This is a genomic window from Pusillimonas sp., from assembly GCF_044464525.1.
Taxonomy (GTDB): domain Bacteria; phylum Pseudomonadota; class Gammaproteobacteria; order Burkholderiales; family Burkholderiaceae_B; genus Pusillimonas.
The window spans coordinates 1-44811 of sequence record NZ_JBIQLE010000028.1 but is presented as its reverse complement, the minus strand read 5'-3'; the positions used below and the strand labels follow the sequence as shown (position 1 = coordinate 44811).

Genomic DNA, 44811 nt, shown 5'->3' with positions numbered 1-44811 from the left:
GGCCATGGATTCAAGATATGGAAACAGAGCGCCGCCGGCCGCGTCCGGAGCAAAGTCCACATGCAAGCCCCAGGCGGCCATCATCGCCTTGAGCTTGTCGTTCTCAAAATGGCGATCAAGAAAGTCTCGCGGTGACGACAGAATCAGCCGGATGAGGTCGTACACGCCGAGCGTTCCTTGCCGGCGCCACGCATTGAACAAAGTGCGCGCCGCCCCCCAAGACGGCATCGGAGACCCCAGCAAACCGAACAAATAAGGCGCGACGTCTCCGAATCGCGCCGCCATCTGGCTCCACGCCACAGCGTCCTTGGGCGACAACGCATGAATGGAGCTGACCGTTTCTTCCAGATCAAGGCCCACGCCCAACGAAGTATGGTCGCGAAACACAGAAGCAAAGCAATGTTCGGCCGGAACAAATTCCAGCCCATGGGCAGTAAGCTCGTCTTTATAACGCTTGCAAAACGCCGACCCCGCAAAGTTCGAGAGGTTCATGGCGCAAAGGTCGTGCCGATATCCCGGCAAAGTGAGCTCTTGCGTCTTGACGGCGCCGCCCGGTTCGGGGCGCGCTTCCACCACCAATACCTTGCGGCCCTGCGCAGCCAAATGCACCGCGGCAGCCAGGCCGTTATGCCCCGCCCCCACCACGATCACTTCATAGCTCATTCCGCCTCCATTCTGATTCATGTCTCTTTCCAAGGACTGAAAGGAATTCTAAGCGCAAAACGAGGAGCCGGCCCACAGTGACTCAAGAACGGTTAAACGGTTGCTCAGCTACGAGGCGGGATATCCAAACCCCTGGCCACGGCCGGACGCGCCGCAAAGGCCGCCAACACCCTGGCCAGGTTGGGGAAATCCTTAAACCCGACAATATCCCCGGCCTCATAGAACCCCACAAGATTACGCACCCAGGGCCAAGTGGCGATGTCGGCAATGGTGTACTCGTGGCCCATGATCCAGTCCCGTCCGTCAAGACGAGCTTCCAGGACCCCAAGCAAACGCCGCGACTCATCCACATAGCGGTCGCGCGGACGCTTGTCTTCAAACTCTTTGCCGGCAAACTTATGGAAAAAGCCCAACTGGCCAAACATGGGCCCGACACCCCCCATCTGGAACATCAGCCACTGAATCGTCTCGTAGCGAGCAGCAGGATCTTGCGGAATCAACTTACCGGTTTTATCGGCCAGGTAGATCAGGATCGCACCCGACTCGAACAAAGGCAGAGGCTTTCCACCCGGACCGTCCGGGTCGATGATGGCAGGAATCTTGTTGTTGGGGTTGAGCGACAAGAACTCCGGCGAAAGCTGGTCGTTGGTGCCGAAACTTACCAAATGCGCTTCGTAAGGCAGCCCGAGCTCTTCGAGCATGATCGACACCTTGACTCCATTCGGAGTGGGCAACGAATACAGCTGAATACGATCGGGGTGCTGTGCAGGCCATTTGCGGGTAATGGGGAAAGAAGACAAATTGGTCATGGACATCCTATTTTTCGCGTATCAGCTTGCTTGCCTGCGCCGACGCATGACTGAGCGCCGTCGGGGCTGACTGTTCGCCGCTGAGCGCGCGCTGCAAAGTAAGGTGGAACATGGCCCGTACCTTGGGGTAGTTCTTAACCTTGAACGAACTGGCCGTAACGGCCGGCTTCTGATTATAGACAGCCACCAAATTGCGCCACTCGCCCAGGTTCTTGTAGTAGCCGTCACCCGTGCTCGCGAAGGCTTGCTCGGTTAATGGCAAGAAGCCCGTTTGCTGATACCACTCGGCGGCGTTGTCTGACTGGGTCAGCCATGCCAGGAAGTCGGCCACGGCTTTTTCCTGCTCGGTGCTTTGCCCGTCGGTGACCCAAAGCGCCGCCCCGTCGACAAAAGGATTGCCTGGCGACTTGGTAACCTGGGGATAAAACGGCAGGCCCGTAACGCCGAAATCAAGCCCCCGCACGTCGCGGAACGCACCCAAGTTACCCGACTCGGACAACAAGACGGAACATTCGTTGTTGGCGAAGCGGGAGGTGGCGCTGCTGTCGAACTCGGGTTTGACCATGAGCTCGCTGCGTACCCAGCTTATCATCAACGACAAATGGCGCACATACACCGTGTCGAACGCGAACGAAGGCGCGCCCTTGCCCTTGCCATTATTGTTTGAAGTGAAAAACTGGTTGTTTACAGCCGCCAGGTTTTCCAGGTTGATCGACACCGGCTGGTCGCTGGTCGCCGGGCAGTTGCGGGTGGCCCGATTCGCCAGATCGACAAGCTGGGCTTGCAGCTCGCTCCATGCGCGGCTTGGCTTTTCAGGCTTGAGTCCCGCCTTCTGGAAAGCGGCGATGTTGTAGTACATCACCGGCACCTCAGCCATGTAAGGAAACGCCATCAAGCGCCCCTTGTCATCACGCGCAAAGCCGTTTTCCGGATGCACGAACCACTTGGCGTCCTTGATGGGGTGCTTGGCCAATAATGCATGCAGGGGCTTGACGCCGACATGGCCATCGTTTGGCTCGGGCGAGCGTCTGAACTCGAGCTGCACCAAATTGGGTCTGGCGCTTTTGGCTAAGCCGGCCAGTTTGTTTTCAAGTACCTCGGGGCTGTTGAACGACTCCAGCCTGACGGTTACGCCTTTACTTTGGCGATTGAACTGCTTGACGATTTTTTCAAACGCACCGCTATTGTGGGCATTGAGGGCGTGCCAGACCGTGATATCGGTTGCCGAGGCAATCGGCGACATGGCTGCCAGGGCTCCAGCCAGAGCCGTCCAGCCCAACGCCTTCGGCATGCGCAGGATACGGGTGCCGAAAAGACGAGCTACGTTCATATGTCTAACCTAAAAAAGGGAATTCGGGCTCCGGCTGCCTGCCGGAGATCAGGTCGGCCAATGCGCGGCCCGAACCCACACCCATGGTCCATCCTAGCGTGCCATGCCCCGTATTGAGATAAAGGTTGGGGATGCGTGTACGGCCAATCAGGGGGACGTTCGAGGGGGTGGACGGGCGAAGCCCCGACCAAAAACGAACATTATCAAAATCAAGCGCGGTTGGGAACAAAGCACGCGCCTGCTCGCGCATATTTTCGCAACGAGTTGTATTCAAGCCGCGTGAATAACCGCCCAGCTCGGCCACGCCCGCCATGCGCAACTGGCTTCCCAAACGAGAATACACGACTTTGTGGGCACTGTCCGTGAGACTGACCGTGGGCGCCGCCATCGCATCGATGACATCAAAAGTAGCCGAATACCCCTTGGCTGGATAAACCGGGCACGGAACTCCGAGCGGAATAACCAGATGCGGGGTCCAGCTTCCCAGTGCCGCCACGTAAGCATCTGCATGCAGCGTTTCGTAAAGGCCCTGCGAATTAACAAGCTCGACCGCCTGAACTTCTCCGCCCGCCGCCAACAAGCGGCTGACCTGAGTGGAAAACCGAAACTGCACACCCGCCTGCTCGGCCAGTCGCGCAAGCGCCGTTGTGAACATATAAACGTCGCCGGACTCATCCTCGGCCGTGTAGTCGCCGCCCACGATACTGGCTCGCGCCGACGCCAGCGCCGGTTCAATCGCCACCACTTCGTCGGCGGTAAGCACCCGGCGGTCGACGCCGAAGTCGCGCATCAGGTCGGCGGCGTCTTGGGAAAGATCGAATTCGTTCGGATCTTGATAGAAATTGAGTATGCCGCGCTCGAGATGCTGATATTCGATGCCTAGTTCGGCCCGCATGTGCTTGAGCGTGGCCAGACTATATTCCGACAAAGCCACCATGGCGCGTATATTGGGCGCCAGCCGCGAAGGCAGGCATTCGCGCAGGAAGGCCAGGCCCCAGGCCCACTGCCGCAGGTCCATGCGGGGACGAAACGAGATCGGCGCACTGTCGGAAAGCAGCCACTTGAGCATGCGCAGCGGCATGCGCGGATTGGCCCAGGGCTCGGAATACGACACCGAAATCTGTGCCCCGTTGGCGCGGCTCGTTTCCTGGGCGGGGCCGCTTTCGCGGTCGATTACGACCACCTCGTGTCCCGACTGAGCCAGCCACCAGGCCGTGGCCGTTCCGATGATTCCGCTTCCAAGTACCGCTACTTTCATGGCTTTTACCTTTTAAACATCAAGCCTTGGCCGCCAAGCCACCAAGCGCGCCGGCGCGTATGCCCCTGGGCCGGCCGGCGTAGCGCCCGTGGCATCGACAAACTCTAATGCACGTCTGCCAGCGAGGTGAACGCGTCGGCGAAAAATTCCTCGTCCGGCAGGCCGCAATGCTGCGCGAAATCCCGACGGGCGCTTTCCACCATGATCGGCGCACCACAGGCATATACCTGGTGCCCCGAAAGATCAGGCAAGTCTTGCATTACCGCCTGATGCACAAACCCCTCGCGCCCCGACCAGCCATCCTCGGGCAGCGCCTCGGACACCACCGGCACATAGCTGAAGCCAGGCAAAGCTTGCGTCCATTGCTGTGCAAGCTCGTGCATGTAAAGATCGTGCGGCCTGCGACCACCCCAATACAACACCGCAGGGCGGCTGTTGCCTTGGTCGATCATTTGTTCCACGATAGCCTTGATGGGCGCAAAACCCGTGCCGCTGGCCAGGAACACAATAGGCTTGTCGCTGTCTTCGCGCAAAAAGAACGACCCCAATGGGCCTTCGACACGCAATATCTCGCGCAGTTTCATCTGCGTATCGCCCGCGCCGAACACATGATCGGTAAACACGCCTCCGGGCATATGCCGCAGATGCAGTTCAACCAGGTTTTTCTCGTTCGGCGGACAAGCCATCGAATAACTGCGCCGGCTGCCGTCTTTCAGAATGAACTCAATATACTGACCCGCGTAATAGCGAAACGCGTCCGATGGCGGCAACTGCAATTGCATCACCTTCACATCGTGCGACAAATCTTCCAGCCCCATCACCCGCGCCGGCATCTTGCGAATCTGGATATCGCTGGCCATGCGAATTTCGTGCGCCTCGATAACCATGTCCGACCCGGGCTTGGCCTGGCAAAACAACGTATATCCGGCAGCCAACTCTTCAGGCGACAAAATCTGCTCGGGGCTCGCACCCGCGTCGTACTCGCCTTCAACCACCCTGCCCTTGCAGGTTGAGCACGCCCCAGTGCGGCAGCTGTAAGGCAGCACAATACCCGCCTCCATGGCCGCATCCAGCACTGATTGGCCCTGTGGAACCATAAACTCGTGCCCGCTGGGCAGAACCTTAACCTTGAAACTCATGCCACTCATTCATCCATATAACTGCGCAAGCCGCGAAATGTCGGCAGCATCGCGGCTTATGATTTCCAACTGATGCTCGTCATCAACGAAGAGCATCACGCGAAAACACGTTCGACCGATCAACGCAAAGCATCAATAAATCCCACGATCGCACCAAATTAAGAACGGGGGCAAGCCACCACATTTAATCCAAACCAGAAGAACTCCGCCAAAGCAGCAGCCGCCGCCATAAGCCGTTGTGTGCGGTGTCTTTAATTCCGGGCGTTGGAGGGCGCTGCCGCAATCCGCCCGACCGCCCGGAATTAAAGACACCGCGCACAACGGCGCTTAAGAACTCAAAAAAATCGCCACACAATCAAGGCCCACGAGCCTCAAAGAATTCAAAAAACTGCAACTTAACCAGAGCATCAGGCGCTTAAACACTCAAACAGGGGCACTTAAAAACCGAAACGAAGGCACTTAAGATCTCAAGCACAATCGCTCAAGAACACAAGCACAATCACCTATTTTAAGCCCGCCGCAGCACCGGCTTCTTAACCTTCACCGACAACGCCTTGCCCTTGCGCGCCCGCTTGCCCACATACCCCGCCAATTCATCCACACTCAAAAGCTGCTCAGTATGCTTATTACGATAGACGCCTTCCGCCACCATGCCTTCCGGCCCGAACGCCACCCACTGCGCGATTTCGTCCCCGGCATCAAGGCCCATCAGTACCGTACCGCGCCCACCGCCGGTCAACTTCTTCAGCTCGGCCAGCTCGATCACAAGGAAGCGTCCCTTGCCCGTGAGCATGCCCAGATAAGAATCATCACCCGCCAACGCCAACGGCTTGAGCAGCACATCGTCCTTTTCCAGATTCACGAACTGCTTGCCCGCCCGTTGACGGGTCGTCATGTCCTTCAGCGTCGTAATAAAGCCGTATCCCTGACGCGTGCCCAACACATAGCGCCGCTTCTCGTCGCCCGCCACCAGTTGCACAATGCGCGCCCCTGGCTCCAGGTCGACCATTGAAGTGACAGGTTGGCCGTCGCCACGCGCCGACGGCAAGCTGGACACAGCCACCGTATAGACCCGCCCCGTATTCGATATGGCCACCAGACTCTCGGTGCTGCGACACTCGATGGCGTCGTACATTGCATCGCCGGTCTTGAAACTGAACTGTGTGGCATCGTGCCCATGCCCCTGCCGAGACCGCAACCACCCCTTTTGCGAAATGATCACGGTAACAGGCTCATCGACGACGCGGTTTTCCAGCACCGCGCGCTCGGCCGCCTCGATAAGCGTGCGACGATCATCGCCATACTGTTTCGCGTCCGCTTCGATTTCCTTGATGATCATGCGCTTGAGCGAATTCGGGTTGTCCAGCAATTCTTGAAGCTTCTGCTGCCGGTCTTTGTGCTCGGCCAGTTCTTTCTCTATCTTGAAGCCCTCAAGTCGCGCCAACTGGCGCAAGCGCATTTCCAGAATGTCTTCAGCCTGCCTTTCAGACAAATCAAAACGCTGCATCAGCGCCGGGCGCGGCTCGTCGGATTCTCGAATCGTGTGTATCACCTCATCGACATTGAGGTACACCACCATGCGCCCTTCCAGCACGTGGATGCGATCGGTGACTTTCTCGAGGCGGAAGCGCGTGCGGCGCGTGACGGTTTCAGTGCGAAAGCCCAGCCACTCTGTAAGGATGCGGCGCAAGGGGCGCTGGGCGGGGCGCGCATCGGTGCCGATGCACACCAGGTTGATCGAGACACTGCCCTCCATGCTGGTCTGTGCCAGCAACAGGTTCACGAACTCGTCACGATCAACACGGCTGGTCTTGGGCTCGAACACCAGGCGCACCGCGTCCTCTCTGCCCGATTCATCGCGCACGGCGTCCAGCATGCCCAGCACCAGCGCCTTGGTCTGCTGCTGGTCGGCGCTTAGGCTCTTCTTGCCTGCCTTCACCTTGGGGTTGGTGCGATCTTCGATTTCCTCAAGGATTTTCTGCGCAGACGTGCCCGGCGGCAGCTCGTAGACCACCAACTGCCACTGGCCGCGAGCCAGCTCCTCGAAGCGCCAGCGCGCTCGCGCCTTGATCGAGCCCCGACCGTTCTGGTAGATGTGGGCGATGTCTTCAGGCGAGGAAATGATCTGCCCCCCGCCCGCAAAATCGGGGCCCGGCACCAGTTCGTGCAAGCTTTCCTCGGGCAGCTTGGGGTTTTTAAGCAAGGCCACGCACGCCTGCGCCACCTCGCGCAGGTTGTGCGACGGAATCTCGGTGGCCATGCCCACGGCAATGCCCGAGGCCCCGTTCAGCAGCATGACCGGCAGGCGCGCGGGCAGCAGCAGCGGCTCTTGCTGGCTGCCGTCGTAATTGGGAATGAACTCGACCGTGCCCTCGTTAAGCTCATCAAGCAATACGCGCGAAAAAGGCGTAAGCCGGGCCTCGGTGTAACGCATGGCGGCTGCGTTGTCGCCGTCGCGCGAGCCGAAGTTGCCCTGGCCGTCGATCAACGGGTAGCGCAGGGAAAAGTCTTGTGCCATGCGCACCATGGCATCGTAAGCCGCCTGATCGCCGTGGGGATGATATTTACCCAGCACGTCGCCGACCACGCGTGCCGACTTGACCGGCTTGGCGCCCGGCCCCAGGCCCATCGCGTCCATGGCGTACAAGATGCGCCGTTGCACCGGCTTTTGGCCGTCAGTCACATCGGGAAGAGCGCGCCCGCGCACCACTGATACTGCGTAGTCAAGGTAAGCCTGCTCGGCGTAATAGCCAAGGACCAGGCTTTCGCCGTCGTCGTCGCTGTCGAATAAACCGGTTTGTGTGGTGTCCATGTTGCTCTCTTAAATATCGACGTCGGCCAGATTGCCCTTTTCCTCGAGCCAGCTTCGTCGCTGGCCCGCTTCGCCCTTGCCCATCAGCATGTCGAACATGCGGATGGTGGCTTCCACGCCCAGCTCACCGCAGCGCACGGCCATCAGGCGGCGGGTGTCTGGGTTCATGGTGGTGTCCCAAAGCTGTTCAGCGCTCATTTCGCCCAGACCCTTGAAGCGGCTGATACTCCAGGAGCCTTCCCGCACGTTTTCTTTGCGAAGCTTATCCAGCACGGCCTCGAGCTCACCTTGATCTAGGCAATACAGCTTGCGCGCCGGGCGCTTGCCCAATGCGGGTACGTCCACGCGGAACAGGGGCGGCCGTGCGATGTAGACGTTGCCCGCCTCGACCAGCCGGGGAAAATGCCGGAAGAACAAGGTCAGCAACAAAACCTGGATGTGCGAACCATCGACGTCGGCGTCGGACAAGATGCAGATACGGCCATAGCGCAGATTGGATAGATCGACCTGGTCGCCCGGCCCATGCGGGTCGACCCCGATGGCCACTGAAATGTCGTGGATTTCATTGTTGGCGAACAGGCGGTCGCGCTCGACCTCCCATGAGTTAAGCACCTTGCCGCGCAATGGCAGTACCGCCTGGAATTCTTTGTCGCGGCCCATCTTGGCCGAGCCGCCCGCTGAATCGCCCTCGACCAGGAACAGCTCGGTGCGCGAAGAATCTGATGACTCGCAATCGGTGAGTTTGCCGGGCAACACCGCCACACCCGAGCTTTTGCGTTTTTCGACCTTCTGTGCTGATCGCGCCCGCGCTTGAGCCTGGCGGATGGCAGTTTCCGCCAGCTTTTTCCCCAGATCGACATTGGCATGCATGGCCAGCTCGAGCGCGTTTTTGACGTAGCCGCTTACCAGGCGAACCGCATCGCGGCTGTTGAGGCGTTCTTTGATCTGGCCCTGGAACTGCGGATCGAGCACCTTGGCCGACAACACGAAACTGGCGCGCGCAAAAACGTCTTCGGACAGCAGCTTTACCCCTTTGGGGATAAGGCCGTGCAGCTCGGCAAACGATTTCACGGCGTTGAACAGGCCTTCTCGCAGACCCGCTTCATGAGTACCACCAGCCGGCGTGGAAATCAGGTTGACGTAAGACTCGCGCACCACGTTGCCGTCGGTCGTCCAGGCCACGGCCCAATGCGCGCCCTCGCCTTCGGAATAGTTTTCGTCGTCATCACCGGCGTACTGGCTCCCCTCGAACAGCGGCACGATCTTTTCGGCGTCCGCCAACGCTTCGTTGAGATAGCCTTTAAGACCATCTTCGTACTGCCATTGCTGGGCCTGGCCGGTCTTTTCATTGATCAATACAACCTTGATGCCGCCCAACAGCACCGCCTTGCTACGCAGCGAGTGAATTAGCTCGGCGGACGGAACGACAGCGCTATCGAAATACTTCGGGTCGGGCCACACACGCACACGGGTGCCGGTCTTGCGCCGCCCGACCGTATCGGTTTGCACAAGAGGCTGCAATACGTGGCCATCTCCGAACACAAGCTGATGCTCTTTGCCGTCGCGCCACACGGTCACCTCGAGCCGCGTGGACAACGCATTGGTGACCGATACGCCCACCCCGTGCAAGCCGCCCGAGAACGCATAGGCCCCGCCGCTTTTCTTGTCGAATTTTCCGCCCGCGTGCAGACGGGTGAAAACGATTTCGACCACCGGTGCGTGTTCATCAGGATGCAAGCCCACTGGAATGCCGCGCCCGTCGTCCTCGACCGATATGCTGCTATCGGCATGCAAGGTGACTTTGATCTGTTTGCCATACCCCGCCAGGGCCTCATCGGCGGCGTTGTCGATGACTTCTTGCAATATGTGCAAGGGGTTGTCGGTGCGCGTGTACATGCCAGGCCGCTGACGCACCGGCTCCAGGCCCTTCAACACCCTGATGGAGGCTTCGTCGTATCGTGTGGTAGCCAAGTTGTCCCCAAAAATTCGGTGGATGAAAAAACAGTATTTTACGGATAAGGCGGCGTGCGGCGTCAACTGCGCCCAAAGCGCGGATGCGCGCAAGGCTGTCGCGTCATTCCCCACGGACTCCGGCAACTCCGGAAACAGACCCCATGCGCCTGAAGAATGTACACCGCCTGCCTGTACACCGCCCGCCCGGGAGTGGTATGCTTAGAAAAATCGTAAAAAAACCGGCGCTCCAATCAATAAAACCTTATGGCGCTCGGGTTTGCAGGCGTGTTTATTTATGTGCGCCCGTTTTTTTTCAGCATTCTTCAGCATCCACATCCATCCATCCTTATTTTCACTATGAGCGAATTAATACGAAACGTAAGCGACGCCAGCTTCGACGCCGAGGTATTGCAAGCCGACGGTCCGGTTCTGGTCGACTACTGGGCCGCTTGGTGCGGCCCATGCAAAATGATCGCGCCTTTGCTTGACGAAGCCGCCAAGCAGTACGAAGGCCGTGTTACCATTGCAAAACTCAACGTCGACGAAAATCCCGACACCGCTGCTCGGTTCGGCGTTCGCGGCATCCCCACCCTTATGTTGTTCAAAGACGGCAAAGCCGCCGCAACCAAGGTAGGGGCGCTGTCCAAATCCCAGTTGGCCGCCTTCCTCGACGAATCCGTTTAATCGTATTCAATACCTTGCGCGCGGGCTCGTCTTGAGCCCGCCACCCACTTTGCACGAATCCCCTTCTTTTCTCTCATGCACCTCACAGAACTAAAAGCGCTGCACGTTTCGCAGTTGCTCGAAATGGCCGCGAGTCTGGACATCGACAACGCGAGCCGACTGCGCAAGCAGGAAATCATGTTCGCCATCATGAAGAAGCGAGCCAAACAAGGCGAGCAAATCTTCGGCGATGGCGTCCTTGAAGTCCTGCCGGACGGCTTCGGCTTCCTGCGCTCGCCCGACACGTCGTATCTGGCCAGCACCGACGATATTTACATCTCCCCCTCTCAGATACGCCGTTTCAACCTGCATACCGGTGACTCCATCGAAGGCGAGGTGCGTGTACCCAAAGACGGCGAGCGCTATTTTGCGCTGGTCAAGGTGGACAAGGTCAACGGCATGCAGCCCGAGGCCATCAAGCACCGCATCATGTTCGAGAACCTGACCCCTTTGCATCCCGATAAGGTCATGACGCTCGAACGCGACATCAAAAGCGAAGAGAACATCACCGGCCGCATCCTGGATATCTTCGCGCCATTCGGCAAAGGACAGCGCGCACTGATCGTCGCCAGCCCCAAATCAGGCAAGACGGTAATGATGCAGCACATTGCTCATGCCATTGCCACCAATTACCCCGATGCGACCATGATCGTGCTGCTGGTCGACGAGCGCCCAGAGGAAGTCACCGAGATGCAACGCACCGTGCGCGGCGAAGTCGTGGCCTCCACTTTCGACGAACCCGCGACCCGCCACGTGCAGGTGGCCGAAATGGTCATCGAAAAAGCCAAGCGCCTGGTCGAGCTCAAGAAAGATGTGGTGATCCTGCTCGATTCCATCACCCGCCTGGCTCGCGCCTACAACACTGTGGTGCCCGCTTCAGGCAAGGTGCTTACCGGCGGCGTAGACGCCAACGCACTGCAACGGCCCAAGCGCTTCTTCGGCGCGGCGCGCAACATCGAAGAAGGCGGCTCGCTAACCATTATCGGCACCGCTCTTATCGAGACGGGCAGCCGTATGGACGAAGTCATCTACGAAGAGTTCAAGGGCACAGGCAACTCCGAGGTGCACCTCGAGCGCCGCCTGGCTGAGAAGCGCATTTACCCAGCCATCAATCTCAACAAATCCGGCACTCGCCGCGAAGAGCTCCTCATCAAGCCTGAATTGCTGCAAAAGGTCTGGGTGCTGCGCAAGTTCATCCACGACATGGATGACGTCGCCGCCATGGAATTCATTCTCGACAAAATCCGCGCCACCAAGACCAATGCCGAGTTCTTCGAGATGATGAAAAAATAATCACAGCGAACATTCGATAACTCTGCCGGCCCCAGCGGTTCGGCTGCGTACCACGAGTACCTTCTTGATGACACTACCAACACTGAATCAGTTTCTAGACCAGGTCCAGGCCCGTGATCCACATCAACCGGAATTCATGCAGGCCGTCAAAGAAGTCATGGGCTGTTTGTGGCCCTACATCGAGCAAAACCCGCGCTACGCCGAAATGGGATTGCTCGCACGCTTGGTAGAGCCCGAACGGGTGATTCAGTTTCGCGTCTCATGGGTCGACGACAACGGAAAGGTGCAAGTCAATCGTGCCTTCCGCGTCCAGCACAGCTCGGCCATCGGCCCCTTCAAGGGCGGCATGCGCTTCCATCCGTCGGTCAACCTTTCCATCCTCAAGTTTCTGGCCTTCGAGCAAACCTTCAAGAACGCTCTGACCACGCTGCCCATGGGCGGCGGCAAGGGCGGTTCCGATTTCGACCCCAAGGGCAAGTCCGACGCCGAGGTCATGCGTTTTTGCCAGGCCCTGATGCTCGAGCTTTACCGTCATCTGGGCCCCAATACCGACGTGCCCGCGGGTGACATCGGCGTGGGTAGCCGCGAGGTCGGCTTCATGGCCGGCATGATGAAAAAACTCTCCAATTCATCAGCCAGCGTGTTTACCGGCAAGGGCGTCACATTTGGCGGCAGCCTGATCCGCCCCGAAGCCACGGGCTACGGCACGGTGTATTTCGCCGAAGAAATGCTCAAGCACATGCGCCAATCACTCGATGGCCTGACTGTCTCTGTCTCCGGCTCGGGCAACGTGGCTCAATACGCCATCGAGAAATGCATGCAGATGGGCGCCAAGGTGCTCACCGTATCCGATTCGCACGGCTGCGTGGTCGACAAGACGGGCTTTACGCCGGCCAAGCTGGCAGCGCTTATCGAACTGAAGAACACACGCCGCGAGCGCCTGGAAACCTATGCGCAGGAACAAGGCCTCGTTTACGAGGCCGGCAAACGACCTTGGCACGTACCGGTCGACGTCGCCCTTCCCTGCGCCACCCAAAACGAACTCGATCTCGAAGACGCGCAGGTCCTTATCAAGAACGGCGTGCGCTGCGTGGCCGAGGGCGCCAATATGCCTACCAGCCTCGACGCCGCCCATGCCTTCATTGAAGCCGGCGTGCTGTATGCGCCGGGCAAAGCCAGCAACGCCGGCGGGGTCGCCGTGTCGGGCCTTGAAATGAGCCAGAACACGTTGCGCCTGAACTGGACCCGCGAAGAAGTTGAAAGCCGCCTGCACTCCATCATGCGCGACATTCACGAAAGCTGCGTACACTACAGCGGCCAAAAACCCGGAGAACGGGTCAACTATCTGAATGGCGCCAACATTGCCGGCTTCGTAAAGGTGGCTGACGCCATGCTTCAGCAAGGCGTGTACTAGACTCATACCGGCCTTGCCGAAATTGGCGGCGTGCTTCGGCACGGCCGCCGATTTTCATTTTTAGCGCCGGCCCGCCGGCTTCGCACACGACGCCGCTTCAGCGCATTGCGCCAGCGGCCGCGCCAACAGAGCCGCTCAATTCGTCTGCCTCATGCAGGCCGTTGCGCGCTTCGTCGCTCAAGGTAATGTCGCCGCCCTCAATTCGTTCAACGTTCGGCGCCTCTTGTGCCGATGCTGCGGGAGCTGCCACTTCGCGCAGTTGCGGCGTGTTCAGATCGCCCCCCACGTCGTAATGCACAGTCATGGCCTTGGATAAAGGCTTGCTGAGCAACCACTGGGTGACGAAGGCTCCCAGGCCCACGATGGGGTTGATGGCAATGCCTGCCGCCACAGCGCCGCCGCTGACGTCGAGCTTAGGCACCACCATGGCCTGAAAATCTATCTTTTCTGTGGTCAGGTCGACATCGCCTCCGATGCTGATGGTCGCCACGGGGCTGACCACCTGATAATCGTTGGTCGTGAGGACACCGTCGTGAATATGCAATGTGCCGGCAAGGCGATCAAAAGGAAAGCCTTCCTTGAAGATGGAAGCGGGATCAAAACTTAAAGTTGCCAACCGCCGGATGGACTGCATGGATAGCAATTCAAGCAGGCGAGCCGAGCGCGAATTGACCGTGCTGAATCGCCCTTGCGCCAGTTCGAGCCGTAGCTGCCCGTTAAGATCGGAACGCTTGAAGCGCCAAGGCATATTGCGCCACTCGAAACGCCCTTTGAGCGTGCCGTGCCCCTTCTGCATGAACTCCTCGAGCTCAATCTGTTCCAGGAAAGCGCCAAGATCAATGAAACTGGCTTCAGCGTCGAGCGTCAGGCCCCGCTCGGGCCCGGTCAGCCGCCAAATGCCCGAGCCATGCAGCGAAGCCGACGGATTAACCAGGCTAAGCTCGTTCAGGCGCCAAAAGCGGCCCCGTTGCTCATTGACCCCCTCAACCTCAAGTTTGCCCACAGAGCGCCCGTACAGGCGAAGGTTGTCCACCTTGAGGCTAACGGCAGGAACATCGACCTCACCCGCCCAAGAGTCTTCCTCCTGCGCTGTTCGCGCCGATGCGTCTGACGCTTCGGCGCCGGGGCCGGTTTCCTTCTTCTCGGAAGTTTCCGCGCCCAAGGCCAGGCGATCAAAATGAGCATCGACCCGGCCTGTGGAATGGGCATCGGCCTCGTGCCAATACACCGTGCCTGCGGTTCGAGCGGAAGCTATGTCGAAACGCCATTGCAAAGGGCGCTCGTGCTGCGCCGTCACGGTTGCGGTGTCCAGCTCTAGGCCGTAAAGCTGCATGACGTCGGCTTGCAGCCGTACCCTCTGCGTTTCGGGAAAGAGCTCGCGTTCGACTGATTCGCCGGCCGCCCCGGCGGAAGGGACGCCGAATTCATCCACGGCGGCTTCCCACTCGTTGACGTCGATGCGAGAGTGCTGCATGTCGATGACAATGCCGGCAGCCGGTAGTGTTTGCGGCAAGGTGGTACCCACTGCGCCCGAAACGAAGTATGGGCCGTTTCCAACGCCCTCGCGGCGCAGGAACCAGGCTTTCAATTGTGGGCCCAGTCCTACTTTCAGGTACATCTGACCCGCGGATGGGGCGGGCGTCCACTGTATCTCGAGCTTGCGCCGCGTGCCAGACGGTTTCCCCGCCGGCTCCGGCAAATCAATGGCAAGGTCGTGCAGATCGCTTTGCGCGGTCATGGCATAGCGGCCCGAGTTTTGACGTCGCAGCGAGGCCTGATAGGCGAACGACCCATCCAGCCGATTCATGCCCTGTACTGCGACATACTCACCAAGCGCCTCGGCGGTGATCCGACCCGTCATCTCGAGCCCTTTTCGCCCGCCTCCTATGCCTCCGTTGAACGCAGCCGGGCCGCCCAGAAGCCGCGCCTGGAGCCGGTCGGCGCTGAAACCCGTTTCCGTAAACTCAAGCTTTCCGCTTACCTGCTCGAAGGGCGGCGCCTGAGGGTCCAACGACACCATTCCACCCTTGAAGTTGACCGCGCCCTTAACCTGGGTGTCATCAACGTTCAGCAATGGTATCGTCAATCGCAACGGCACATCCCAATCGCCATCTGCCGTTGCCGGGTCGAGAAAGCCGTCAAGCAGGCGCTGCAAGGGCGAGTTATGTGCCAGCGCAAGATAAGCCTGAGCAGGCGCGCGAGTCATTCCGTCGATGCCAAGCACAGAATCTTGTTCAATGTTGGGAATGCGAGCCACGATGTCGCGCAACTGAATGACATGACCGTTTGCCGGAAACACCACGGCTTCATCCGCAGCAATGCGTAAGTCGACCCGATCCAGCAGGACGTGACCGCTTACTTGGCGCAACGCAGGCCAGCTCTCCTCTGGGGTGGGGCCAGGCGCATAGTCAATAACCCCATCGCGAAACCTGCCTTCGATACGGAAGGCGCCCGAGCCATCGCCAAACGGAAAATGCTCCAGGTCGCCCCGAAGCACCGCCTTGGCATTTTCTATTTCGCCGTCCAGCAGGCCCTTGGCGAGCCATTGACGCGCATCCAGGTTGACGCTGGTGGGCATGTATAAATCGATGCCGTCCAAGGTCGCGCGACGAAATACCCCCCGGATGTCCGCCAGACCGGCCGCACCGGAACCGCCCTCTCGCCACATTCCTTGCCATTGCAGATCCATGTCGTCATTGACCACATGGGTATTGTCGAAATGCGCCGCCAACCCCCCGGTGGCTTGGCGCAGCACGTTGCCCTGCATGGTTATGTGGTTGAATTGCAAGCCGTGTTCAAAAACCCCCGGGGTATGCAGCGCAAGGCCGCGGGCGTCAATCCAGAAGCGCACCGGCGGCCCATCTTCAGCCCCGTGAATGGGCGCCTCGGGTTCGCGCGAAGGCATTTCGCCAGCCTGTTGCATGGCGGACGGCGCAACAAGCGACTCGAAAGCCTTGAGGGCGCCCGCGTAGGCCGGCCACGAGCCGTCAATAAACAATTCGACTCCTTCGCCTGCTACCTCGCCCTCATCGCCCAGCAGCCAGCGTCCCTGCTCGACCAGCACATGGGCGGCCACCCGCTGGGGCTCGGCTTCAGAAAACCCAAGCCACCATTGCGCCGAGACATCGCCCGCTCGCATGTGGCCCGGAATATCCATCCACGGCCGCCAATGGACGGGGGACATGCCATCCACGTTCACATAAAGCATGCCTTCCCAAGCCAGCGGATCGGAACGCTCAAGCTGGGCGTTGGCATAGTTGAAATCGCCCCGCATCTCGAAGCGGCGCCCCAGTTGCGCAGGCGGCGTGGCGCTTAACACCATGTGATGGCCTTCAGCATCCGAAACAAGCCCGAGCGTTACCGCCTCCAGCCGCAGGACGCTGCCATCGCGGGTGTCATCGCGCCAGCTTATCGCCGCGTCGCGCAAAGCGATGCGCGGTTGATTGACCAGCCACTGCACCAAAGGATGATCCAATGCGAACTCGACGCTATCGTCGGCATCCTGGGCCTCAATATTGCGGCCCAACACCCATATTCTTTGCTGCGCGTCCCGCCTGGCTTCGATATCCAGGCCTTTCGCCTCGATGTAGGAGAAACGTGGCAGGCCGCTGAGCAAGCCCTGCCAACTAAGCGTGGCGCGAATGCCGGGCAGCCGCAGTGCCTGGCTGCCGTGCTCGTCGACAACAACCACATCGTTGAGCTGGAAATGCGGGTGCCAGCCTTTCCAGCCGGCTTCGATACGCCCCAGGGTGATGGGGGTATCCAGCGCTTTGGAAAGCTCGGCCTGGATGCGAGGACGCCAATGGTCGATATTCGGCGTGATGCCGTATCGAACTACGAGAAACAGCGCCCCGGCAAACAGGTACAGTACCAGGGCCATATAGCCCAGTACACGAAGGAGCGCAGAAATTCGAAACACGTGTCAGGTAGCCAGTACAGAGGAATATGCAGTATCTTTTCAGACTTATACCTGAAAGTCGAGCAATCGTCGCATCAACCCCGCAATCCATGACTACCCCTCCCCAATTATTATTCCAGGCCTTGAAATGGTCCGGCGCACTGCGCCGCAAGACCGGCTCGAACGAGACATTTTTCCTGTGGCTGGAGCAAGCCTGCAAAAACGCCGTAAACAGCTCTGTGATCCAGGCCTGGTTCGACGAATTGCGCGGCGACCTGCCGGCCGGGCCAGCCCTTTGCAGCACCGAGGCGCGCCGGATACTGCGCCGGCTGCGAGAGCGCGTCTTCTACACCCTGATGGTGCGAGACATAAACGGCAAGGCTTCCCTGTCCGAGGTGACAGACGCCACCAGCGCCCTGGCCGACCTGGCCATCGCCCAAGCCTACCAAAGCGTGGCCACCGAACTGGCTGAAGTGCACGGCACGCCGCTAGACCCGGACACCGGCCTGCCCCAGGAAATGTTGATCATCAGCATGGGCAAGCTGGGCGGCAAAGAGCTCAATGTGTCGTCTGACATCGACCTTGTCATGCTGTACGGCGAAGAAGGCGAAACCACCGGCCGGCGCAAGATCAGCCACCACGAGTTCTATGGCAAGGCCGCACAACGCATGATGCCCGTGCTTTCCGAGCCCGATGCCGACGGCCAGGTTTTCCGCACCGATTTACGCCTGCGGCCCGACGGCGACTCGGGGCCCCTGGCATGGAGCCTGGACGCCCTGGAGCATTACTTGGTGGCACAGGGCCGGGAATGGGAACGCTACGCGTGGTTGAAAGCCCGGCCCATTGCGGCCAGCGCCTTCGAAGGCAGCAATCTTCGCGCACAATTATCCCAGCTCGAAGCGCTGCGGGTCCCCTTCGTCTATCGAAAATACTTTGACTTCGACGCACTGTCGGCACTGCGCCAACTGCGTGAACGCATCCGCCAAGATTGGCAGCGCCGCGCACAGGCACGCACCGGTGTGGACGCTACCCACAACATCAAGCTGGGCGATGGGGGAATCCGCGAGATTGAGTTCATCGTACAGCTGAACCAGTTGATACGAGGCGGTCGCATGCCCTCATTGCAAAAACGCGGCCTTCTGCCTGCATTGAAACGCCAGAAAGCCGCCGGCGTCATACCTGAAGCAATCGCCGACCAGTTGCGCGAGGCCTACCAGTTCCTGCGCCGTACCGAGCACATGCTGCAATACCGCGAAGACGAGCAAACACATCTTCTGCCTTTCGATCCGGCCCTGCGCGAGCAACTGGCGCACGCCATGGGCATGGAGCCCGAACAATTTGAAGCCCGGCTTGCCCAGCACCGGGAATTCGTCAACCAGACCTTTCGCAACGCATTCAGGCTGGCAGGCATGGGCGAGGCCGACGAGGATGCTTCCACCGGCCCTGCATCAGAGGGCAACCTGAGCGACCACGTCCAGGATCAACTGGGCGATCAAGCCGGCACGCTCAACCAACGCATCGACACCCTGCTGGGCACGCATCGCATACGCAGCCTTCCGGCCAACAGCCGCAAGCGGCTTGATGCGTTGCTTCCGGCCCTGATCAACGCCGCCGCCAATACACCCGACCCGGAGCAGACCGCCATCCGGTTGCTCGACCTGATCGAACACATCGCCCAGCGCAGCGCCTACCTGGCCTTGCTGGCCGAATACCCTGAAATCCTGGCGCGGGTGTCGCGCATTGTGGGCGCCAGCCCCTGGGCCGCTCAGTACCTGTGCCAGTACCCCCTGCTATTGGATAGCCTGATCGAATGGCATTCGCTGATGTCGCCGCTTGACCTGACTACCTACGCGCAGCAACTGCACGACGAACTGGATGCAACCGTGTTGCCGGACGGCAAACCCGATGTCGAGCAGCAGATGAACCTGATGCGCGACATTCAACGCCAGATCAGTTTTCAGCTGCTGGCCCAGGACCTGGCCGGCGTGCTTACAGTCGAACAGCTTGCCGACCAGCTTTCGGGGCTGGCCGACATGCTGCTGGAGGAAACCCTGCATCGCGTCTGGCCGCTTGTCCAGCCCAGGGGCGCGCCTGTGGCCGACGCGCTGCCGGCCCCCCGGTTCGCCATCATTGCCTACGGCAAGCTTGGCGGCAAAGAACTGGGCTACGCTTCCGACCTTGATCTGGTCTTCCTGTACGATGATCCACGCGACGACGCCCCCGAAGTTTATGCCAAGCTCGGCCGCCGTATGACCTCCTGGCTTTCCACCATGACCTCTTCGGGCCGGCTCTACGACGTCGACCTGCGCCTGCGCCCTGACGGGGACGCAGGCATGCTGGCCGTGTCCCTGGACGCTTTCTTGCAATACCAGTCGAAGCACGCCTGGCCATGGGAGCACCAGGCCATTACCCGCGCCCGCTACGCAGCCGGCGACACAACGGTGGGAGAACGCTTCGAGGCCGTTCGCCGCGACATCCTGCTGACCGAACGCGACCCCGCAAAATTGCAGCAAGACGTGCGTGACATGCGGGAGAAAATCAGCGCCGGCCACCCCAACAGCTCCCAAGACTTCGACCTGAAGCACGATCGGGGCGGCATGGTGGACGTCGAGTTCGTCACGCAGTATCTTGTCCTGGCCCACGCCCGCCAATATCCGGTCCTGGTCGAAAACCTGGGCAACATCACTTTGCTTAAGCTTGCGGGCGAACACGGCCTGATTCCTCAGCAACTGGCCACCGAGGTGTCCGACGCCTACCGCGTCTTTCGCCGAATGCAGCATTCACTGCGCCTGCAAGGCGCCGAGAAGGCCCGGGTATCGCCCAGTCTGCTCGCCTCCGAGCGCGCCTGTGTGCGGCTGTTGTGGAGCACGGTCATCGGAGAATAAGCCCGCATGCAGCGGCCTTCGCCGCATACCGCACCCTGTCGAAACTGGCAGGCATTACAATCAACAGGCCCTGAAGCGCTTTGACTTCAACGAAACCCATGCCGATTCTTTACCGAACATGTCGCGGTGGATGCGGCCCGGGGTCTCATCATCGACTCGCTTTGCAAGGCACGGTCCTGGTGGCTGTGCACGGCGGGTTGCGGCTTGAATAACATCAAAAGCAGGCAGAACGTGACACACTACGATTACATCGCCATCGGCGGCGGCAGCGGAGGCATCGCCTCCGCCAATCGCGCCGCCATGTACGGTAAGAAATGCGCATTGATCGAGGCCAAAGAGCTCGGCGGCACATGCGTCAACGTGGGCTGCGTGCCCAAGAAAGTCATGTGGCATGCGGCGCAAATCGCCGAGGCCATTCATCGCTACGGCCCCGATTACGGCTTCGACACCACGGTCAATCGCTTCGACTGGAGCACCTTGGTCAAGAACCGAAGCGCATACATCGACCGCATCCATGCTTCGTACGATACGGTGCTGGGCAAGAACCAGGTCGATGTCATTCGCGGCACGGCAAGGTTCATCGATGCGCGCACCATCGAGGTTGACGGCCGGCAATACACTGCCGACCACATCCTGATCGCCACCGGCGGCCGTCCCTTGCTGCCTGATATTCCGGGCGCCGAACACGGCATCGACTCCGACGGCTTCTTCGCGTTGCCTGAGCCGCCGCAGCGGGCAGCCGTCGTTGGCGCAGGCTACATCGCCGTGGAGTTGGCCGGGGTGCTGAACGCACTGGGCTCGCAAACCCATCTTTTCGTGCGCCGGCACGCCCCGCTGCGCAATTTCGACCCCCTGATCACCGAAACCCTCGTTCAGGTCATGCGAGAGGAAGGCCCCGCCCTGCACACCGACGCCGTGCCTCGCGCGGTGGAAAAGAATCAGGACGGCAGCCTGACACTGCACCTGGAGAACGGCAACAGCCATACCGTGGATTGCCTGATCTGGGCGATCGGCCGCGAACCCTACACGGCCCATCTCAACCTCGAAGCGGTGGACGTGGAATTGAACCCCGGCGGCTACATCGCAGTGGATAAATACCAGAATACCAACGTGCCCGGCGTATACGCGGTTGGCGACATCACGGGGCAAATCGAACTTACCCCAGTAGCAGTCGCCGCCGGACGCCGCCTTTCAGAGCGCCTGTTCAACAACAAGCCGCAAGAACACCTCGATTACAGCAACGTGCCCACGGTGGTGTTCAGCCATCCGCCCATCGGTACGGTGGGGCTAAGCGAGCCCGAGGCCCGCGCCAAGTTCGGCGACGATGCGGTCAAGGTGTATCAGTCGGCCTTCACAGCCATGTACACAGCCGTCACCCAGCACCGCCAGCCATGCCGCATGAAGCTCGTCTGCGTGGGGCCGGAAGAGAAGATCGTCGGCATCCACGGCATCGGCTTCGGCATGGATGAGATGCTGCAGGGTTTTGCGGTGGCGCTGAAGATGGGGGCCACCAAGAAAGACTTTGACGACACTGTGGCCATTCACCCCACGGCGGCCGAAGAGTTCGTGACAATGCGGTAGGCGCGCAGGTTCTTTAGGCGCCGTGCGCGCCACCGGCAGCGTTGCCTAGCGACACTCCGAACAACATTGAAGCGAGCCCCTGTGATGCGGGTACTGCCTGGGGCGGGCGTTGGCGGGAGAGCCAGGCGCCGTTGAAGGGAGGGCGAAGGCCCGGACGAAACGGACAGGCGGGCCGAAGGCCGACCGCCTCCGCCCGCCCCAGGCAGTACCCGCAGCGCAGGGGCGGCATTAGAACTAACAGGCGAAATTAAAAATGGTCGGTCAGGCGGTTTGTGGCAGCGCCCTCCAACGCACATTCTCAGCTTCTCCAACTCGAACGGCTTGCTTTGAAGCACCGTGTAGGACAGCGCTTCGCTGTTGCAGGCTGGCGCGTCCGGCTTTTTAAAGTCTGCTGTGCGTCCGTGTTTTGGAATATGCTGCGCCCGGACTAAAATATAAGTTACGCCTATCAGCAACAAGGGATACGCTTACTGATAGTTGCGGAAATGCCAGCCGGATATCCGTCATCTTTCACCGAACCCGCCCAGCAGGCTGCACGGCGGGCCGGATACTTTGCCTTGATTTAGATTCCATGACTGAATTCCAACGCCCTGTCCTTAAACTACCGGATTCCCGCAAGAAGGTGCTGATGCATTCTTGCTGTGCGCCCTGTTCGGGCGAAGTGATGGAAGCCATGACGGCGTCCGGCATCGATTATTCGATCTATTTCTACAACCCGAACATCCATCCTGATCGCGAATACGCAATCCGCAAGGACGAGAACATCCGTTTTGCCGAAGAACACGGCATCGAATTCATCGACGCCGATTATGATCGCGACAACTGGTTCGAACGTGTCAAAGGCCTGGAAAACGAGCCCGAGCGAGGCGAGCGCTGCACGGTTTGCTTCGACATGCGCTTCGAGCGCACCGCGCTCTACGCCCATGAGCACGGTTTCGACACCATCACCAGTTCGCTGGGAATCTCGCGCTGGAAGGACATGAACCAGATCAACGGCTGTGGCGAGCGCGCGGCGGCCCGTTACCCCGACCTGGTCTACTGGACCTACAACTGGCGCAAGGGCGGCGGCTCGGCGCGCATGATCGAAATCTCCAAGCGCGAAGAGTTCTATCAACAAGAGTACTGCGGGTGTATTTATTCCCTGCGCGACACCAACCGCCACCGCCGATCTCAGGGCCGCGAGGCGATCGAGATCGGGGTCAAGTTTTATGGGCGGGACGATTAAGGGCCGATGCAGCGACTGTGGCGGCGAGATTGTCGCGGCTACGTAAGCAAAAGACTATTTCAAAGGAATTTCCATTCTCTTGAAGTAATCGTTCAACACATGGTGAATGGCCGATTCGAGTTTCACCATTGGCCCTGGCTTGAAGTATTTTGATTTCATGGCAAGCTGTAAAGAATCGATCATCAAGCGGTCTTCTTCCAGCACGGTTAGCTGGTAATCCGCATATATCTTGGCTTTCGCTTCGAAATCGGGCACCGAAAAAAACTCTTCGGGAAAGAGGTGATAGCAAACCAGCCGGCAGCTATCCACACCCGTGGGCCAGATGACGATATAGCGCACCTGATCAATGCGGGCGAACATATGTGCGTTTGGCGGCATCCTTACGGTGCCTCCAAACGTATTCTCAAGCTCGGGATCAAGCCACGGCATACGTCCGAACCGGCTCTTCCCATCGGGAGTAGCCGGCGCCGTTACATGGTAGTAGCCTACGCGCCCGTTATCGCCCAACTTGATCTGGTCCGCCGTGGCGTTGAAATGCTTGCCAAACGTATTGGCATGCAGCGTCTTCACATGATAAATATCCAATAGGTTTTCAACGGCGAATTTCCAGTTGCACGCCAAGTCGACGTGCAATTTGGCTGACAGGCGGCAGTTCTCCTGCTTCAGATAATCGAAATCAGTCTTGTACTCTGCGATGAACTCCTCGAATGGCCGTGGAGCATCACTGAAGTTGATGAAGACGTTGCCTCCCCATAAGCCCATGGCGATTTCAGGAAGGCTGCAGGTGCTTCGGTCAAACGTTGTGTTGTCGCCGACCAGCGCCGCGCCAAGCAACTTGCCATCCAGCCGGTACGTCCAGCTGTGATAGGGACACGAGAATACTTCCGTATTGCCTTTTCCGAACGCGACCTCCACCCCACGGTGCGCACAGACATTGGCGAATGCCCTAAGCGTCCCGCTCTTGTCGCGCGCCAGCAAAACCGGTTCATCCAGCCAGCGCAACGCCAGGTAATCGCCGGCATTTTCGATCTCTTCCTCACGAGCGACCAACAGCCACTCTTTCATGAAGATCTTCTGTTTCTCCTCGTGCCAGACTTCGGGACTGGCGTAGATGTCAGGCAGAGCATGGCGGGCCTGCGTGACCGGCATGCGCACCTGAGCCACCTGACTGGATGCTACAACTGACGACATATGCAACTCCTGTATGAGCCTTGACTACGAAATCGCCCTGCCCGCATCAACGATCAGTTCGTCGTTGAGCCAGACAGACTGCGCGGAAATGACCCCATCGGGATGGTTCTCGCCGCCCCCAGGCACCCACCATGGCAAACCCAGGCCTATGGCGTTGCACCCCATGGCGCGAATGTCTTCCACAAAACACTTGCCCGTGAATTGAGCCTTGGGATGCACTCCGTGGGTAAAGTGAATGACATATCCGAATTGTCCGCCGCCCGCTCGCAACAGCGCCCGCTCCAGCACATGACGATCATTCCCCCAACCCTCGACCGCCTGGATCCGTCCATCAACCTGAAGGGTGAGCGGGCTGCGCAGCGGCGTGTAATACTCGTGAAACACAGACTCCAGCACAACTTTTCCAACCACGGTTTCCATCTGGGGATACAGCCCGCAGGCCCCCGGGATCATGTATGTGCCTGGCGCGGCCGCCTGTCGCTTGACGCTGCCTTTCGGCTTTTCCAGCAGATAACTTACGTCGGTGCCCAGCGGTGAAGTAATGCGTACCCGCCCTGCCTGGGCCTGTCTCGTACGGGCCTGGAAGGCCTCCATGTCGTCAAGCACGCCACCCAGCACACCGCTGCCGAAAAGGCGCAGCAAGGCCTCTGAATCGAGGTCGCTGGCCAACATATATCGCACCTTGTCCTGTTCCATGATTTGCGCGTGCAGCGTTGAACCCGCAAGATAGGGGTACGTCAAATCGATCCAGACATCGCAGGCCGCCGCGGCCCCGGAAAGCGGAGCAGGAAGATAGGGATCTGCAAGCTTGCCTTGAAACGGCAGCTGCGGCATCGACAGAACGCACGGTCGGACACCCATGGCAATCAGGACCGCGACAATCGACTGCAAGACGCCTGAATCGCTTCGCGTATCCGCCGTAAGCAACACGTTTTCGTTCGTCTTCACGCACATGTAATCCACGAATGCCTGAGCCGCACCGTAAAGCTCGGGCGGTAACGCACGATTACGCATAAGCCGCGCTCCTTTTCCTCAAATGCACTTCGATTGAATGAGCCACCTCAAGCAAAAACTCGTCTTGGCCCACTTTTGCAAGCAGTTGGAACCCAATCGGCAAGCCTTCTGGCGACAGGGCGCCACGCAAGGCTACGCCCGGGTTCCGGCTTAGATTGAAGGGGTAGCCAAACGGTGTCCAGGCACGGGGATTAGCCTGGGTTTCAGGGCAGTCCGGCATATACAAGCACGCATCGAACGCCGCAGTGGCAGTCATGGGCGTGAACAACAAATCGCATTTATTCAGAAGCCCTGCCACCTGCTTCGAAAAACCTTCCCGATCCTGCATGGCACGTGCAAGCGGAACTTGCCCGGCCTGAATCCCTGCACGTCGTGCATCGCGCACCTGTGGGCTAAGCAACGCCACTTCGTCATCGCTAAGGTCACGCAGCTGCTCTGCATAATTGGCACGGGTATGCGCTGCGAAAATATCTACGGGATCGTGCCAATCGGGCTCGAGCTCGGTTACCGTCGCGCCTAAAGTGCGCAAGGCGTCCAATTGTTTGTCAAATGCGTTTGAAACATCGAGCGCAAGCCACGTTGCATAGCCCAGAGTCCTGCTTGCGACGATATGCAAGCCTTCCAGAGAGTCTCTGCCGGCAAGCTTGAAGACTCCTGCACCGTCAGCCTTCTGTGTCGACCGCGCACACAGCGGCTTCATGCCCAAGACATAGAGCAGCAATGCACAGTCTTCGACGCTATTGGCTATTGGCCCGGGGCAGGTCATGGTTTGCAAGATTTGTCCGCCACCAGACTGAAAGCGTCCTCCGGTGGGTTTATATCCGACCACGCCGTTGAGGGCGGCGGGCACTCTGATGGACCCGCCAGTATCCGTGGCCAGCGCTATCGCGCAGAACCCGGCGGCCACCGATACGGCTGCGCCGCCGCTGGACCCGCCCGCGGTGCGCGAAGCATCATGCGCATTGCGCGTGATGCCAGTCAACGGGCTGATGGTGACGGAGGCACCGCCAAACTCAGCGGTGGTGGTCAGCCCTATGATTACGGCGCCCGCATCCACCAAAGCTTGTACGATGGGCGCCGATCGAACGGCGGGATCGGGCGATGTAATAAGCGAACCACACCTGGACGGCAGCCCCTCGACCGGCAGCATGTCCTTCACGGTAACGGGCACGCCGTCCAAGGGGCTTAGCGGCCTACCCTCTTGCCAACGCATTTCAGATGCCTTGGCGGACAGGCAGGCCGCTTCTTGGTTCAGCGTCGCAATACAGTTCAGCTGTCCATCGTAGGCGGTGATTCTGGCCAGAATTCTGGCCAGTTCGTCAACCGGGGAATAGCCGTCTCGAAAACAGGAGATCAATTCACTCGCAAAAACGGGTGAATCAATCAGTCTCACTTACGCGTGCCCCGATTCGAAACGTGCCACGGAAGAAAGCGCCTGTCCGCCATATCGATAAGGCCGAAAAGCACCACCCCCATCACAGACAATATCGCAATGGCGGCAAATACGAGAGATGTCTGATAGGTTCCCTGCGCCTGCATGATGACGAATGCAAGCCCATTGCTGGAGCCCACGAACTCGCCCACGATCGTGCCGATCAGCGCAAGCGTGATGCCCACTTTCATGCCGGCGAAGATACTGGGCAACGCATTCGGAAACCGAATTTTCCAGAATATCTCGCTACCGGTGGCCCGATACGTGCGCACCATGTCCAGTTGGGCGGGGTCGACCGAGCGCAAGCCCAGAACACTATCCACAACAATCGGAAACACCGCGATCAGGAAAGCCATGAGGACTTTCGATTCGATATCTGTGCCGACCCAGATAATGAACAAGGGCGCAATTGCTATCTTGGGTATGGAGTTGAACGCCACAAGCCCGGTGAACAGGGTTCTTTCGACCAAGGGGGAATGCACAATGCAGATGGCCGCCAGCACGCCCACCAACACCGCTATCGCAAAACCGATAACCGTGGCGGCCAGTGTGTACATCGTGTGACCCAAGAGAAACCCTGCGTTCGCGACCAGTTCATGCGCAATATCGGTGGGTTTGGGAAGCAGGTACTCGCCGACCTCGAAAACCCTGCAGGCAATCTCCCAGATCAGCAGGAAAATAAGCGTCCCCAAAAGCGTGGTGAACGTCTTTCTTAAGACACGTTCCCCCATGCTCTGAGAATCCGGCGTGTTGCGGGAACCAGATTTTAATGTAGACGACGTTTGCATACTATTCACTACCCATTTGATCGAATATCCGCCGAATATGCGCGCTTAGTTCAATGAACTCGTGCGTGTCCCGCATAGTGATATCTCGCGGCCGCTCTAGATCGATATCCACGATCTCCATAATGCGCCCTGGATTGCGCCCCATCACAGCGACTCTATCCGACAGCAGGATCGACTCTGAAATACTGTGCGTGATGAACACGATGGAGGTTTTTCGCTTGGACCAGATTTTCAGCAAGTCAAGGTTGAGTTTGTCGCGCGTGAATTCATCGAGCGCTCCGAACGGCTCATCCATCAGAAGCAATGTCGGCTCGGTGATCAGCGCTCGACAGATCGCCACACGTTGACGCATGCCCCCGGACAACTCCCAGGGATACCTCTTTGCATAGCCGTCCAGGCCGACCATGCTCAGGAGCTCCATGGCTTTGTCGCGCAGTTCGCCCCGGCGGGTGCTGGCCTTGAACTCGAACGGCAAAAGCACGTTGTCGATGATGTTGCGCCAATCGAGCAGAATATCGCGCTGAAACACTACGCCCAGACCGTCCGGGGGGCCATTTACGGCTTTGCCGTCGACCTGGATGGTGCCGGAGGTTATCTCTTCCAGGCCCGCCAGGCAGCGCAGCACGGTGCTTTTGCCGCAGCCGCTGGGGCCCAGAAGACTGAAGAACTCTCCATCCTTGATGCTTAAATCAACGCCTGATAGGGCGGTAAGATCACCGCCGGCAGAATGGTAGACCTTACCAACCTGCTCAAGATGGATATGGACTGCTTTCTCTTGAGAATTGTTATTAACCATTTTTAACGGCGGTGATTTACGAACTGCGGAAGATTTCATGATGATGCGGGAATAAATTCGTTTGTATACATGGACTCGGCTTCTGCATCGGGTCCAACCAGTTTCTGCTCCTTCATGATGTCAATAGTCTCTTGCCAATCCGAAGGAGGCATCCAAAGCAGCGGCTGGTCTTTTGTCGCTTCCGTGTTTAGGAAGGGATAGAACGATTCGACCTGTGCCTTCATGAAGCCACGATTCAAGTTCGCATTGGGACGATGCTTCAAAAGCGCATCAATCGCAGGATCCAGCTCGCCGTCCTCGTAGATGGCCTTCCACGAACGCTGAAACACAGCAACAAAGTCCTTCAGCATTTGCGGACGCTCTTTGATAGTGGATTCATTAGTGATCAGGCCGGAGCTGGGCAAGCCGAGGCCGACGTCGGCAAAGAGCATCCCGTCGGAAGCGCGTGGGGTGAACTCTTTAAGTATATAAAGCGGAACAGTGGTGAACATCACATCACCCTTGCCTGCCATGTAGCTTGAAATCTTGGCAGAAAGATCGACGTTGATGAGTTTCACCTTGCTCTTTTCGACGCCAATCTTTTTGAGATAAGCATCAAGCATGGTCGTTTCAAACGAGCCGGCCGAATAAAGGATAGTCTTGCCTTCGAGATCTTGGGGCGACTTTATTCCGAGGCTGCTGTCATAAACCGCACCGTAATCGCCTTTGCGAACCACGTTTGCAATTGCCTTGATGGGCATGCCTTTATCGCGGCCCATTATCGCGGAAGACAGCACGGCATAAGCAATATCGTATCTGCCCGCAGCGACAAGCGCCGTTGCAGGACCGCTGCCGTTGCCGTCATCGATTTCGACGTTCAGCCCTTTTTCCTTGAACCATCCTTTTTCCACCGCGTAATAGAACGGAGCATGAAGGCCGTATGGCAGAAAATCCAATCGTACCTTGACGTTCTCTTCCGCCTTCGCAGGCGACATCATCAGACCCATTGCTACAGCAAGCATCACGAGCATGAGGCGTCCAAGCGTGGATCGGATATTGCCGACGCGGAAAACGTTAAGTCCGCCTGTTAATAATTTCATCGCAGTCTCCCCGGGGGCGCATAAGTGCATAGGTGCATTATTGGTAAATGTAACTTTCTTAGGACAATAAGTTCCAAAAAAAGAACTTGTACCAATAACGATATAGCCAAACCAGAGCTACTGTCAAACAAATTCACCCCAGGGCAAACCCTAGTAAGAGCGGTTTTAGAAGGAAAAAATAAGGTTCCGTTAAGCAAATTAAAAAGCCGATCTCAAGAAAAGAGACCGGCTTTTTGAACGATACAAAGTGGAGCACAATTTACCTGTGCCCCTCGGTTTACTTACTGAAGCGTCCGCTCAAACACGAACTCTCCGTCGCGCCAATCAACAGGTACGACATCCTTCGGCCCAAATTTGCCCTCGAGCAACAGACGGGCGACCGGGTTTTCAATGTACTGCTGAATCGCCCTTTTAAGCGGGCGCGCCCCGAACACAGGATCGAAACCAGCGCGCGCCAACTGCGCCAGCGCTGCATCGGACACTTCCAGACGCATGTCCTTGGCAGCCAGCCGCTCAGCCAGACGCTCAACCTGGATGCGTGCAATCGATTCGATGTGCTTCGATTCCAGCCCATGAAACACCACCACCTCGTCGATGCGGTTAAGAAACTCTGGCCGGAACGCGGTTTTCAGCTCGTCCCAGATCACTTCCTTTACCACCTCATAAGGCTGGCCGGCCATGCTTTGTATGTGCTGAGAGCCCAGGTTGGACGTCATCACGATGACCGTATTGCGAAAATCGACCGTTCGGCCCTGGCCATCGGTGAGGCGGCCATCATCCAAGACCTGCAACAATACGTTGAACACGTCTGGATGGGCCTTTTCAACCTCGTCCAGCAGAATCACGCTGTACGGATTGCGGCGCACCGCTTCGGTAAGATAGCCGCCCTCTTCGTAGCCCACATAGCCCGGAGGCGCACCAATGAGGCGGGCCACCGAATGCTTTTCCATGAACTCGCTCATATCGACGCGGATCATGTGGTCGTCGGAATCGAACAAAAAGTTGGCCAGGGCCTTGGTAAGCTCCGTTTTTCCCACGCCGGTGGGCCCGAGGAACAAGAAAGATCCATAGGGCCGCGAAGGGTCGGACAACCCCGCCCGCGAGCGCCGGATCGCATCGGCCACCAAAGTGACAGCCTCGTCCTGGCCCACCACGCGCTGGTGCAGGCTTTGCTCCATACCCAGCAGCTTCTCGCGTTCGCCTTGCATCATCTTGGACACAGGGATGCCCGTGGCGCGCGACACGACCTCGGCGATTTCCTCTGCGCCCACTTCGGTTCGCAGCAAACGCGGCTCATCCGTCTCATGGCCTTCCTTGCCGGCTTCGGCGGCTGCCAGGCGGCTTTCCAGTTCGGGGAGCTTGCCATATTGCAGCTCGGCCAACTTGTCGAATTGCCCCTTGCGCTGCAGCTCGGCCATCTCGGCCCGTACACGCTCGATTTCTTCCTTGATTGACTGCGAGCCCTGCACGGCCGCCTTCTCGGCCTTCCAGATCTCTTCGTAGTCGTTGTATTCGCGCTGGAGCTTCTCCAGCTCGGCATCAATGGCTTGCAGTCTGCGCAGCGACGCGTCGTCGGTGTCCCTTTTGACGGCTTCGCGTTCGATCTTGAGCTGGATGATGCGGCGGTCCAGCTTGTCCATGACCTCGGGCTTGGAATCGATCTCCATCCGTATGCGAGCGCCGGCCTCGTCGATCAGGTCGATGGCCTTGTCAGGCAAGAAACGATCTGTGATGTAGCGATGCGACAGTTCGGCCGCGGCAACGATGGCCGGGTCGGTGATGGCCACCCCGTGATGAAGCTCGTAACGCTCTTGAAGACCGCGCAGGATCGCGATGGTCGATTCGATATCGGGCTCGTTGATCTGCACTTTCTGGAAACGGCGCTCCAGCGCGGCGTCCTTCTCGATGTACTTGCGATATTCGTCAAGCGTGGTGGCGCCTATGCAATGCAACTCGCCGCGCGAAAGAGCCGGCTTGAGCATATTGCCGGCATCCAGCGCGCCTTCGGCCTTGCCCGCGCCAACCATGGTATGCAGCTCATCAATGAAGACGATGATGCCGCCTTCGTCGTGAGCCAGCTCTTTAAGCACCGCCTTAAGGCGCTCTTCGAACTCGCCGCGATACTTGGCGCCGGCCAGCAACGCAGCCAGGTCGAGAGAAAGTACACGCTTGCCCTTGAGGGTTTCGGGCACCTCGTTATTGACAATGCGCTGGGCCAGACCCTCGACGATCGCTGTTTTCCCCACCCCCGGCTCACCGATGAGCACGGGGTTGTTCTTGGTGCGGCGCTGCAGTATTTGTATGGTGCGGCGGATTTCATCGTCGCGGCCGATGACAGGATCAAGCTTGCCGCGACGAGCGCGATCAGTCAGGTCGGTGGTGTATTTATCCAGTGCTTCGCGGTTGGCCTCGCCCTCGGCGTCGGAGACTGCCTCGCCGCCGCGAATCGCTTCGATGGCCGCCTCAAGCGGCTTGCGTTGCAGGCCCGCGTCGCGAAGGATGCGTCCCGCCTCGCCCTTGTCATCGACCAGGGCCAGCAAGAACAATTCGCTGGCGATATATGTATCGCCTCGGTTTGCCGCCTCTTTGTCGGTACGCGCCAACACGGACTGCAAGTCGCGGCTGACCTGAACGTTATGGTCGCTGCCTTGTACCTGGGGCATGGCGGCGATGGCCGTGTCGACGTCCGACACGACCCTATTGACCGCAACACCTGCGCGGGCCAACAGGCTGCCCGCCCCGCTGTCATTGTCGGCAAGCAGCGCCGCCAGTACGTGTACCGGTTCAATGTAGGGGCTGTCGTTTCGTAATGCCAGGCTCTGCGCATCGGCGAAAGCCTGCTGAAGTTTTGTTGTAAGTTTGTCGAATCGCATGTTTGTTCAACTCGTAGATGGTTTCATGGCCATGCGTGCGAACAAAGCAAGTGGCACGCCCAGCCCTTGGTATGGTGTTTAGATGCGGACGTTGACAAAAATTTCAAGATGCGAAATCCAATGATGGAGAGCGCCACACGGGCTATCCATACTTTACACTCGGAATGCCGAAGAACAACATTCGAAAAAGGAACAGCAGGTCAATGGGAAAATTCAGGCAGCTGGAAAGCTTTGTTTCTGTCGCTACCTTGGGCAGTTTGTCGGCCGCGGCCCGGGCTGAAGGCGTCGCCCCGGCCATGATGGCACGCAGAATGAATGCGCTGGAAGGCCGGCTGGGCATCAAACTGATGGTTCGCTCGACGCGAAGGCTTTCACTAACGGCCGAGGGCATGCTGCTGTTCAACGATGCGCAGCGCATTCTACGAGAGCTGGCCGACGCCGAGAACCGAGTCGCGCAGGGCGGCGAACAACCCAGCGGACACTTGCGCATCAGTGCGCCCGCGGGTTTCGGCCGGCGTCATGTGGCACCCCTGCTGCCCGGGTTTTTGCGCAATCATCCCAAGGTCACCGTCACGCTCGATCTTACCGACAGGCTGGTCAACCTGATTGAAGAACGCTACGACTGCGCCATTCGCATCGGCGATCTGGACGACTCCAGCATTATCGGGCTGCGGCTTGCCGACAACCGGCGTGTGGTTGTGGCCGCACCCTCTTACCTGGCCCTGCACGGCACGCCGCGCTCTCCCGATGACCTTGTCCGCCACAATTGCCTGGCTTTTGGCGATCAGGGCAACAACCAGGCCCGCGGCTGGCTTTTCCGGCAACCCGACGGCCAGATCAAGCCGGTGCGCGTCAAAGGCACCATGTCATGCAGCGACGGCTCGGTACTGCACGACTGGACACTGCAAGGTCACGGCCTGGCCTGGCGGTCGCTCTGGGAAGTTAGAGAAGATCTGGCCACGGGCCGCCTGGTAACCGTGCTTGACGAACATGCGGCGCCCGCCAATGGTATTTTCGCCATGCTGCCCGAGCGCAAGCACTTGCCGTTACGCGTTCGCGCACTGGTCGATCTGTTGCGGGCGACCTATTCCCAGGACAGCTATTGGGCCACCCACTAACGGCCCCCCAAGCCTCCGGCGGCGGGACGCCCATCGTACAGTGGGTTCGCCAAAGCTTGTACAATGGGGACACCGGCCCGTACAACAATAAATATATTCGGCGGTTACCAGGATGCGTATGCAAAAAAGAATTTCGCTTTCGCCCGAGTCGACCCGCTGCTCGACTTGCATGTTGAATAGCTTATGCCTTCCGCTTGGCATCAACAGCAAGGATATAGCCAAGTTCGAAGAGGTTGTAAGCGAACGTATCCGCATTCCCAAGGGCAGCTCGTTGTTTCACCAGGGCGATCGTGCTGAAGCCATCTATGGCATCCGCTCAGGTTCCATCAAGACACAGCTCGAAGACGCCGTCGGGCAAGTTCAGGTTACCGGCTTTCTGTTGCCCGGCGAGGTCGTGGGCATAGACGGTTTCCTGAATACCACCCAGCTATCCAATGCCATCGCGCTCGAAGATACCGAAGTCTGCGTGGCCCGCATCGACGATATGGACCGTGTCGCGGCCAACGTGCCTGCGGTGCAGCATCAGCTACGCCGCCTCAGCAGCGAAGAGATCAAACGGTCTCAGCAGCTTGTGGTCGCACTGGGCGTGTTGCGGTCCGAACAACGCCTGGCGGCCTTCTTGCTTGATCTCTCGCAACGCCTGTCGGCGCTGGGCTACTCGCCCAACGAATTCGTGCTGCGCATGAGCCGCGAAGAAATCGGCAATTACCTGGGCCTTACCCTGGAAACCGTCAGCCGCCTGTTCTCGCGCTTTGCACGCGAGAACCTGATCCGCATACATCAGCGCGAGGTGCAACTGCTCGACCTGCCCACGCTGCGCCAGGTGTCAGGCATCGATTGCGCCTGAAACGCGTCTAGTAGGTATCAAGCGGGTCGGCTGCAGGGGGGCTGGGCGCCATGAACAAGCTTAACGCGCTTGACAGCGCCGCCATGATCCAAAACAGGAAGAACCCCCCGGCATACATTTGCTGTCTGGATAGCTCGATGAAGCCGAAAATGGGGATATCAAGCGGGTCGACCATGGCAAAGACCGTGGCGCTGGTGGCGGCCCCGATCAAGAAAGACGGCCAAAGTATCCACATCAGTGCGCGTAATTTCATGATGCATCCCCCGTGGCCTCCGCGCCTGCCGCCGCAGCGGCCGATGCGCCACGCTCGATAACCAGGCCTTTTTTGCTGCCCCCATCGGTGATGGGCTGGTCGGCGAAGTTCTGTACCGCCAGACCTATGGTTATTACACACCCCACGATTGCAGCCGCCGGGCCGGCCATGAGTATCCATGGCCAGGGCTCACGCCACCAGGGCTTGCTTTTGTTTGTCTCGCTCATGCTTGTTTGCCTCGTTATTACTTTGAACCACGCCGCTGGTGCGAATCGGCTTAATTGGGAACATAGAAACTGGTTGCCTCGGTGACAACTGTTTCACGCCCCTGATCCGACGTCGCCGTCAGCTGCAGCTGGATATCATACAGCCCCGGCGAAGATTCGGCAGCGGGCGCCCGAACCACAATGGGCACCAGGCGGTTTGCCGACCCCGCAACGACAAGCTGCTGATCGGCATGATCAGCCTGCACGACGGCAATGCCCGGCATGCCTGATGCGTCCAGCGCCAAGGTCAACGGAGTCTCGGACGTATTGATTATCTGCAGGCGATAGACGTTCTCGATCAGCCCGCCGGGCACTTCGCGCCCCAGCGCGCCGCGGTCGCGGATAACGTCCATGCGCAAGGTGCTGCGCGTAGCCATGGACACAACCAAGCCGATGGCGATGACAAGCAGCAACAGCGTATAGGCGATGACGCGGGGCCGGAGCAACCTGCGCCGTACCTGGCTTTGCGTCAAGCCTTCGGTGATGGCGCTGCCGGACGTATAGCGAATGAGCCCACGCGGATAATCCATCTTGTCCATGACCTGGTCGCAGGCGTCGACACAGGCGCCGCAGCCTATGCACATGTATTGCAGCCCATCGCGGATGTCGATGCCGGTGGGACACACCTGGACGCACAGGGTACAGTCGACGCAGTCTCCCATGCCGGCCTCCTTGTGGTCGATGCGCCGCGAACGGCCTCCGCGCGGCTCGCCACGCTTGTAATCGTAGGTGACCACGAACGTGTCATCATCGACCATCACGCTTTGGAAACGCGCATAGGGACACATGTATTTACAGACCGCCTCGCGCATGAAGCCCGCATTGCCCCAGGTGGCGAACGCATAGAACAACAACCAGAACCACTGCCACGGCCCCAGTGAAAGCGCCATAAGGCCGGCGCCCAGTTCGCGTATGGGCGCAAAATAGCCGATGAACGTGAACCCCGTCCAGAAAGCGATTAATACCCAGACGGAATGCTTGGCGGCCTTGAGGCCCAGCTTACGCGCATTCCATGACTGCTCGTCGAGGCGGATGCGTGCCAGGCGGTCGCCTTCGATCTTGCGCTCGACCCACATGAAAATTTCGGTGTAAACCGTCTGGGGACAGGCGTAACCGCAAAACAGGCGACCGGCCATGGCCGTGAACAGAAACAGCGCAAACGCGGATAGCACCAACAGAACCGCCAGGTACACCACGTCTTGCGGCCATAGAACCATGCCGAACAAATAGAATTTACGCGCGCCCAGATCAAACAGCACCGCTTGGCGGCCCTGCCATTGAAGCCACGGCAGGCCATAGAAAATGATCTGGGTGACAAACACCATGACAATGCGCCAGCGGGCAAAAATGCCCGAAACCGAACGCGGATAGACCTTGTTGCGTACATCCGTTAGAGCTTGCTCCACTTGGGGAGAGGTGCCCTTTTGCGGCCGCGCCACAACCTGGGGGCTCCAGGCCGGAGAGGCCTGGGCTCCTTGGGAGCCGCCCGCAGAAGAAGGTTTATTGCGATCGCTGTTCATCACGGTCCTCGTTAATCAGCTTGTTCGCCCTCGTTCGTCAGCCCCCACACCCAAGCCGTGAGCATGCGGATCTGCTGAGTGGTCAGGATGCGTTCCTGAGCCGGCATCTGGTTCTCGCGTCCGTTAAGGATGATATCGACGATGCTGGCTTCGGAGCTGCCATGCAGCCAGATGTTGTCGGTGAGGTTTGGCGCGCCCAGGGCAGTGTTGCCCTTGCCTTCCGCCCCGTGGCAGGCCACGCAGTATGTGTCGTAGCCGCGCTTGCCGGGGACGACGCGCAGCGAGTCGGCCGCCAGGCCGGACAATGAGCGGACGTACTGGGCAATGTCGGATGCCTCGGCGGGGCTGATGGTGCCGCGCCAGGGCGGCATGACGCCATGGCGTCCTTTGGTGATGGATTGCTCGATCTGTTCTGGTGTGCCGCCATACAGCCAGTCTCGGTCGGCCAGGTTGGGGAAGCTGGGGCCGCCACGTGCATCAGAGCCATGGCATTGCGCACAGTTGTTCAGAAACAGGCGCTGTCCGATCTGCTGGGCCTCGAGATCGCCCGCTATCTGCGGAATGCTCATGCTTTCGTAGCGCGCATAAACAGGAGCGATCTGCTCGGCCTGCGCCCTCTGTGCCTGCCGCACCGACTCGGCCGACGAGTAATTAAGCACTCCCTGGAAACTTCCAAGGCCGGGATACAGCACCAGGTAACCCAGCGCGAACACGCACAGGCCCAGGTAGAACACCGTCCACCAGCGGGGTACCGGGTTGTTGAGTTCGGACAGGTCGCCATCCCATACGTGTCCGGTTTCCTCGACCTGCTTCACCTCTTTCTTGAGCCAGGCCCGCTGGGAAAACAACAGCCAAACGCAAAATACGATGCCGCCCAACGCGATGGCCGCAATGTAATAACTCCAGCCGCTGTTAAAAAAGTCACTCATGAGACTCCCCTTGTTTCTTCTGTTCTGCGCCCTGCGCCTCTTCTTTTTCGGCCTGTTCTTTCTGCGCCGCCTGATCGACTTCGTCGGGCTGTGCAAACGGCAGCAGCGACGCATCGCGGTTGGCCTTGCTTCTGCCTCGCGAGAATGCCCACCAGACGATGCCGATGAAGGTGAGCAGCGCAATCAGAGTGGCGATTCCGTTGAATATGGACATCAGGGTTCTCCGGCCATGATGTCGGCCGCAGCCTGGCGTCCGGCCACGCCCAGGCCTTGCAGATAGGCCACCATGGCGTCTTCTTCGGTTTTGCCCTCAAGGGCCTCGGGAGCCGCCTCGATCTGCTCGTCGGTGTAGGGAACACCCAGATAGCGCAGCACGCGCATGCGTTCCTGGATGTTTGCTCCTTCGACCGTGTTGTGCTGCAGCCACGGATAAGCAGGCATATTGGACTCGGCCACGACGGCGCGCGGATCACGCAGGTGAATGCGGTGCCAATCATCGGAGTATCGCTGCCCCACGCGAGCCAGGTCGGGACCGGTGCGCTTGGACCCCCACAGGAAGGGACGGTCGTATACGAACTCGCCCGCGACCGAATAAGGCCCGTAACGCTGGACTTCAGACTGAAGCATGCGGATTTGCTGCGAGTGACAGCCCACGCAACCCTCCCGGATATACAGGTCGCGGCCTACAAGCTGCAGGGCCTCGTATGGCTCGATGCCCTCGACGGGCTTGGTGGTTGAATGCTGAAAGAACAACGGAATGATCTGGGCCAGCCCGGCGATGGATATCACCAGGATGCTGAAGAAGATCAACAGCCCGACGTTGGTTTCGAGCAATTCGTGACTGAAGCGTTTTTTCTGGTTGCTTGCCATTTTCAAGACTTCCTTTAAGCGACCACTTGGGCGGCGACGGGCGCCGTCCGGGGCGATGCGGGCCCCACCAGCGTGGGGTCGGTGCTGTCCGGGTTGTACTTGTAAACCTCGGGATTGGGCTTGGGCTGGCCCTTGATGGTGCAATAGGTATTCCAGGCCATGACGAACATGCCGCCCAGGAAGAAGAACCCGCCCAGCAAGCGAATGGCATACAGCGGATACGTGGCGCTCACGCCTTCGACGAAGCTGTAGGTAAGCGTGCCGTCGACGCCGGTGGCGCGCCACATCAGGCCCTGCATGACGCCGGCCACCCACATCGAGCTGATGTACAGCACGACGCCGATGGTGGCGAGCCAGAAGTGAAGCTCGATCTGCTTGACGCTGGCCATGGAGGTGCGTCCGTACAGGCGGGGAATCATGTAATAGAGGGAGCCGAAGGTGATCATCGCGACCCAGCCCAGCGCGCCCACGTGAACGTGACCGACGGTCCAGTCAGTGTAATGAGACAGCGCATTGACGGTTCGGATGGACATCATCGAACCTTCGAAGGTGGCCATGCCATAGAACGACAAGGCGGTGACGAGGAACTTGAGAATAGGGTCGGTGCGAAGCTTGTGCCATGCGCCGGAGAGGGTCAAGATGCCGTTGATCATGCCGCCCCACGAGGGCGCCAGCAAGATCAGCGAAAACACCACGCCCAATGCCTGGGTCCAGTCGGGCAGCGAGGTGTAGTGCAGGTGGTGCGGGCCGGCCCACATATAGGTGAAGGCCAGCGCCCAGAAGTGCACGATGGAAAGGCGGTAGGAATATATGGGTCGATCAGCCTGCTTGGGCACGAAGTAATACATCATGCCCAGGAAGCTGGTCGTCAGGAAGAAGCCGACGGCGTTGTGGCCATACCACCACTGCACCATGGCGTCTTGGACACCCGCGTAGGCCGAGTACGACTTCCAAAACGTGACGGGGATCTGGATGTTGTTGAAGATGTGCAGCACCGCGATGGTAACGATGTACGAGCCATAGAACCAGTTGGCAACATAAATGTGCCTGACGCGCCGTTTGGCGATGGTGCCGAAGAACACTACCGCGTACGAAATCCACACCAGGGCGATCAGGATGTCGATGGGCCACTCGTACTCGGCATATTCCTTGGTGCTGGTATAGCCCATGGGCAACGTAAAGAACCCGGCAAACAGGGCCAATTGCCAACCCCAGAAGGTAAAGGCGGCAAGTTTGTCTGAAAACAGGCGTACCTGACAGGTGCGCTGCACGACGTAATACGAGGTGGCGAACAAGGCGGTGCCGCCAAAGGCGAAGATCACCGTATTGGTGTGCACCGGACGCAGGCGGCCATAGCTAAGCCAGGGCGTGTTGAAGTTCAGTTCAGGCCAGATAAGTTGGGCGGCGATAAGCACCCCCACGCCCATGCCGACTATCCCCCAGAATATGGTCATGATCGTAAACTGCCTGACCACGCCATAGTTGAAGGTTTCCGGCTGATCAGCCAAAGTACCCGCAGTACTCATGGAATTCCCCTAATTACAAACTACGAAAAATAAATTTTTCACGTTGCCGGCGCTTGCCGGCAAGACTTAATCTTTGAGGCGCTTTGCCTCGGCGGCCTGGTCTTCGCCGGCCTTCTCGCCGACGCCGGTGTCGTCGTCGTGCAGTATGGATTTGCCGGCGGCCTCGCTGTTGTCGAACTGGCCGGCAAAGATCGCCCACCAGAACGCAGCCCCAATCGCCACCACGAAGACCACAGAAATGGCGATAAGCAGGTACATGGCCTCCATATGGGCGGCCCTAGCTCGGGACGGCGACCGCGCGGGTCGATTCCAAGGAGGTTTGGCGCCGGTAAAGCCACCAGGCGTTGGCCGCCACGGCAAGTGAGGACAGCAGCATGGTGATGGCCGCCAGCCAAGGCTGCACCCAGCCGATAGCCGCCAAGGGCATTACCAATACATGCCACAGCATGGCGCCCAGCAGGCTCTGGCGCGCGACGCGCTCGCTTGACTGGACCAGGCCATGCAATTCGTGTTCGGTGGTGGAGCGTCGCGCCATAAGGCCGGCGTGGGCGGACGCAATGGAAGTGGGCACGGCCATGGCCATGGCGCAGGGGCAACTGATAACCAGCATGGCCACCATGATGCCGACGGCGCGCTCGGGCATGTAAAAATACCAGAAGACGCCGACGCTGAAGGCGACCCCCAATTGGATGACTGTAAACCAGATGGCAACGCGATCCGCCCTTTCGGAAAGCCTGCCGCGATGTTGTTCGATAAGATCGTGCATGCGACCGCTGCCGACGGCTTGCCGGGCGCACAGCTCTAGATATCGTGCCGTTAGCAGGAAGGCCACGAACATCGTGACGGAATCAAAATACACTTCGCCATGCCGGGCCCAGGTGGCATACGTGCTGGGAATGAATGCGGCGGCGATGCCAAGGGCCACGGGAACGTCCATGCTGATTCTGGACTGGCGCATGCGATGTAGTGCGCCCTGCCAGATGGGCCACGCACAGTACAGTACGACTGGAAGGGTAAGCGCGAGGCTGATCCAGTTCATGAATACGATGGCGCTGTCCAGAAAGGAGCGATCTTCGGGGCCCATGGCGCCGCCGCGCAAATAGCCCGGAAAGGCGAACATCATGACCTGCATCATGACCAGCCACGCCAAACCGAGGCGGGCAAGCATGTGTCGCCGGCGCAGGCGCTGAGCCTGCCCGAGGGTATCTGGGATGGTAAAGATCGAGAACGCGCGCATGATGCAAGGGACTATAACGTTGCATTGCACAATATGCCTTGATCTAGATCAAGGAGCGGTCTGTTCCCCTCTCGAACACTCGAGATTCTCTTGCGCCCTGGGTCGTGGCCCGGGTTTTCTAGCGCCGCTGGAGGCGCACTGCTCCGGGCGGAGCGGTCGGGCGGTTTGCGGCAGCGCCCTCCAACGCCCCGCCTGGAGCAGTGCGCCTCCAACGGCTGGCGGTGGCGGTGGCAGTGGCGGCGGTGGTAGCTGATGGTGGCGGTGGCGGCTGGCCGCGATCTGGCAACAGCCCACGCCACTTCGGAACAATGCTCAGGCGACTTGGCGGTCTTTCACGGGAGTGTCGAACTGGGCCTCTTCCGTGGAGCCGGTCAGCGCCGTGGTGGACGATTCGCCTCCTTCGATGGTCTGTGTGACCGCGTCGAAGTAACCCGTGCCGACTTCCCGCTGGTGTTTGACGGCGGTAAAGCCCAGCTCAGCGGCGGCGAACTCTTTCTGCTGCAGTTCGACAAAGGCGCTCATCTGGCGACGCGCGTAGCCGTGGGCGAGTTCGAACATGCCGTAGTTAAGCGCATGGAAACCTGCCAGCGTGATGAACTGGAACTTGTAGCCCATGGCGCCCAGTTCGCGTTGAAAACGTGCCACTGTGTCGTCGTCCAGATTCTTCTTCCAGTTGAACGACGGCGAGCAGTTGTAAGCCAGCATCTTGCCGGGGAATTGCTTATGGATGGCCTCGGCAAAACGTCGTGCGTAGTCGAGGTCGGGCGTGGAGGTCTCGCACCACAGCAGATCGGCGTAAGGGGCGTACGCCAAGCCACGCGAAATCCCTTGTTCGATGCCGGGCTTAGTGCGGAAGAAGCCTTCGGCGGTGCGCTCGCCGGTGATGAATGGATGGTCGTTCTCGTCCACGTCGCTGGTGATAAGGTCGGCGGCGTCTGCATCAGTACGCGCCAGCAGCACGGTGGGCACGCCCAGCACGTCGGCGGCCAGGCGCGCAGAGACTAATTTGGCCACAGCCTCGCGTGTAGGCACCAACACCTTGCCACCCATGTGGCCACACTTCTTGACCGACGCTAATTGGTCCTCGAAATGAACGCCGGCGGCGCCCGCCTCTATCATGGCCTTCATCAGTTCAAATGCATTGAGCACGCCGCCGAAGCCAGCTTCGGCATCGGCAACGATGGGGGCGAAGTAATCGACATAGCCTTCGTCGCCCGGGCCAACTCCTTCCATCCATTGAATCTGGTCGCAGCGAGTCAGCGAATTGTTGATGCGGCGTACCACCTGGGGAACCGAATTGGCAGGGTAAAGAGACTGATCGGGATACATCTCGCCCGCCAGGTTGGCATCGCCCGCCACCTGCCAGCCAGAAAGATAAATAGCCTTGAGGCCGGCCTTGACCTGCTGCATGGCCTGGTTGCCCGTCAATGCGCCCAGCGAGTTGACGAAGTCTTCGGTTTGCAACAACGACCACAGCTTTTCAGACCCGCGTCGCGCCAGGGTGTGCTCGACCATCAACGAGCCGCGCAGCCGCACGACCTCATCAGCGCCGTAGCCGCGCTTTACGCCCTGCCAACGTGGGCTTTCGGCCCAATGGTTTTGAAGCTCGCGTACTTGCTGTTCGCGTTTGGACATGGTTTTGTCTCCTGAAGAGTGAAAGAAAATTGACCAGATATGGGAAAAATTCTACGCCTCTTGTGCAGGGCAAAACACACTTATGTCTTATATAAGACTAAATATTTTACTATTGTAAATCAATAGTTTAACTATTTTATTCCGCATTACGGAATGATTTTTACCAATATGAAACCACGGACGCTGCCGTGCAACACAACTATTTCATATCACGAACTCATCATTCCACACTATGAAATTCCTGGCGCAGGCTACAATTGAACCAGCCACTTCTTCCCGGTTATCCCATGAATTCACAACTCGACAACCCACCACTGGGCCACGAAACGGTCTATCCGCAAGCTTACGATCCCAACCTGCTGTTTCCCATCGAACGCGCCCCCAACCGGCTCAGCCTGGGTGAAATCCCCAACTGGTCCGGCGCCGACATCTGGAACGCCTACGAGATTTCGTGGCTGAACGCCAAGGGCAAACCCGTCGTGGCGACGGCCCGTTTCGTGTTCCCACACGACAGCCCCAAACTCGTGGAGTCCAAATCGTTCAAGTTGTATTTGAATTCGTTCAACGAAGAGCGTTTCGCCGATGAAACCGAAGTTCTTGCGCGCATGCGTAAAGATTTGGCCGGCGTATGCAAAGCACCGGTGGAGGTAACACTATTTTCGTTGGGCGAACAGCAGGGGCACGCCTACCAAGCGCTTGAAGGCGTCAACATCGATGGCGCTGATGTGGAAATCGAAACCTACACGCCCTCGCCCGATTTACTACGCTGCGTGCCATCCGGCCCCGACATCGAGGAAACCCTGGTGTCCGATCTGCTGAAATCAAACTGCCCCGTTACAAGCCAACCCGACTGGGCCAGTGTGCAAATCCGCTACGCCGGACCGCAAATCGACCGAGAAGCATTACTGAAATACATCGTGTCGCTGCGCCGGCATGACGAATTTCATGAACATTGCGTCGAGAAAATATATTGCGACATCTGGCGTCTCTGCCAACCGCGCTCGTTGCTGGTGTACGCCCGCTACACCCGCCGCGGCGGTCTGGACATCAACCCCTGGCGAGCCAGCCACCCCCAGGAAGTCTCGCAATCGCGCACCGTCCGACAATAAACCCGGGCTGGAACACGACCCCGCGTTCGCAAACACCCAGGCCCCGCAGGGCTTAACTCAACCGGCAGCCACCTGCGCCCGGCTGCGGCCATTGACCGACCGCGCCACCATGCAGGCCAGCCAGGCCGCAATGCCGAAAGCCGCGGCAGCCCCTATCCAGGGCCCCTGCGTATGTCCGGCGTCAAGCATCAGCCCAAAACCCACCGGCCCCAGCGAAGCACCCACGTCCATACCCGAGTAAACCAGGCCGTAGACCGTACCTGTGGCGCCTTTGGGCGTGACCCGGCGGATGAGCATATCGCGCGACGGCGTGGCCACTCCGGCGCAGAAACCCGCCAGACCCACCACAATCATGGCCAGCGGCGAAATCAGTACGCCAGAGGCCAATAACACCAGCAACCCCCCCGCAGCGATCAAAGACAGTGCCACCGTTCGCTCATTGTTGGGCGTAGCACCCACCAGGAAGCCACCTGCGATCATGCCCAGCGCGGACGCCAGCATGTAGCCCGACAACGTCGTTCCGGCCATCACCTTGTCGATACCGTAAACGTCACCGAGCATCGGGATGGTGTAGTTCTGAACAGCCGAAATTGCAATCGAGGTGCACGCAAAGAAAAAGAAAGCGCCCCACAGAGCGGGCTGCGTCAGCAGCGTCGCCAACGTGCGTCCTACCGACTGCTGTGCCAGGTCGATGGTTTCATCCTCTGCATGCCGCCGCGCTTGTTCGGGGGCGCTTTTCGCCTTGGGGCTGCGAGCCGCGAGCTCTTCATTGCGACCGGCCAGAAGGTCGCGGCCAATCCAGATAAGCAGCAACACCGCGGCCACCAGCCCCGCCGCGCCGAAGGCAGCCACGCGCCAGTCGGCCAAATGAATGAGCGTGGTCATGAACACCGGCGTCAATGCCCAGCCCAGGTTGCCGGTGAAGCCATGAGTGCTGAAGGCGTGGCCGAGGCGGCGCGAACTGACCCTATGGTTGATGATGGAAAAGTCGACCGGATGGAATACAGAGTTGCCGGCTCCGCCTATCACCGCCGCAATCACCAGCATGGCGTAGTTGGTCGACAAGCCTATCAGCACGCCCGATAGAACAAAGCAAGCCAGCCCGAAACGCAATACGGGAGTGGGCCCGATGCGGTCCACCACGAAGCCTGACGAAGCCTGGCCCAGACTGGAGATGATGAAGAACACCGACACCAGGAAGCCCAGTTGCACGAAATCGAAACCGAATTCGCCGGCCAGGGGCAGGAACAAAGTCGGAAAAACCAGTTGAAAAAAGTGCGAACAAGAGTGTCCGGCGCCAATGAGGCCGATTATTTTCCAGTCACGGCGCTTGATGGCCGGGGTA

Annotated in this window: 35 protein-coding genes; 9 read left to right on the top strand and 26 right to left on the bottom strand. The window is 59.1% G+C overall.

The features are described from left to right. From ACIY1O_RS14075 to ACIY1O_RS14045, 7 genes are all read right to left on the bottom strand, one after another. Window positions 1-684: phytoene desaturase family protein (locus ACIY1O_RS14075; RefSeq protein WP_397475730.1), on the bottom strand; the 684-nt coding region annotated here is incomplete at its 3' end. An 83-nt stretch (window positions 685-767) separates the two neighbouring features. Beyond that, window positions 768-1472 (bottom strand): glutathione S-transferase N-terminal domain-containing protein, encoded by a 705-nt coding sequence (locus tag ACIY1O_RS14070; RefSeq protein WP_397475729.1) that lies wholly within the window; start codon window positions 1470-1472, stop codon window positions 768-770. A gap of 7 nt (window positions 1473-1479) precedes the next feature. Further along, complete coding sequence (locus tag ACIY1O_RS14065) at window positions 1480-2802, bottom strand: extracellular solute-binding protein (protein ID WP_397475728.1); 1323 nt, start codon at window positions 2800-2802, stop codon at window positions 1480-1482. Between the two features lie 4 nt (window positions 2803-2806). Next, complete coding sequence (locus ACIY1O_RS14060; protein ID WP_397475727.1) at window positions 2807-4060, bottom strand: D-amino acid dehydrogenase; 1254 nt, start codon at window positions 4058-4060, stop codon at window positions 2807-2809. Between the two features lie 104 nt (window positions 4061-4164). Continuing rightward, window positions 4165-5199, bottom strand: a complete 1035-nt coding sequence (locus tag ACIY1O_RS14055; protein WP_397475726.1) for a CDP-6-deoxy-delta-3,4-glucoseen reductase — start codon at window positions 5197-5199, stop codon at window positions 4165-4167. A 508-nt stretch (window positions 5200-5707) separates the two neighbouring features. Continuing rightward, complete coding sequence (gene parC, locus ACIY1O_RS14050) at window positions 5708-8011, bottom strand: DNA topoisomerase IV subunit A (protein WP_397475725.1); 2304 nt, start codon at window positions 8009-8011, stop codon at window positions 5708-5710. Window positions 8012-8020: 9 nt separating this feature from the next. After that, entirely contained in the window at window positions 8021-9982 is a 1962-nt protein-coding gene (locus ACIY1O_RS14045; protein ID WP_397475724.1) for a DNA topoisomerase IV subunit B, read from the bottom strand. 339 nt (window positions 9983-10321) lie between these two features. Here ACIY1O_RS14045 and trxA point away from each other — a divergent pair, with 339 nt between their 5' ends. The 3 genes from trxA to gdhA all read left to right on the top strand — a co-directional run bounded on the left by trxA (window position 10322) and on the right by gdhA (window position 13394). Then, on the top strand, window positions 10322-10648 hold the full coding sequence (trxA, locus tag ACIY1O_RS14040; protein WP_397475723.1) for a thioredoxin TrxA: 327 nt from the start codon (window positions 10322-10324) through the stop codon (window positions 10646-10648). Window positions 10649-10723: 75 nt separating this feature from the next. Then, window positions 10724-11980 (top strand): transcription termination factor Rho, encoded by a 1257-nt coding sequence (rho, locus tag ACIY1O_RS14035; protein WP_397475722.1) that lies wholly within the window; start codon window positions 10724-10726, stop codon window positions 11978-11980. 67 nt (window positions 11981-12047) lie between these two features. Beyond that, window positions 12048-13394 (top strand): NADP-specific glutamate dehydrogenase, encoded by a 1347-nt coding sequence (gene gdhA / locus ACIY1O_RS14030; protein ID WP_397475721.1) that lies wholly within the window; start codon window positions 12048-12050, stop codon window positions 13392-13394. A gap of 97 nt (window positions 13395-13491) precedes the next feature. Here gdhA and ACIY1O_RS14025 read toward each other — a convergent pair whose 3' ends face one another. Next, window positions 13492-17313: a YhdP family protein gene (locus tag ACIY1O_RS14025; RefSeq protein WP_397475720.1), complete on the bottom strand. Its 3822-nt coding sequence runs from the start codon at window positions 17311-17313 to the stop codon at window positions 13492-13494. Window positions 17314-17402: 89 nt separating this feature from the next. On the opposite strand from ACIY1O_RS14025, the gene glnE reads away from it, so the two are divergent. The 3 genes from glnE to ACIY1O_RS14010 all read left to right on the top strand — a co-directional run bounded on the left by glnE (window position 17403) and on the right by ACIY1O_RS14010 (window position 22983). Beyond that, window positions 17403-20177, top strand: a complete 2775-nt coding sequence (gene glnE / locus ACIY1O_RS14020) for a bifunctional [glutamate--ammonia ligase]-adenylyl-L-tyrosine phosphorylase/[glutamate--ammonia-ligase] adenylyltransferase (protein WP_397475719.1) — start codon at window positions 17403-17405, stop codon at window positions 20175-20177. Between the two features lie 231 nt (window positions 20178-20408). Beyond that, entirely contained in the window at window positions 20409-21758 is a 1350-nt protein-coding gene (gene gorA / locus ACIY1O_RS14015; RefSeq protein WP_397475718.1) for a glutathione-disulfide reductase, read from the top strand. Window positions 21759-22329: 571 nt separating this feature from the next. Beyond that, on the top strand, window positions 22330-22983 hold the full coding sequence (locus ACIY1O_RS14010; RefSeq protein ID WP_397475717.1) for an epoxyqueuosine reductase QueH: 654 nt from the start codon (window positions 22330-22332) through the stop codon (window positions 22981-22983). A 54-nt stretch (window positions 22984-23037) separates the two neighbouring features. Here the strand turns inward: ACIY1O_RS14010 and ACIY1O_RS14005 are convergent, their stop codons facing one another. The 7 genes from ACIY1O_RS14005 to clpB form a co-directional block, all read right to left on the bottom strand. Beyond that, window positions 23038-24174 (bottom strand): aromatic ring-hydroxylating oxygenase subunit alpha, encoded by a 1137-nt coding sequence (locus tag ACIY1O_RS14005; protein WP_397475716.1) that lies wholly within the window; start codon window positions 24172-24174, stop codon window positions 23038-23040. A 24-nt stretch (window positions 24175-24198) separates the two neighbouring features. Next, window positions 24199-25188 (bottom strand): 2,5-dihydroxypyridine 5,6-dioxygenase NicX family protein, encoded by a 990-nt coding sequence (locus ACIY1O_RS14000; RefSeq protein ID WP_397475715.1) that lies wholly within the window; start codon window positions 25186-25188, stop codon window positions 24199-24201. Next, entirely contained in the window at window positions 25181-26581 is a 1401-nt protein-coding gene (locus ACIY1O_RS13995; protein WP_397475714.1) for an amidase, read from the bottom strand. The genes ACIY1O_RS14000 and ACIY1O_RS13995 overlap by 8 nt, the downstream gene beginning before the upstream one ends. Further along, a complete protein-coding gene (locus ACIY1O_RS13990; protein ID WP_397475713.1) occupies window positions 26578-27351 on the bottom strand; it encodes an ABC transporter permease in 774 nt (257 codons plus the stop codon). Before ACIY1O_RS13990 ends, ACIY1O_RS13995 begins: the two co-directional genes overlap by 4 nt. Window positions 27352-27409: 58 nt before the next feature. Then, window positions 27410-28204 carry an ABC transporter ATP-binding protein gene (locus ACIY1O_RS13985; protein WP_397475712.1) on the bottom strand — a complete coding sequence of 265 codons (795 nt, stop codon included), beginning with the start codon at window positions 28202-28204 and terminating at the stop codon, window positions 27410-27412. A gap of 35 nt (window positions 28205-28239) precedes the next feature. After that, window positions 28240-29283, bottom strand: coding sequence for an ABC transporter substrate-binding protein (locus ACIY1O_RS13980; protein WP_397475711.1), 1044 nt, complete (start codon window positions 29281-29283; stop codon window positions 28240-28242). Window positions 29284-29564: 281 nt separating this feature from the next. Beyond that, a complete protein-coding gene (gene clpB / locus ACIY1O_RS13975) occupies window positions 29565-32156 on the bottom strand; it encodes an ATP-dependent chaperone ClpB (protein WP_397475710.1) in 2592 nt (863 codons plus the stop codon). 203 nt (window positions 32157-32359) lie between these two features. Between clpB and ACIY1O_RS13970 the strand changes: the two genes are divergently transcribed. Together ACIY1O_RS13970 and ACIY1O_RS13965 are read left to right on the top strand one after the other, a co-directional pair. Then, entirely contained in the window at window positions 32360-33274 is a 915-nt protein-coding gene (locus tag ACIY1O_RS13970) for a LysR family transcriptional regulator (RefSeq protein WP_397475709.1), read from the top strand. Between the two features lie 118 nt (window positions 33275-33392). Continuing rightward, window positions 33393-34121 carry a helix-turn-helix domain-containing protein gene (locus tag ACIY1O_RS13965; RefSeq protein WP_397475708.1) on the top strand — a complete coding sequence of 243 codons (729 nt, stop codon included), beginning with the start codon at window positions 33393-33395 and terminating at the stop codon, window positions 34119-34121. Between the two features lie 7 nt (window positions 34122-34128). Here ACIY1O_RS13965 and ACIY1O_RS13960 read toward each other — a convergent pair whose 3' ends face one another. From ACIY1O_RS13960 to aceA, 10 genes are all read right to left on the bottom strand, one after another. Then, window positions 34129-34374 (bottom strand): hypothetical protein, encoded by a 246-nt coding sequence (locus tag ACIY1O_RS13960; protein WP_397475707.1) that lies wholly within the window; start codon window positions 34372-34374, stop codon window positions 34129-34131. Then, window positions 34371-34601 carry a FixH family protein gene (locus tag ACIY1O_RS13955; RefSeq protein ID WP_397475706.1) on the bottom strand — a complete coding sequence of 77 codons (231 nt, stop codon included), beginning with the start codon at window positions 34599-34601 and terminating at the stop codon, window positions 34371-34373. The genes ACIY1O_RS13960 and ACIY1O_RS13955 overlap by 4 nt, the downstream gene beginning before the upstream one ends. Before the next feature lie 50 nt (window positions 34602-34651). Further along, window positions 34652-36160 carry a cytochrome c oxidase accessory protein CcoG gene (ccoG, locus tag ACIY1O_RS13950; RefSeq protein WP_397475705.1) on the bottom strand — a complete coding sequence of 503 codons (1509 nt, stop codon included), beginning with the start codon at window positions 36158-36160 and terminating at the stop codon, window positions 34652-34654. 11 nt (window positions 36161-36171) lie between these two features. Then, on the bottom strand, window positions 36172-37089 hold the full coding sequence (gene ccoP, locus ACIY1O_RS13945) for a cytochrome-c oxidase, cbb3-type subunit III (protein WP_397475704.1): 918 nt from the start codon (window positions 37087-37089) through the stop codon (window positions 36172-36174). After that, on the bottom strand, window positions 37082-37303 hold the full coding sequence (locus tag ACIY1O_RS13940; protein WP_397475703.1) for a cbb3-type cytochrome oxidase subunit 3: 222 nt from the start codon (window positions 37301-37303) through the stop codon (window positions 37082-37084). The genes ccoP and ACIY1O_RS13940 overlap by 8 nt, the downstream gene beginning before the upstream one ends. Continuing rightward, complete coding sequence (gene ccoO / locus ACIY1O_RS13935; RefSeq protein WP_397475702.1) at window positions 37303-37959, bottom strand: cytochrome-c oxidase, cbb3-type subunit II; 657 nt, start codon at window positions 37957-37959, stop codon at window positions 37303-37305. The genes ACIY1O_RS13940 and ccoO overlap by 1 nt, the downstream gene beginning before the upstream one ends. Window positions 37960-37973: 14 nt before the next feature. Continuing rightward, window positions 37974-39485 carry a cytochrome-c oxidase, cbb3-type subunit I gene (ccoN, locus tag ACIY1O_RS13930; RefSeq protein ID WP_397475701.1) on the bottom strand — a complete coding sequence of 504 codons (1512 nt, stop codon included), beginning with the start codon at window positions 39483-39485 and terminating at the stop codon, window positions 37974-37976. 66 nt (window positions 39486-39551) lie between these two features. Next, on the bottom strand, window positions 39552-39743 hold the full coding sequence (gene ccoS, locus ACIY1O_RS13925; RefSeq protein WP_397475700.1) for a cbb3-type cytochrome oxidase assembly protein CcoS: 192 nt from the start codon (window positions 39741-39743) through the stop codon (window positions 39552-39554). A gap of 19 nt (window positions 39744-39762) precedes the next feature. After that, window positions 39763-40722 carry a P-type ATPase actuator domain-containing protein gene (locus ACIY1O_RS13920; RefSeq protein ID WP_397475699.1) on the bottom strand — a complete coding sequence of 320 codons (960 nt, stop codon included), beginning with the start codon at window positions 40720-40722 and terminating at the stop codon, window positions 39763-39765. A gap of 312 nt (window positions 40723-41034) precedes the next feature. After that, the gene (aceA, locus tag ACIY1O_RS13915; protein ID WP_397475698.1) at window positions 41035-42357 is read right to left on the bottom strand and encodes an isocitrate lyase; all 1323 of its coding nucleotides are present in this window, start codon (window positions 42355-42357) and stop codon (window positions 41035-41037) included. 287 nt (window positions 42358-42644) lie between these two features. Here aceA and queF point away from each other — a divergent pair, with 287 nt between their 5' ends. After that, window positions 42645-43466, top strand: coding sequence for an NADPH-dependent 7-cyano-7-deazaguanine reductase QueF (queF, locus tag ACIY1O_RS13910; protein ID WP_397475697.1), 822 nt, complete (start codon window positions 42645-42647; stop codon window positions 43464-43466). Window positions 43467-43523: 57 nt separating this feature from the next. Here the strand turns inward: queF and ACIY1O_RS13905 are convergent. Next, on the bottom strand, window positions 43524-44811 hold a 1288-nt coding region (locus ACIY1O_RS13905; RefSeq protein WP_397475696.1), incomplete at its 5' end, for an MFS transporter.

Bases quoted from the DNA above. Each gene is read 5' to 3' on its own strand.
- ACIY1O_RS14070 (WP_397475729.1), bottom strand. From the start codon at position 1,472: ATGACCAATTTGTCTTCTTTCCCCATTACCCGCAAATGGCCTGCACAG.
- ACIY1O_RS14065 (WP_397475728.1), bottom strand. From the start codon at position 2,802: ATGAACGTAGCTCGTCTTTTCGGCACCCGTATCCTGCGCATGCCGAAG.
- ACIY1O_RS14060 (WP_397475727.1), bottom strand. From the start codon at position 4,060: ATGAAAGTAGCGGTACTTGGAAGCGGAATCATCGGAACGGCCACGGCC.
- ACIY1O_RS14055 (WP_397475726.1), bottom strand. From the start codon at position 5,199: ATGAGTTTCAAGGTTAAGGTTCTGCCCAGCGGGCACGAGTTTATGGTT.
- parC (WP_397475725.1), bottom strand. From the start codon at position 8,011: ATGGACACCACACAAACCGGTTTATTCGACAGCGACGACGACGGCGAA.
- trxA (WP_397475723.1), top strand. From the start codon at position 10,322: ATGAGCGAATTAATACGAAACGTAAGCGACGCCAGCTTCGACGCCGAG.
- rho (WP_397475722.1), top strand. From the start codon at position 10,724: ATGCACCTCACAGAACTAAAAGCGCTGCACGTTTCGCAGTTGCTCGAA.
- gdhA (WP_397475721.1), top strand. From the start codon at position 12,048: ATGACACTACCAACACTGAATCAGTTTCTAGACCAGGTCCAGGCCCGT.
- glnE (WP_397475719.1), top strand. From the start codon at position 17,403: ATGACTACCCCTCCCCAATTATTATTCCAGGCCTTGAAATGGTCCGGC.
- ACIY1O_RS14010 (WP_397475717.1), top strand. From the start codon at position 22,330: ATGACTGAATTCCAACGCCCTGTCCTTAAACTACCGGATTCCCGCAAG.
- ACIY1O_RS14005 (WP_397475716.1), bottom strand. From the start codon at position 24,174: ATGTCGTCAGTTGTAGCATCCAGTCAGGTGGCTCAGGTGCGCATGCCG.
- ACIY1O_RS14000 (WP_397475715.1), bottom strand. From the start codon at position 25,188: ATGCGTAATCGTGCGTTACCGCCCGAGCTTTACGGTGCGGCTCAGGCA.
- ACIY1O_RS13990 (WP_397475713.1), bottom strand. From the start codon at position 27,351: ATGGGGGAACGTGTCTTAAGAAAGACGTTCACCACGCTTTTGGGGACG.
- ACIY1O_RS13985 (WP_397475712.1), bottom strand. From the start codon at position 28,204: ATGGTTAATAACAATTCTCAAGAGAAAGCAGTCCATATCCATCTTGAG.
- ACIY1O_RS13980 (WP_397475711.1), bottom strand. From the start codon at position 29,283: ATGAAATTATTAACAGGCGGACTTAACGTTTTCCGCGTCGGCAATATC.
- clpB (WP_397475710.1), bottom strand. From the start codon at position 32,156: ATGCGATTCGACAAACTTACAACAAAACTTCAGCAGGCTTTCGCCGAT.
- ACIY1O_RS13970 (WP_397475709.1), top strand. From the start codon at position 32,360: ATGGGAAAATTCAGGCAGCTGGAAAGCTTTGTTTCTGTCGCTACCTTG.
- ACIY1O_RS13965 (WP_397475708.1), top strand. From the start codon at position 33,393: ATGCAAAAAAGAATTTCGCTTTCGCCCGAGTCGACCCGCTGCTCGACT.
- ACIY1O_RS13960 (WP_397475707.1), bottom strand. From the start codon at position 34,374: ATGAAATTACGCGCACTGATGTGGATACTTTGGCCGTCTTTCTTGATC.
- ACIY1O_RS13955 (WP_397475706.1), bottom strand. From the start codon at position 34,601: ATGAGCGAGACAAACAAAAGCAAGCCCTGGTGGCGTGAGCCCTGGCCA.
- ccoG (WP_397475705.1), bottom strand. From the start codon at position 36,160: ATGAACAGCGATCGCAATAAACCTTCTTCTGCGGGCGGCTCCCAAGGA.
- ccoP (WP_397475704.1), bottom strand. From the start codon at position 37,089: ATGAGTGACTTTTTTAACAGCGGCTGGAGTTATTACATTGCGGCCATC.
- ACIY1O_RS13940 (WP_397475703.1), bottom strand. From the start codon at position 37,303: ATGTCCATATTCAACGGAATCGCCACTCTGATTGCGCTGCTCACCTTC.
- ccoO (WP_397475702.1), bottom strand. From the start codon at position 37,959: ATGGCAAGCAACCAGAAAAAACGCTTCAGTCACGAATTGCTCGAAACC.
- ccoN (WP_397475701.1), bottom strand. From the start codon at position 39,485: ATGAGTACTGCGGGTACTTTGGCTGATCAGCCGGAAACCTTCAACTAT.
- ccoS (WP_397475700.1), bottom strand. From the start codon at position 39,743: ATGTACCTGCTTATCGCCATTTCTGTGGTCTTCGTGGTGGCGATTGGG.
- ACIY1O_RS13920 (WP_397475699.1), bottom strand. From the start codon at position 40,722: ATGCGCGCGTTCTCGATCTTTACCATCCCAGATACCCTCGGGCAGGCT.
- aceA (WP_397475698.1), bottom strand. From the start codon at position 42,357: ATGTCCAAACGCGAACAGCAAGTACGCGAGCTTCAAAACCATTGGGCC.
- queF (WP_397475697.1), top strand. From the start codon at position 42,645: ATGAATTCACAACTCGACAACCCACCACTGGGCCACGAAACGGTCTAT.